The organism is Gemmatimonadetes bacterium SCN 70-22 (genome assembly GCA_001724275.1).
Taxonomy (GTDB): Bacteria; Gemmatimonadota; Gemmatimonadetes; order Gemmatimonadales; family Gemmatimonadaceae; genus SCN-70-22.
The window spans coordinates 173,015-230,685 of the sequence record MEDZ01000009.1; the positions used below are offsets into that span (position 1 = coordinate 173,015).

The following is a 57,671-nucleotide window of genomic DNA, read 5'->3' on the forward strand; positions in this document are numbered from 1 at the left end:
GTGCGCGCGGCAGGCTACGGGATGAAGGAGGGATATGGGCTCACCGAGTGCGGCCCCAACTGCTTCGCGATGCCGCTGGACGAGGCGGCGCGGCGTGCCGGCAGCGTGGGATGGCCGGTCCCCTTCCTGGAGATGCGCCTCGCACGCGCGGACGGGTCGGTGCCGGCGCCTGACGAGGCGGGCGAGCTCCTGCTGCGCGGCCCGCAGATGTTCGCGGGCTACTTCGACGCCTCCGATCGTACCGCCGACGTGATCGACGCCGACGGGTGGCTCCACACCGGCGACCTCGCGTCGCGGGATGCCGATGGTGCCTATCGCATCTGCGGCCGGCGGAAGGAGATGTTCATCTCGGGAGGCGAGAACGTTTATCCGGGCGAGGTGGAGGCGGTGCTGATCGGGCATCACGCGGTCGCGGAAGTCGTCGTGGTCGGGGTGCGCGATGTCCGGTGGGGCGAGGTGGGGCGCGCCTTCGTGGTGCCGCGCGGCGGAGCGGCCGTGATTGCCGAGGACCTCCTCGCGTGGGCGCGCTCACGCCTGGCGAGCTACAAGGTGCCGAAGGCGGTCACCGTCCTGCCGTCGATCCCGAAGCTCGGCTCGGGAAAGGTGGACCGTGGCGCACTGGCGGCCATCGCCGCCGGGGAGGAGACGCATTGACGGGACGCGAAGTGACCAAGGGCGCCACCGTGCGCGCGACCCTTTCGTACATCGAGGCGCTGCACGGTGCGGAGGTGGCAGCAACGGTGCTGTCGATGCTTCCACGGGAGCAGCGGGACCGCCTTGCCGCGATCGATCCCACGGCCGAGCTGCCGTACGAAGACCTGGTCGCCCTGTGGCGCGCGGCCGACGCGCGGCTGGGCGGGCGCGACCCCGAGTGGATGGAGCGGTCGGGCGCGCACTCGATCGAGTCGACCGGGGTGAGGCTGTACAGCGGCATCCTGCGCAAGCGATCGCCGCACGAGTTCCTCACGCAGAGCGTGTCGCTCTTCCAGCTCTACTACTCGCCCGGTGACATGGAGGTGGTGGAGGAAGAGGGGACACGCGCGGTGTTGCGGCTGACGGGGTTCGACTCGCAGGACCCGTTGTTCTGCCGCCGGCAGACGGGGGGGCTGCGGCAGGCGCTCCTCCTGGCGGGGGGAGAAGCTCCACGGGTCAAGCATGTCCGCTGCGTGCACGCGGGCGATGCCTTCTGCGAGTGGGAGTTGACCTGGCAGGACGGAGGGAAGCACGCCAGCGCGCCGGGCGCGGGCTAGCGACGACGTTGTATGGGTGCGGGGCGGCTGCTCGCCTTCGAATCCTGACGGGGGATGCGGACGTATGGACCGGTCGGAGGTCCGGTCGCCCGTTTCGCCCATCGTCCCGCCTGCCATGTCGACACTCGTCCACGACGTTCGGTTCGCCGCCCGCCTGCTTCTCAAGAAGCCGCTGTTCACCGCGCTGGCGGTCGCCACCCTCGCGCTCGGGATCGGGCTCAACACCGCGGTCTTCTCGGCGGTCGATGCGCTCCTGCTCCGCCCCCTTCCGGGGGTGCGCGACGCCAACGACCTGGCGCAGATCTACCGCACCTGGCCGGGCGGGATGCAATTCGGCTCCAACTCCATCCCGCACTGGCGCGACCTGCGCGAGCGGAGCCGCGACGTCTTCACCGATGCCGCCGCCTGGGCGTTCACGCGCCTCAGCATCTCGGCGGGGGAGCGTCCCGAGCAGGTGATGGGGCAGATGGTCTCGGCCAACTTCTTCTCGGTCCTTGGCGTGGACGCGGTGCGCGGGCGGGTCTTCGCCCCGTCGGAGGACGTGGGCGAGCTGGCGCATCCGGTGGCGGTGCTCAGCTACGCGGCGTGGCAGCGCCGGTTCGGCGCCGCCGAGGACATCGTCGGGCGCACCGTTCGCGTGAACGGCGTGGCGTACACGGTAGTCGGCGTCACCCCGCGGGACTTCCACGGGCCGCTCCCGCTCGTGACCCCGGAGATGTGGGTCCCGCTGGCGCAGCTCAAGCAGGTGAGCCCCGGCAATGCCGATGCGGCCGAGCGGCGCAACGAGAACTTCCTGAACGTCGTGGCGCGGTTGAAGCCGGGCGTCACCATGGGACAGGCGCGGGCGCAGATGGCGACGCTCGCCACCCAGCTCAAGGAGGACTACCCCGATGCGTATGCGCAGACGGGCATCCACCTCGTGCCGCAGGCGGAGGCCGGGATTCACCCGATGTTCCGCTCGGCGCAATTGGGGCTGACGGGGGTGGTGCTGGCGGTGGTGGTGATGCTCCTGCTGGTGGCATGCGTGAACGTCGCCAACCTCTTCCTGTCGCGCGCCCAGGAGCGGTGGCGCGAGATGGCGGTGCGGTTGAGCATCGGGGCGCGCCGCGGGATCCTGGTGCGGCAGCTGCTCACCGAGAGCGTCATCTTCTCGATCGTGGCCGGCGCCGTCGGGTTGCTGGTGGCCTGGTGGGCGATCGCCCTCGCCAACCGGGTCTCGATCCCGCTGGACCTCGACTTCACCCCGGACCTGCGGCTGAGCCTCCCCGTCCTGCTCTTCTCGTTAGGTATCTCCCTGGTGACGGGTGTGTTGTTCGGGCTGGCGCCGGCGTTGCAGGCCACGCGGCCGGCGCTCATCCCGGCGCTCAAGGGCGAGGCGCCCGCGGGAGGGTCGCGATCGCGGCTGAGCCGGACGCTCGTGGTGGCCCAGATGGCGCTCTCGCTCGTCCTTCTCACCTGCGCGGGGCTCTTCCTGCGCAACCTCTCGGCCGCCACGCGCGCCGACAAGGGATTCGTGAGCGACGGTGTCCTGATGGCGACCGTCGACCCGGAGCTGCAGGGGTACGGCCGCGGGCGTGGCGAGGAGTTCTACGAGCGGCTCGTCGCGCGGCTCCGCGCGCTCCCCGGCGTGCAGGGGGTGGGGATGACCAACTCCCCGCCGCTCGGCCTCTACAACTCGGATCGCGGCGTGCGCGTGCCGGGCTACACGCCGGCCGAGAACGAGGGGATGAACATCGACTATTCCGTCGTGTCGCCCGGGTACTTCGAGACGCTGGGGATCCCGCTCGTCGCGGGACGTGGCTTCGAGGGGCGCGACGACAGCACGGCAACGCAGGCCATCGTCGTCAACGAGCAGTTCGTGAAGCGGTTCTGGCCCGACGGGAACGCGATCGGGCGCATCGTCCGCACGGGGGGGCGCGACCGCACCGTGATCGGGGTCGTCCCCACCGGGAAGTACCGCCGGCTCGGGGAGGCGCCCACGGCGTACATGTACTTCCCGCAGGCGCAGGAGTGGCGGGGGCAGATGACGATCGTCGTGCGCACGGCCGGGGAGCCCACCGCCATCGTCCCCGCCCTGCGGGCGGAGGTGGCCGCGCTCGACGCCGACCTCCCGGTCTCGGAGGTGCAGGCGATGTCCGAGTTCCTCGGCCTCGCCCTGCTTCCCGCGCGGCTGGCCGGGACGACGCTCGGCGTCTTCGGGGTGCTCGGATTGCTCCTGGCGGCCGTGGGGATGTATGGCGTCATGTCCTACGCCGTCTCGCAGCGCACGCGCGAAATCGGGATCCGCATGGCGATCGGCGCGGCGCGCGGCGAGGTCGTGGCGATGGTGATGCGCCAGGGGCTCACGATGGTGGCGATCGGCGGGGCGATCGGCCTGGTGATGGCCCTCGGCGCGGCGCGCCTGATCCGGGGCGTGCTGTACGGGGCGGGAGCGGCGTTCGACCCGCTCACCTACGTCGTCGTGCCGTTGGTGCTGGCGGTGGTGGCCGCGCTGGCCACGTGGGTCCCGGCGCGCCGGGCCGCGAGCATCGATCCGGTGCTGGCGATCCGGGCGGAGTAGGGAGGGGCGGACGGGAGGCGGGAACGGCGGCGCCCCTGGCGCCGCCGCCCCGGCATGACGAGGCGTGCGTCAGCGTCCCGTCGGGTGGACGCTCGTCGGGCGGCCGAAGATGCGGTCCATCGTCGTCGCCATGGTCGGGCTCCACTGGCTGGACGCGACGAGTAGGGCGAAGTCCCGCGCAGGGGCGACGCCGGCGAGCGCATCGTACGCCCGTCAGCCGCGGCGCCGTCCCGGTCCCGCCCCGCGAGGCGCCCCGCCCCTGGGGGATGGTGCGGCATCGGGGCGCCGGCGATCGTCCTGGCGCTTGCGCGACTCCTCCGGCCGCTTGCGCGGTTCGTCCCTGCCCTGCCGCTGCTCCTCCTGTCGCCGGCGCTGCGCGGCATCGCGCTGCGCCTTGGCGTCGCGGCGCGCCTGTTCCTCGGCCGTCGCCCGTTCGCGGCGCTCGGCCTTCGCCTTGGCGTTGGCGCGCTCACGGGCCTTCTGCTCGCGCCACTTGGCCACGCGCTCGGCCTGGGACACCTCCAGCTTCTCGGCGATCCTGGCGGTGTAGTCGAAGTCGGGGAGCGTCACGCGTTGCAGCCGGCGGCCGAGCTTGCGCTCGATGTCCGCCAGGTCGCGCTCCTCCTCGGACGAGACGAACGTGAAGGCATCGCCGGTGGCCTGGGCCCGCCCGGTGCGCCCCACGCGGTGGATGTAGTCCTCCGGCGCCATCGGGACGTCGAAGTTGACCACATGCCCCAGCTCCTCCACGTCGATGCCGCGGGCAGCGATGTCGGTCGCCACCAGGACGCGGTACTTCCCGCTCTTGAAGCCGGCGAGCGCCTCGGTGCGCTGCGGCTGCGAACGGTTGCCGTGGATGCGCTCGGCGGGAATGTCGTGCCTGGCCAGGAACTTCTGCAGGCGGTCGGCCCGGTGCTTGGTGCGGGTGAACACCAGCACCTCCTGCATCTCCCCGCGCACCAGCAGCTGCAACAACAGCGCCGACTTGAGCTCCTGCGCCACCGGGTACACGGCCTGCGTGATCCCCACGGCGGGGGCCGCCTTGCGCTCGAGGTTGATGCTCGCCGGCGACTTCAGCATCTCGTGCGCCAGCTTGCCGATGGGTTCGGGCATGGTGGCGCTGAAGAACAGCGTCTGCCGCTTGGTCGGCAGCTGCTTGAGGACGCGGCGGATGTCGGGGAGGAACCCCATGTCGAGCATGCGGTCGGCCTCGTCGAGCACGAGGTACTCGATGTGGCCGAGGTTGGCGTAGGCGTGCTTGAGATGGTCCAGGAGGCGCCCCGGCGTGGCGACGATCACGTCGACGCCGCTGCGCAGCGCATGTTCCTGGGGCCCCATCCCCACGCCGCCGAAGATCGCGGCGGCGGTGAGGGGCGTATGCACGGCCAGGTCGTTGAGGTCCTCGTGGATCTGCGCCGCCAACTCTCGCGTCGGGGTGAGGACGAGGGCCCGCGTCGTCCCGCGCGGGCGCGCGATCAGCGCGTGGAGGATCGGGAGGAGGAAGGCGGCCGTCTTCCCGCTCCCCGTCGCGGCGCAGGCCAGCAGGTCGCGGCCGGCGAGGGCGTGCGGGATGGCGTCGGACTGGATGGGGGTGGGGCGGGTGAAGCCGAGTTCCTTGAGCCCCCGGAGGAGGCTCGGGTGCAGGTCGAGCGAGGAGAAGTTCACGCGATAGTCATGACGGGAGATGCGCTGGCCGGGGCGATCGGGGATCGCGGGCGCGCAGGGTGGTGCGAATGGATGCCAAGGAAGCTCGCCTGTCGCGGCGCGCGGTGCCACTGGGCGAGGGGCGCGGTCGATTAGACTTCCCGCGGTGAGTCGCCGATCCGCCCCCGCCCGCCATGCGGCCTTCGCCGTCAGCGCACCTGGCCTGGCCCCACTCGCCGCGCGCGAGCTGGTCGGGCTCGGCTTCACCGTGGGGGGGGTGGAGTCGGCGGGCGTCGCCTTCGAGACCGATGCGCGCGGGCTCTGCCTGGCCAACGTGCACCTGCGTACGGCCAGCCGCGTCCTCGTGAGGGTCGACGAGTTCCGCGCCGCCACGTTCCACGAACTCGAGAAGCGGACGGCGCGCATCGACTGGGCGAGCTGGATCGCGCCGGGGCGAGGCGTGTCGCTGCGCGTCACCTGCCGCAAGTCGCGGTTGTATCACTCCGGGGCCGTGGCGGAGCGGGTGGCGGGGGTGCTGGCGCCGCTGGCCGGGCGGGTGGTGCACGGGACGGGGGGCGCCGAGGGCGAGGATGCCGACGAGGGGGGCGAGGCCCAGCTGGTGGTGGTTCGCCTGCTGAACGATCGCTGCACGATCTCGCTCGACAGCTCGGGGGCGTTGCTGCACCAGCGCGGCTACCGATTGGCGACCGGGCGGGCTCCGCTGCGGGAGACGTTAGGCGCGGCACTCCTCCTGGCGTCGGGATGGGCACCGGGCACCCCGCTGGTCGACCCCTTCTGCGGCGCGGGGACACTCGCGATCGAGGGGGCGATGCTGGCACGCCGGATCGCTCCCGGGGTGGGGCGCCCGTTCGCCCTGGAGCGGTGGCCGGGTGTGGACCCGGCCACGGTGTCGCGGATTCGCGAGGAGGCGCGCTCGCGCGAGCTCGCGGACGCCGGCGCCCCCCTCCTGGCCAGCGACCGCGATGCCGGGGCGGTGGAGGCCGCGCGTTCCAACGCCGAGCGCGCCGGCGTCCTGGGAGACATTTCCTTCGCGGTGCGCGCCGTGTCGCACCTGGCCCCCCCGGGCGGGAGTGCGGCTCCCGGGGCGATCGTGACCAATCCGCCGTACGGTGTGCGGGTGGGCGAGGGGGAGCTGCGCAACCTGTACGCCCGCACCGGCGCGGTGCTTCGGGAGCGGTTTCCCGGGTGGCGCCTGGCGATCGTCTCCGCCGACCGGCGGCTCACCGGGCAGCTCGGGATCCCGCTCGCCGATGCCGTCCGGACGAGCAACGGGGGGATTCCGGTGACGTTTGCGGTGGGGGACGTGCCGGGCGAAGGGTGAGCGGGCCGGACGGCGGGTGCGCTCCCTCCGTCGTGTCCACTGATTAAATTGCCCGCATCATGTCGAGCGACCCCATTACCGGCGTCTACAACGACGCATACATCGCTGAATTGTACGAGGCTTACCGGCGTGATCCCGCGTCGGTCGAGGCCTCGTGGCGGCAGTATTTCCGCTTTGCCGAGGCGCTTGGCGGCGCCGGCGCGCCCATCGCAACGGCCCCGGTGGCCGTCGCATCGTCGGACCCGGCCTACCTGCGCAAGGTGGCGGGGGCGGCGGCGCTGGCGCAGTCGATTCGCCAGTACGGCCACCTGGCCGTGCGCCTCGACCCGTTAGGCACTCCGCCGCCCGGGGCCATCGAGCTGACCCCGGAGTACCACGGGATCACCGAGGCCGACCTGGCCGAGGTCCCCGCCGCGGCGCTGGGGCTTCCCGGGGCGACGGCGGCCGATGCGACCGCGCGCCTGCGCGGGATCTACTCCTCGCGCCTGGCGCTCGAGCTGGGGCACATCGAGGAGGAGGGCGAGCGGGAGTGGTTCCGCAAGGTCCTCGAGCTGGACGGGCTCGATCTTGCCCTCTCGCCCGACGAGAAGAAGGCGGTGCTCGAGCGGCTGACCCAGGTGGACGGCTTCGAGCGCTTCATCGCGCGCGCCTACGTCAACGTGAAGCGCTTCAGCATCGAGGGGACCGACGCGATGGTCCCGATGCTCGATGCCGCCATCGACCAGGCGTCGCGGCTCGGGACGCGCGAGGTCGTGATCGGGATGGCGCATCGCGGGCGCATCAACGTCCTGGCGCACACCCTCGACAAGCCGTACGCGAAGATCTTCAACGAGTTCGACGGCAAGCACGCCGATCTCGGGAGCAGCGAGACGGGCGACGTGAAGTACCACCTCGGGGCGACGACCGAGAAGCGGTTCGCCGACGGTCGCACGGTGGGGGTCATGCTGGTCCCCAACCCGAGCCATCTCGAGGTGGTGAACCCGGTGCTGATGGGGGTGGCGCGCAGCCGCATTGCCGAGTTGGGGCACGGCGATTCGGCGGTCCTCTCCGTGGCGATCCATGGCGACGCGGCCTTCCCGGGCGAGGGGATCGTGGCCGAGACGCTGAACATGTCCAAGCTGGCCGGCTTCCGGATCGGCGGGACGCTGCACATCATCGCGAACAACCAGGTGGGCTTCACGACCAACCCGTCGGACTCGCGCTCGACGTACTATGCGAGCGACCTGGCCAAGGGGTTCGAGATTCCGATCGTGCACGTGAACGCCGACGATGCCGAGGCGTGCGTGGCCGCGGTGCGGCTGGCGATCATGTACCGCGCGGCGTTCGGGAAGGACTTCCTGATCGACCTGGTGGGGTACCGGCGCTGGGGGCACAACGAGGGCGACGAGCCCACGTACACGCAGCCGGCGCTGTACGCCAAGGTGCGGCAGCACCCGACCCCGCGACAGCTCTGGGCCAAGCGGCTGGTGGGGGAGGGGGTGGTGAGCGCCGACGAGGTGGAGGCGCTCGACAAGCAGCTGCAGGACCGCTTTGACGAGATCCTGGCCGAGTCACGGCGCGAGGTGACGCTGGAGGGCGAGGATCAGGAGCCGCTGAAGCCGACGCCGACGTCGATTCCGGCGGTGGACACGTCGGTGCGCCGGGAGACGCTGGTGGCGCTCAACGAGCGCCTGCTCATCTGGCCGTCCGACTTCACGCCGCACCCGCGCCTGGCCAAGCAGCTGGAGCGCCGGCGCGAGGCACTGGGCGACGCCGGCGGGATCGACTGGGGGCACGCCGAGGCGCTGGCGTTCGCCTCGCTGGTCAGCGAGGGGGTCCACGTCCGGATCACGGGCCAGGACGCCGAACGCGGGACGTTCACCCACCGCCACGCGGTGCTCAACGACGTCAACACGGGCGCGAAGTACGCGCCGCTGCAGCACATCCCCAACGCCCTGGGGCGCTTCGAGATCTACAACTCCCCGCTGAACGAGATGGGGGTGCTGGGCTTCGAGTACGGGATGGCGACGGCCGCGCCGGAGGCGCTCGTGCTGTGGGAGGCGCAGTTCGGCGATTTCGCCAACATGGCGCAGCCGATGATCGACCAGTTCATCGCCGCCGACCGCGCCAAGTGGGGACAGGACTCGGGGGTGGTGCTCCTCCTCCCGCACGGCTACGAGGGGCAGGGGCCCGAGCATTCCTCGGCGCGCCTCGAGCGCTTCTTGCAGCTGTGTGCCGAAGGGAACCTGCGGGTGGCCTATCCCTCCACGTCGGCGCAGTACTTCCACATCCTGCGCCGGCAGGCGCGGCTCGCCATTCGCCGCCCGCTGGTGCTGATGCAGCCCAAGAGCATGTTGCGCCTGGCGGCTGCCACCTCGCACCTCGACGACCTGGCACAGGGGCGCTTCTTCCCGGTGATCGACGACCCGCAGGTCACCCGGCGCGAGGAGGTCACGCGCCTGGTCTTCTGCACCGGGAAGCTCTACTACGAGCTGGTGGCCCGCGATCACCCGTCGCACCTGGCGGTGGTGCGCGTGGAACAGCTCTATCCGTGGCCGCACGAGGATGTCTCGCGCGTGGTCGACCTGTACCCCAACATCGCCGAGATCGTCTGGGCGCAGGAGGAGCCGAAGAACATGGGGGCCTGGAGCTACGTCGCCCCGCGCCTTCGCGCCTCGGCCGGCAACGCGCTGATCATCCGCTACATCGGACGCCCGGAGCGCGCGAGCCCGGCCGAAGGGTACGCCTCGTCGCACGCGGTCGAGCAGGCCCGCATCGTGGGCGACGTGCACGCCCAGCCGATCATTCCGCGGCGGTCCATCGCGAGATAGGACGCGGTCGGACGAGAGGACGATCGGACGAGCAGACGAGCAGACGAGAAGACGAGAGGGGGCCGGCGCGAGCGTGTGCGCCGGCCCCCTCGTCGTGCGGCCTCGCGGTCCCCAGCAGTCCCCAACGGTCCCTGACAGCACCTAACAGCACCTAACAGTACCTAACAGCACCTAACCGTACCTGACAGTACCGAACAGTACCTAGCAGTACCTGCGCGTTCACGCCCGCGGTCCGCGGGTGGCGGCGCTGACCGCCATCCCGGCCACCACCACCGCGACGGCCCCGACCAGGTTGTGCCACAGGAACGAGACCTGGGGGAGCCCGAACGAGACGGCGGCCACGCTCCCCATCCCGGCCAGGAGCCCCACGAAGGCGCCCGTGGCCGTGGCGCGCCGGATCATGGCAAGGATGAAGACGCCCAGGATCGAGCCGTAGAAGAACGAACCGAAGCGGTTCACCACCTCGATCAGCGAGCCTAACGTGGCGGCGTACACCGCCACGATGCAGGCGAAGATCCCCCACACCCCGGTCGCCGCCTTCGAGATCGCGAGATAATGGGCGTCGCTGGCGTCCGGACTCACCCATCGGCGGTAGAAGTCGATGACCGTCGCCGTGGACAGCGAGTTGAGCTCGGCGGCGATGCTCGACATCGCCGCCGCCATCACCGCGGCGATGAAGAAGCCGGCCAGCCCCAGCGGGAGCTGGTCGAGGACGAAGCGCGGCATGATGTAGTTGACGTCGCGCGACGACTCCCCGGTGACTCGCTCGGCGACCGCGAGCGCCTCGGTCCGGACGGCGTTCACCCCGGCCTCGGCGGCCTGGAAGCCCTCCCGCGCCTGGGCCGCCGCCGGCTGGGCCTCGCGCGATGCCGCCAGCGCCCGCGCCGCCTGCGCCCGCGAGGCCACCGCCGTGTCGTAGCGCGCTTGCAGCTGTGCGAACGCCGCCGGCTGCGCCTCGCGCACGCTCCGCTGGTGCGCCGGGTTCCACAGGAGCGGGGGGGGCTGGAAGAGGTAGAAGACGAAGACGAGGATTCCGATGAGGAGGATCAACGCCTGCAGCGGGATCTTCCAGTAGGCGCTCATCAGGAGCGAGCTCCGCGCCTCGGGGACCGACTTGGCCGTCAGGTAGCGTTGCACCTGGCTCTGGTCGGTCCCGAAGTACGAGAGCATCAGGAACGTCCCGCCCAGGACCCCCGACCAGAAGGTGTAGGTCTGCGAAAGGTCGAAGGAAAAGTCGAACGGCTGCATGCGCCCGGCGGCCCCGGCGATGCGCAGCGCCGCATCGGGCGAGACGGGGAGCTTCACGACCAGGACGACGACGATGGCCAGCAGCGAGCCGACGATGATGAACATCTGCTTGACGTCGGCCCAGGTCACCGCCTGCACGCCGCCAATCATCGTGTAGAGCACCGTCGGGATCCCGATGAGTGTCACGCACCACGCGAGCGGCCAGCCGAAGATCGCCGAGAACACCACCGCCGGGGCGGCGATGATCGTCCCGCACGACATGCCGCGCGAGATGAGGAAGAGGAACGACGTCAGCGAGCGCGTCTTGGCATCGAAGCGCCGCTCGAGGTACTCGTAGGCGGTGAAGACCCGGGCGCCGTGCAGGAAGGGGACGAGCGTCACGCCGAGGATGACCATCGCCAGCGGGAGCCCGAAGTAGAACTGCACGAAGCGCATCCCGTCGGTGGCGCCCTGCCCCGTGGTCCCGATGAGCGTCACCGCCGAGAGCTGCGTCGCCATCACCGAGAGCCCGACGGCCCACCAGGGGAGGGAGCGGTTGGCGAGGAAGTACCCCTCGATCCCCTTGGTCGTCCGCGATGCGCGGATGCCATCGACCAGGACGTAGAGGAGATAGGCGATGACGATGACCCAGTTGAGCGGATGCATGTGAGCGCGATCCCTCAGTTGCCGTAGCGGGCCTGGAGCCACCACAGGACGAGCAGCGCGACGACCTGCATGCTCATTACGCGGACGAGGGTGCGCCGGAAGCGCGCCGATCCTTCAGGATCGCTCCCGTCGGAGGCAGGCCCTTCGGGGGCGGGGGGTACGGTCACGGTGCGCTTGGTCGGCAGGTCGTGCGGGTCCGTCATGGGTGCGCCGGTCGGTTGGGAGGTCGGGAAGAGAATGTACCGCCGGGGACAGGGGCAGGCATCCACGCCCCCTCCCTCGTGAGGTGACGCGCGCGTGACGCCGGCGGACCATTCTCAGGGGAGCGCGCGTCGGGTACTCGGTGCCGCGCCGACACCCGCGACCTAGGGTGCAGCCAGATGATGCGATGCGCAACGCGATGATGTTGCGCTCACACCGCCTCCTCCGAGATTGGCACCATGCTCCTCATGCGACTCCTTCTCCTCACGATCGTCTCGCTTACCCTCGGCTGCGGGACCCCTGGCGCCGCCCCATCCCGGCAACTGTCGCGCACGGTCGGCGCCGGCCTCGGCGCCGTCTGCACCGCGCGCGTCGTCGACTCCTCGCTGGCGAGCGTCGACGGCGGAGGAGACGTGTACGTCGAGCCGCAGACCATCTCCCCAGCCCCCGATGGGAGCTATCTGCTGGCTGGCATGCCCAACTACGTCGGCCGTTCGTCGCCCGGACGACCCAAGGTCAGTCAGGTACGCGATAGCGTCTTCGGTGCCATCCGGTCGCGCAGCGGGCGCTGGACCCTTGTCCCCCTCCCTCCTCCCGTGCGCCGATTCGGGGGGGCTCGCGCCACCGCCATTGGCGATGGGCGCTGGGAGGTTGTCTTCGTGCAGCTGGGGGAGCTCCCCACCTCCGGGGACCTCGAACAGGCGCGGGACGCCTGGTACGGCATCGTGACGGCCGACGGATGGGAGCAGCTGGAACGCATCCCCCTCCCGGATAGAATGCTGGCCGACTACCAGAACCCGACGCGCCTGATGCGCTCGGGCGACACGCTGACCTGGGCGTTCCGCATCACGCGCCCCGACGAGGTCTGGCTCCGACCGGTCGGAGTGGTACAGCGCGTCGGTCCACCGCGTCGCGGACACTGGAAGTTCCACTTCATCGACCTCGAGATCATCGCCGTGACGGGGCTCCTCTCGCCCGGCGGCAAGCCGCGCGTGCTCGTGGAACACGAGGCCCGGATGTCCACGGGCGAGATACAGGGCGTCCGCTTCGCCCTCGCGCCCGATCCTGTCGCGGTGGACACCGTGATGGAGCCTACTACGCTGAACCGGTTCAACCGCCAGCTCGATGTCACTCCTGATGGAACCACGTCGCTCACCTGGATGCCGGAGCGGACGGACTCCGTGATGCGGCGCATCAGCATCACGCTCGGCCCAGACGGCGAAGTTCCGGTGTCCAGAACCGTCACCGGCTTCTACCCGCGGGTCAATCGCATCGAAGGACGCCGGGATGACGCCGCGTGGACATTCGTTGCCGACGCGCGCGACAGGCAGAACAACGGACGCCTCGAATTCGTGCGCGTCACCGCCGATACGCAGGTCGTGTTGGCGACGCTTCCCCACCGCTACGTCGGGCTGGCCACCCTGGCCCCGCGTACCAGCAGACTGTTGCAGTTCACCGGCCCCGTGCTCGGCGGAGATTCGAGCGAGGCCCGCATCGCATCGCTGCTCACCACCGTCGACTTCGCATGTCGGGACTGAGTTGATGCAGCACGAGCCTTCGCCGGGACGCACGCACCACCGCTCCCGGCGCACCAAGACGGGAGTCACCCTCCAATGCTTTCCATCATCAGGCGTCTCGCCTGTGTCGTTGCCGCCACCACTGTCGGCGCCGGCTGCAGCGAACGCGCGCCGCTCGCATCGCTCACGATCCCCTCGCCGCGCTCGGCGACCGACCTGCCGCTGGTCATCCCGAGCGGTGACCTGTTGGCCACTCCGCGCCTCGACGGACGAACCATCGTCACCCCGTTCGATTCGAGCCGAATACCCGCCGGTGCCGGATCCTGGAGGCAAGTGACCGCGGACGGTCACACCAGCACGGCCTCCACCTCCGACGACTGGGCCATCATCCGGAACCAGAGGAGTCGCGCCTACTTCACGCAGGGAAACGGTGTCACCGTCGCCGGCGCCGAAGGGAGCATGGATTTCTTCGGAACACACGGGGAAAACCACACCACCATCAGCGTCTCGACGCCGACCGGCTCCCTGCTCAGCGCGTCGAACACGGGGAAGTATTCTCAGCCGCTCCCGTGGTGGAACACCCTGGTGACGCACGCCCTGCTGCCCCTGGCCGGCAATTGCGGCTACAACGCATTGGCCTCGACCAATCACAGGGCATGGCAGTTCATCCTGCTGCCGCCGTTCCACACCGTCGGTGACGCCTACGAGGATTCCCACTCGAGCCCTCTACCGCTCCCGGCCTGCCCGACGGGTATCGACATCACCAACACCGGCGGCGAGGGCGATTCCCGCATCACGGACGCACAGTGGCAGATCTGCTACTGGCTGGTCTGGTACGACTCGAACGGCGTCGAACTGTGGCGCGAGTTCATGTACTGCACCGCACTCTAGTCCCTGCACGCGACTCCCTCCCGAGGTGACATCATGATTCGCCCGACCTTCCATCCGCGCGCCCGCGTCTCCGCCTTGGCCTCCCCCGTGGCCCCCGCGATCGCGACCACCCGCCCGCACGCCATCGCGGCGTCGTGGCTCCGGTTCCTGCTCCCGGCCGTCGCCTTCCTGGTGCCGTTGCAGCTCGCGGCCCAATCCGCGGCGCCGACGCGCACCATCGTCTCCCTCGCGGACTCCCTCCCCATCCCCAACGCCCAGGCGGTCGTCCTCTTCCACGCCCCACCGTCGGGCGACAACGTCATCCTCCTCCCCCGCGCCACGGTCTCGGCCAACGCCCTGGGCGCCGCCCTCAAGGTCCTGCGCAAGCTGGATCGCGAGCACGGTGGCTCCGGCCGGTCGGCGATGATCCCCATCGAGGGAATCCTTCCGCCGCGGAACCAGTCCGCCGCCGAGCGCGCGTCGCTGCGTGCCATCATCGCCGAAGTCGCACAGCAGCCCATGACGCGCGTCGGGTCGCTCGGGATGGGGCAGTGGATGCCGCTCGCGCCGGGCAAGGTCCAGCTGCGCTGAGCGAACGAAGGACGGCCAGTGGCGGCGCTCCGACCAGGAGCGCCACCACCGGCCGCGACGAGGCTGGGAATGGCTGCCCGTCGGCGCCGCGGACTACATTGCCATAGCTCGCGCGTAGCCTATCGCCCTCGTCGCCATGTCGCTCCCGTCGGTCCTCCGCCGTCACGCCGCGCTCGTCGTCCCCTTCGGCGCCTCCCTCGTCGCGCCCTTCGGCGCCTCCCTCGTCGCCCCGTTCCGCGCCTCCCTCCTCGCCAGCGCCATCGCTCGCGCCGCAACCCAGGGGCGGCGCGTGCGCGTCGCCTTGGCTGCCGTTGCCGCGGTCTCGGCAATCGTCGCGGCAGCTCCGCATGCCCTGGCGGCCCAGGACCGCGGCGCCGCCGCACTCGGGCCGCTGGTCGAAGGACTCGGCGTTTCCGCGCGCGTCCTCGTGATCGCGGCACACCCCGATGACGAGGACACCCAACTCATCACCTGGCTGGCCAAGGGGCGACACGTCGAGACGGCCTACCTCTCCCTGACGCGTGGCGACGGCGGACAGAACCTGATCGGCAACGAGCTCGGTGAGGCGCTGGGAGCCATCCGCACCGAGGAACTCCTCGCGGCCCGGCGTCTCGACGGGGGGCAGCAGTACTTCACCCGCGCCTTCGACTTCGGCTTCTCCAAGAACGCCGAGGAAACGCTGACCCAGTGGCCGCGCGACTCCATCCTGCGCGACGTGGTCACCGTGGTGCGCCAGTTCCGCCCGCACGTGATCGTCGCCGTCTTCTCGGGGACACCGGCCGACGGCCACGGGCACCATCAGGTGTCGGGGATCTTCGCCCGCGAGGCGTACGACGCCTCGGGCGACACGGTGCGATTCCCCCGTTCGGCGACCGCCGGACATGGACCGTGGACGGTGTCCAAGTTCTATCGCAGTGCCCTGTTCCGGAACCAGGATCGGGCCACGCTCCGCATCAACGTGGGCGAGTACGACCCGGTGCTCGGGCGCTCCTACAGCGAGATCGCCAGCGACTCGCGTTCCCAGCACAAGTCGCAGGCAATGGGGGCGTTGCAGCTGAAAGGGGTCCGCTACGACCTGCTGCTGCGCGAGGCGTCGCGCGCGGCCGGCGCTCCGGTCGATGCCACCAGGGAACACGGGCTCTTCGACGGGATCGACACCACCTGGGCGCGCTTTGCACCGCAGATGAGGTCGGCATCGCAGCGCTCGGCGCTCGATTCCCTCCCCGGGGCCTTTGCGAGGGCGCGCGAGACGCTCGATCTCGTGCACCCGGCGCGTACGCTCCCCGCACTCCTGGACGTGGCGCGCCTCCTGCGCGCACTCTGCCCGCCCCCTTCCATGTCGCCGTGCCTTCGCGCTCCCGTCGGCGCCCCCGGCGACGTGCCGCACCTGCGCGAGCGCTTCGCGGCCGGCGACGCCGCGGTCCAGCCGCTCGCCGATCACGGCGACCTGGCCCAGGCCTGGGCGCAGGCCCTTGCGCGCACCGACCGCGCCATCGCCCTCGCCGCGGGCATCGCCGTGGAGGCCACCGCCCCGCGCGAAGTCTGGGCGGTTGGCGAAAGCGCCCCGGTCGTGGTGCGTGTGTACAACCGGGGGCGCCGAGCGGTGACCATACGGCACGAGGAGGCAGTGGCCGAAGGGACGGAGGCGCCGAGCGTCTGGCGGCGACAGGACGTGACCCTTGGGGCCGACAGCGCGGCCACCGATACCATCGAGGTGCCGCTGGCGTCGGTGACGCAACCGTGGTGGCTGGCGGCGCCGCGCCGCGGAGCGATGTTCACCCCGCGCGTGACCGGGCGCTCCGAGGGGTCGCGCCGGGGCGCGGCCGTGGTGCGGCTGCAACTGGTCCTCGCCGACTCCCTGGTGCACGGCATCGAGGTGCCGGTCGTGTACCGCTACGCCGATCCCATCAGGGGAGAGCTCCAGCGCCCCATCGCCGCCGCACCGGCGGTCACCGTCTCCCTCGACGCGGCCGTGGCCTATGCGCCGGCCAACCAGCCCATCGCACGCGCCATCCGCGTCTTCGTCCGGTCCCACGCATCGGAGGCGCGCGAGGTCACGGTGCGCTTGCAGCTCCCGGCGGGGCTGGCGGCCGACAGCGCCCAGCGGGTGGTGCAGCTCCCGGCCAATGCACGCCCCCCCGCCCCGAGCGGCCCCGGGGCGGCGTTCGGGATGGGGGGAGCAGCCCCGCCGGAGGTCGTGCGCGTCGCCACCTTCAACGTGAGCGGGCGCCTGGCACCGGGCCGGCATGTCATCGCCGCCGTCGCCGCAAGCGGGGGCGAGTCGTTCACCACCGGCTACGCCGCCGTCGCGTACGACCACATCCGCACCCAGCGGCTCTATCGCCCCGCCACGTTAGGCATCGAGGCGGTCGATGCGCAGGTCCCGCGCGGGCTGGCCATTGCCTACATCCCCGGCGTCGGCGACAACGTCGCCCCGATGCTGGAGCAGCTGGGGGTGAACGTCACGGTCCTCGACCCGGTGGCGATCTCGCGCACCGACCTCTCCCGCTTCGGCGCGGTGGTCGTCGGGACGCGCGCCTACGAGGCGAGCGACGAACTGGTGGCCAGCAACGCGCGACTCCTCGACTATGCGAAGGGGGGCGGGACCCTCGTCGTGCAGTACGGGCAGTACGAAATGACGCGCCCGGGGATGATGCCGTACCCCATCACCCTCGCGCGCCCCGCCGACCGCGTGACGGTGGAAGGGGCGCCGGTGACGATCCTCGACCCGGCGTCGCCGGTCCTCGCCTCGCCCAACCGGATCACCACCCGCGACTTCGACGGGTGGATCCAGGACCGCTCGCTGTACATGCCGCGCACGTTCGACCCGGCGTACACCCCGGTCCTGGAGATGAACGACCCGGGCGAGACGCCCAACCGGGGGGCGATCCTGGTGGCCCCCTACGGCAAGGGGACCTACGTGTACACGACGCTGGCCTTCTTCCGGCAGCTGCCCGATGGCAACCCCGGCGCGGCTCGCCTCATGCTCAACCTCCTCGCGGCGCGCGCTGGCGTGCAGCCGTAGGGAGGGGCGTCAGCGGCACGCCGGGGGCGGGGCAAGGCTCTCGTCCCGCCCGATGGGGCGCACGTCCAGGTACTGCACGCGTGCCGGGGTGGTGGGGGCCAGGGTGATGGCGATGCGCAGGTCGCCCGTGGCGCACCGCAGGCGCCAGCTCCCGCGCAACGCGTTCTCGGCGACGAACACCCCCTCGGGGGCGCAGCGGTCCCCCGCCTGCAGTCGCACGCGCTCGATCGCCGCGCGGCGCCGCACCTTGGACTCGTCGCGGTAGAGGTTCATCGCCGCGACGCTGTCGGCCAGGGCGTCGTCCCACCGGTTCACGAGGCGGGTGACCTGGTGTTGCATCTGCACGAGGACCGGGGCGGGTTGCGGCTGGCGGGGCTCCAGCCCGCCGGTCCCGGCCAGCAGCTCCAGCGCCTGCTCGGCCACGTTCCCCCACCCCGTGTACGTCAGGTTCCCCATCGCCACGATCCCGACGCCGTGGTCCGGGAGCCAGCGCATCAGCGAGCCGAAGCCGGGGAGCCCCCCGGTGTGCGAGACCGAGCTCCGGAAGCGGCACGTCTGCCGCACCCCGAGCCCGTAGCCGTACCCGCCGGCGCTGAGGAAGACCGCCCCGGCCGAATCCTTCCCCGCGAAGGCGCCGTTGAAGCGCCATACCTGTTGCATCTCACGGCGCGAGGCGCGGCCGAGCACGCCCCCCTCCTCGCCGTCGCGCGGCGGCCAGGCGTCGAGCATGAAGCCGACCCACCGCCCGAGGTCGGCGGCCGAGGTGAGCATCCCCCCCATCGCCCCGAAGGCGCCGTCGGGGAGCTGCCCCTCCTCGAGCCACGCCCCATCCTGCCGCCGGTATCCGTGCGCCAGCCGTGCCGCCGGGACCGACGACGCCTCCAGCGTCGTCACCGTCATGCCTAACGGGACGAGGACCCGTTCCCGGACGTACCGGGCATACGGCATCCCCGACACCCGGGCAACGATGCGCCCGAGGATGGCGAAGCCGAAGTTGGAGTACTCGTAGGCCGTCCCCGGCGCCGTGGAGAAGGGGATCCCGGCGCGCATCATCTGCGCCATCTCGTCGTCGGTCGCCGCCAGCTGCTGGTCGCCCCATGGGTTGTCCTCGGGGAACCCCTCGGAATGCGACAACAGGTGGCGAATCGTGATCCTCGGCGAGTCGGTGGTGGGGGAGCGCAGCGTCGCCAGCTCGGGGATGTAGCGCTCGACGGGATCGTCGAGCGACAACTGTCCGGCATCGCGCAGCTGGAGGATGGCCGCCGCGGTGAAGCTCTTGGTCATCGAGGCGATCCGGAACACCGTCGCGGTGTCCACCGGCGCCTGCGCCGACACGTCGCGCACCCCGGAGACGCCCACGTGCGCCAACTGGCCGTCGATCACGATCCCGTAGGCGATGCCCGGGACGTTGGACCGCTGCGCGAAGTCCCGCATCAGCCGGTCGATAGCCGGAAAGGCGGAGCGCAGCCTGGCGGCGCGCTGCGGGTCGGTGAAGGCGGGGGGCGGGGCGACGCTGGCATCGCGCCCCCCCTGCGCCCCGGCGCCGGCAGCCGCAAGGAGGATCGGGGCGGCGAAGAACAGACGGCGAATGGACATGGGCATGGCGGGTCCCGGGTGGCGAGGGGTGACACGCGGATGTCGCGGCGGAGGCACGATAGCGCGCGGCGATGCGTCGTGCCATCGCCGCGGGCGCTGGGTCGTGGCCTGCCTACTGCGCCGCAGCCTCCCCGGGCGCGTCCTCCGCCGTCCACGGCCCCAGCTGCGGGGCATCGGGGAGCGACGGCGCCTCGAACTGCGGTGGCGGGGTCCGCAGGATCAACCCGGGGATGAGCGTGTTGACGAGCGTGTAGACGACGAGCGTCCCGTACAGCTCGCTCGACAGGGCGAACTGGTCGCGGAGGATGCTCCCGATCACCAGGGTGAAGACCAGCGTCGGGACGATGGACAGCGCGACGCGGCGCCCCTCGTGCCACTCCTCGCCCAGCGCCAGCCGCCGGTGCAGGGCGACCGTGAACACCTTGAGCGGGACGAGGACCGCCACCAGCCCCAGCCCTAACGAGACGGAATACGGGGTGAAGAACTCGCGCTCGAGCGACACCCCGGCCTTGAAGAAATAGAAGGGGATGAAGAACGAGGCGAACAGCTCGACCCCCGCCAGCAGCCGCTCCGAGCTCAGTGCCGGAAGCTCGGCGCGCAGCCGCACCGCCGACAGCCCGGCCACGAACGCTCCCACCAGGTAGTACACGCCCAGCCGCCGCGTGATGAAGGCGCAGACGAGGGCGACGAGGATCAGGAAGGTGAACTCGGTGCGCGGCGCGTACGGCTCGATGACCTTGAAGAAGACGCGGTACAGCAGCGGCAGCACGGCGACCATGGCGACGAGCACCAGGGTGGAGATGCCGAGGTTCTGTGCGCTGGTGGATTGCACGAGGACGAAGAGGATGGCGAGCGCGACCAGCTCCGTCCCGATCGCCATCGACTTCACCCAGAACTCGCCTTGCGTCCCGAGCTTGAAGCTCGGGAGCGAATCGAGGATGAAGCCGGTCGATGGGGTGAGGAGCGCCAGGGCGAAGAGCGCCGCCGTGCGCGGGGCCAGCCCCAGGGCGACCGACGAGATCCACGTCCCGATCGCGATGAAGACCAGCTGGATCGCGATGTGCTGGACCAGGACGCCCACGCCCTTGCGCAACTCGCTGAAATCGACCTCGAGGCCCGCGAAGAGGAAGAGCGCGACGATCCCCAGCGTCGAGAAGAGCTGGACGGTGGCGTCGCCGTGGAAGAGGTCGAACTTCATCCCCGCCACGGCGCCGAGGGCGACGGCGGTGATGGCGGCCGGGAGGCGGAAGCGCTGCAGGATCCGGGGGACGATGAACAGCCCCATGACGAGGATGCCATACAGGACCTCGGGCGAAATGTTCTCCATCAGCATCCTCCGTCGAGGTCCTGTCGATCGTCGTACGCCGCACACCCCACCCTGACCGTCGTCGCATCTTAGGCAGCCGATCGAACGTGGGCTACCGGTTCGCCCGGCGGAATCGCTATCCGGCGCCCCGCGTGGCCGGCGATCCCCCAACCGGCCAGAGCCAGGCCGCACCGCGCACTCCGCTCGAATCGCCGTGGCGGTTCCGCACCACGCGAGTCGCCACCGTGTCGGAGAAGACGTGGCGCGGGAGCTCCGCGGACACCGCCTCGGCGAGCCCCTGCACGTTCGACATCCCCCCGCCCAGCACGACGACGTCGGGATCGACGATGTTGATGACGGAGGCGAGCGCGCGGGCCAGGCGATCGACGTAGCGCGCGAACGATGCCTGGGCGGCGGCGCTCCCGTCCACGGCCGCACGGACGATCTCGGCGGGTGCGCGCGTCTCTCCCGTGTGGCGCTGGTGGTCGCGCGCGAACCCCGGCCCCGAGAGCCACGTCTCGATGCACCCTTGCTTGCCGCAGTAGCAGGCGGGGCCCGGGTACTCGTCAGGCGCAATCCAGGGCAGCGGGTTGTGTCCCCATTCGCCCGCGATGCGATTGGCGCCCACCAGGCACTCGCCGTTCACCACGATCCCGCCCCCTACCCCGGTCCCGAGGATCACGCCGAAGGCGACCGGTGCCCCGGCCGCGGCACCGTCGGTGGCTTCGGAGAGGGCGAAGCAGTTGGCGTCGTTCATCAGGCGCACCGGGCGCCCGAGCGCGCGCGCCAGGTCGTCCCCCAGCGGGCGGCCGATGAGCCAGGTGGAGTTGGCGTTCTTCACCAGCCCGGTCCCGGGGACGACGGCCCCGGGGATCCCGACCCCGACCGTCCCCGGCTGCGCGGCGGTCGCCTCCACCTCCCCGACCAGCCGCCCGATGGCCGCCACCGTCGCGTCGTAGCTTCGCGGGGTCGCGATGCGCCGCCGGACGACGACCTCGCCGGCGTCGGAGAGGGCGATGGTTTCGATCTTGGTGCCGCCGAGGTCGATCCCGATGCGCATGCCGTGGTTGGTGGAGGCGCCGGAAGTTGCGGCCGCGCATGACACGAGGCCAGCGTTTCCCCCCTAGCCGAGCGCTGGCGGGGCGCGGTTGATTGCATGTGGGATTGCGCCCCCCTCGGGGGGACGCCGCACCCCATGGGGGCGATCGATGCACGACGTGGGGCAACGGATGCCGTGGCATGCCCAGCCCGCGAGCGCGGTGGCCGCTGGATGGGAGGTCGATGCGTCGGTGGGATTGGCGCGGGTCGAGGCGACGCGGCGCCTGGCGCGCTACGGCCACAACCGGATTCGCGAGGCGACGCGGCGCTCGGTGCTGCGGATGATCGTCGACCAGGTGGCCGACATGATGATCATCGTCCTCGTGGCCGCTGCCGTCATCGCCGGGGCGGTGGGCGAGCCGGCCGATGCGATCGCGATCGTTGCCATCGTCGTCCTCAACGCGGTCCTCGGCTTCCTGCAAGAATACCGGGCCGATCGCGCCATGCGGGCGCTGCAGGCGCTCGCCGCCCCCACCGCGCGCGTGCGCCGCGACGGGACGATGGTGACGATCCCGGCCGCCGAGGTGGTGCCGGGAGACGTGATCGTCCTCGAAGCCGGCATGATCGTCCCGGCCGACGTGCGCCTGACGAGCGCCTGGCACCTGCGCCTGGACGAGTCGGCGCTGACCGGCGAATCGCACCCGGTGGAGAAGGGGGTCGCACCGCCGGTGGACGCCGAGGCGGCGATCGGCGATCGGCGCACCATGGGCCACAAGGGGACGGTGGTGGCATTCGGGCGTGGGGAGGGGATTTGTGTCGCGACGGGGATGGCGACGGAGCTCGGGCGCGTCGCGGCGCTGCTCGGCGAGGCGGACGAGCTCCGCACCCCGTTGCAGCAGCGGCTGCAACGCTTCGCGACGCAGCTCGGCCTGGTGGTGCTGGCGCTGTGCGCGGCCATCTTCGCGATCGGGCTGCTGCGCGGTGAGCCGCCGCTCCTGATGTTCCTGACGGCGCTGAGCCTGGCGGTGGCGGCCATGCCGGAGGCGCTCCCGGCGGTGGTGACCGTGTCGCTGGCACTCGGCGCGCGTCGCATGGCGGGCCGGCACGCCCTGGTGCGACGGCTCCCGGCGGTGGAGACGCTGGGGTCGGTGACGTACATCTGCGCCGACAAGACGGGGACGCTGACGCAGAACCGGATGGCCGTGCGCGTGTGGCGCGAGGCGCCGGCGGCGACGACGGCGGCGGTCCCCACGCCGCCCCGCGCGCTGCTCGAGGCGATGGCGCTCAACTCCGACGTGGCCACCAGCCGCGAGGGGGGGCATCACGGCGACCCCACCGAGGTGGCCCTGCTGGAGTTCGCGCAGCGCCACGGCGTGGACTCGGCGGCACTGCGGCAGCGCCATCGGCGCCTGGGCGAGCTCCCGTTCTCGTCCGAGCGCGGACGCATGACGACGGTGCACGACGATGGGCGCGGCGGGGCGATGGTCCTGATGAAGGGGGCGCCCGAGCGGGTGGCGGCATGCTGCAGCCGGGTGCTGGCCGGGGGGGAAGCCGCACCGTTGCGTCTGGCGGACGTGATCGCGGCGGCCGACGAGATGGCCCGGGACGGATTGCGCGTCATGGCCTATGCCCGGCGCGACGATGCGGTGCGAAGCACGCACGCGCTGTCCGAGGCCGACGAGCGCGACTTCACGTGCCTGGGGCTGGTGGGGATTGCCGATCCCCTGCGCCCCGAGGCGTCGGCGGCGGTGCAGGAGTGCCGCGCTGCCGGCATCCACGTGGTGATGATCACCGGCGATCACCGCGCCACCGCCGAGGCCATCGCCCGCGAGCTGGGCATCGCCGGCGGGGCGGCAGCCGCGAGCCTCACGGGCGCGGCGCTGGCCCGGCTGGACGACGACACGCTGGTGGAGAAGGCGGGCGACGTGCGCGTCTACGCGCGCGTGGCCCCGGAGCAGAAGATCCGCATCGTGCGCGCGTTGCAGGCACGCGGCGAGTTCGTCGCGATGACCGGCGACGGCGTCAACGATGCGCCCGCCCTGCGGCAGGCGGAGATCGGGATCGCCATGGGGCGCGTCGGGACCGACGTCGCGCGAGAGGCGGCCGACATGGTCCTCACCGACGACAACTTCGCTTCCATCGTCGCCGCCGTGCGCGAGGGGCGGCGCATCTACGACAACATCCGCAAGTTCATCCGCTACATCCTGACGGGGAACTCCGCCGAGATCTGGCTCCTCTTCCTCGCGCCGCTGGTGATGCTCCCGCTCCCCCTGCTCCCCATCCACATCCTCTGGGTCAACCTCGTCACCGACGGCCTCCCGGGCGTGGCCCTCGCGCTGGAGGGCGCCGAGCGCGACGTGATGCGGCGCCCGCCGCGCGCGCCCGACGAGAGCGTCTTCGCGCACGGGCTGTGGCAGCATGCGCTCTGGGTGGGGTTCCTGATGGGGGGGGTGGCGCTGGGGGCACAGGCGTGGGGCGTGCGCACCGGCGGGCACTGGCAGAGCATGACGTTCACGGTGCTCGCGCTCTCGCAGCTGGGGCACGCGCTGGCGGTCCGGTCGGAGCGCGAGTCGTTCCTTTCCTTGGGGCTCGCGGGCAATCCGGTGCTCGCGATCACCGTGCTCGCCACGGTGACGTTGCAGCTGGCGACGCTGTACGTCCCGGCGCTGACACGGGTCTTCCGGACGGCCCCGCTGGACGCGGGCGAGCTGGCCCTCTGCCTCGTCCTCTCGACGATGGTCTTCGTGGCGGTGGAGATCGAGAAGGCGTTCCTGCGGCGTGGCTTCCGCTATGGCCGGCGTGGGCGGTAGCGGCGCACGCGGCGGGGCTGGCGTCGGCGCCCGGCCGCTGGCCACCTTTCGGGACCGCCGCCCCCTCCCCGTCATGACCGTCCGTCGCGCTTCCTCTCCCGCCTTCGCCGCCGCCGCCGCCCTGCTGGCCACGGTGTCCGTCTCCGCCTGCGACAACGCGCGCAGCGAGGCGCTCGACGCCCCGTTCGAGGTGGTCGCCGAGTTCCCGCACGACACCGGGGCGTACACGCAGGGGCTCGTGTGGGCCGACAGCGTCCTGTACGAGAGCACGGGGCGCTATGGCGATTCCGAGGTGCGCCGCGTCGACCTCCGCACGGGGAAGGTCCTCGCCTCGGCCCCGCTGGCGCACGACCGCTTCGGCGAGGGGCTCGCCCTGCTGGGGGGGCGCCTGTACCAGCTCACGTGGGAGTCGAAGGTCGCCTACGTGTACGACGCCGCCACCCTCGCGCTCGTCGACTCGCTCCCCTACGAGGGCGAGGGGTGGGGACTCGCGACCGACGGGACCTCGCTCATCATGAGCGACGGCTCCGATTCGCTGCGCTACCTCACCCCCGCCACCTTCGCCACCGAGCGCGTGGTGAAGGTGCGCTACCAGGACTCGCCGCTCTCCAAGCTCAATGAGCTCGAGTACGTGAACGGCGAGCTGCTGGCCAACGTGTACGAGTCCGACTGGGTGGCGCGCATCGACCCGTCCACCGGGGAGGTGCGCGAGCTGGTGGACTTCGCCGCGCTGTGGCCCAGGGGGGAGCGGCCGTACGGCACCGACGTGATGAACGGGATCGCCCGCGCCCCGGCGCCGGGCGAGTTGCTCCTGACGGGGAAGCTCTGGCCCACGATGTACTCCGTTCGACTCAAGCGGGCCAAGTAGGGCGTCGCGACCGGCGAGTCGGTCGCCGGTCACCCCGGCCGCCGTGGCACTCTCCCGCCACGGCGGTGACTTCGTCACGCTCCCGCCGCGGCGGTCACCCCGTCAATCTCCCGCCGGCGCGCTGCCGCGCACGCCCGCGGTCGCCCCTCGCTCGCGCACCGCATACTGCCGCCCCAGCCATACCGTCAGCAGCAACCAGAGCGCCGAGAACGGGACCATGGTGAAGGCCAGCCCGGAGGCGGTGAGGCCGAAGACGGCCATCCCGGCGTACGACCACGCCCCCACCTGGTCGCCGACGCGGTACACGAAGGTGTCGGTGAAGTTCTTCGCCTTGTACTTGTCGGTGCGCGGAACCACGGTGAAGAGCGCCTCACGGGCCGGGCGCTGGATGGCGAAGTTCCCCGCGCGCCGCGCCACCTGGAAGACGACGAGGACCGAGAGGACGGGGGCGATCCCGAGGATCCCGAAGCCGACGAGCGTCAGGAGCGGGAGGAAGGCGAGCGCGACCCCCACGCCCAGCCACTTCATCACGCGGCCGGTCAGGAAGAGCTGGGCGATGAGCGTCAGCGCGTTGGTGATCAGGTCCATGTTGGCGAAGACGCGCGTCCGCTCGTCGCGGTTGTCGCCGAACGCCGCCGCCACGATGTCGGCCTGCTGGAAGTACAGGAAGGTGGACGAGATGGTGTAGAAGAGGATGAGCGTCGCGATGCCGAAGAGGTACGGCGACGAGAAGACGTGCCGGATCCCGTCCAGGATCCCGCCGCCGATCACGTCCTTCGACGCGTCGCGCCCGGCATCGGGGGGGTGGTCGCCCTCGGCCATCGCCGCGGCGCGCATCGCCCCCTCGTGCCGGTCGAGGACGCGCGCCGCCTGCACGGCCAGCTCGAGGATGGCCGCCGACACCAGCATCAGCCCCACCCGCCCCACCACGTCGACGAGCGACGAGGTGATGGTGGCGCCGAGCATCGCGCCTAACGTCCCGCCCACCGCGACGAAACCGAACAGGCGCTTCCCCTGGCCGGGGCGGAACAGGTCGGTCACCAGCGACCAGAAGACCGAGACGACGAAGAGGTTGAAGACGCTGGTCCAGATGAAGAAGGCGCGCCCCGCCCAGACCGCCTGCGCGGGGTCGGCGCTGCGGAAGTAGAGGAAGAAGGCGACGAGGTTGAGGGCGAAGAAGCGATACGCCCACGTGACGAACCGCCGCCGCGTGAGGCGGCCCACGATGGCGGTGTACAGCGGGTGCACCAGGAGCATCCCCGCCAGCGTCCCGGTGAAGAGCCAGGCCAGGTTCTCCGCGCCGCTCGCCGCTCCGATGTCGTCGCGGATGGGGCGGATGACGTAGTAGGCGCACAGCACCAGGAAGTAGTACGCGGTGGACCAGAGCAGGACCGCCCCTTCCCCTTCGCGCGCCCCTATCGCCCCCCGCAACCGCAAGGACAGCCCGTTCGATGTCGTCATGGAATGTGCCTGGTGCTCGTCAGGCTCCCGGTCACGGGAGGATGAGGGGGTGGCCCCGGCCGGCCGCGCCTAACGCGGACGCGCCGGCGCCGGGGGGAGGGCGTCGACGAAGTCGGCGAGCGCCTTGCGCTGCGCCGGGGTCGGGAGCCGCCCCACGCCACCGCCGATGTTGTCGATCATGTGTCGCGCCTGGCTGGTGGCCGGCGTGACGGCGGTGATGGCCGGGTGCGAGACGACCCACTTGAGCAGGAGCTGCGCCCACGTCTTCGCGTCCACCTCGGCGGCCCAGTCGGGGAGCGGGCGGTCGCCGATGCGGCGGAAGAGCGAGGTGCGGCCGAAGGGGGCGTAGGCCAGGACGGCGATCTTGCGCTCCTGCGCCAGGGGGAGGATCACCTCCTCCACCTGCCGGTTGTCGGCCGCGTAGTCGATCCCGATGAAGTCGAGCGGCTCGCGCTTCATCACCTCGATGAGTCCGGGATACTGCGGCTCGAAGGTGGTGGTCACGCCGATGTAGCGCACGCGCCCGTCCTTCTTGTAGCCCTCGAGGACCGCCAGGTGCGTGGGGACGTCGGACATGTTGTGCACCTGGATCAGGTCGATCATCGGGCGCTTGAGGCGCGCGAACGACTGCTCCACCTGCGCGCGCGCCGCCTCGGGGTCGGCCTTGCCCCCCGAGCCGCGCCCGGCGGCGTTGAGCTTGGTGGCCCAGAACATCCTGCCGGCGATCCCGAGCTCATTCACGATCTCCCCCGCCACCTGCTCGGAGACGCCGTATCCCGGCGCCGTGTCGAAGAGCGTGGCGCCGCGCTCCACCATCGCCTTGAAGACCTCCTTGAGCGCGGTGATCTCCTCGCTGCGGGCGACGGAAGCGAAGGTCGCCGAGCTCCCCAGCCCGATGACCGGGAGCATCTCGCCGGTGGAGGGGATGGCCTTCTTGAGGAGGCTGTCCTGCGCGATGAGCGCGCCGGGGCCGAAGTGCTGCAGGGCCCGCAGGAGGCCCGGGGAGAGGGCGAGGGCGGCGCCGCCGCCGGCGGCAGAACGGATCCAGGCGCGACGGTTCAGCATGGACGGTCTCCCGTGAGTGGACGACCGCTGGTGCGGTCCGGGATGGAGCGAGAGGGAACGGCCGAAAGCTACGCACGAGGTGCGTGGGGCGCTGCGGGAGCGCCCGAACACGTCCCTCCATCGCATGTTGCTCCCTCCTCCCGTGGGGCGTAGAATCGCCCACCATGAGCCTCCAGGTTCCCGCCATCCGACCGCTGAACCCGCAGAGCCCGCGGAGTCGCCCGCTCGTCCGCTCGTCGTCTCGTCTGCTCGTCCTCTTCCATGCCGGTGCGCTTCTCCTGGCAACGTTCGAGTTCCTGAACGTCTGGTTCATCATGCCGCTCCCCGGGAGCCAGCGGATGCGCAGCATCGACGTCGCCTATGCGCTCTACCAATGGCGCTGGCCGCTGCGCCTCGCCTTCGGCGTGTTGCTCCTGGCGGGACTTCCGGCGGCGTTTCGGGCGACAGGGTGGAGGCGCTGGCTCGCGCCGGCGGCGCTCCTGGTGGTGGGGGGCGTGACCTACGTGACGAACTTCGTGATGGCCGCCGACCGGATGTTCCGGCAGCCGACGGTCGTCACCATGCTCCCGGCCGCCAGCAACAAAGTCCCCGGCGACCGGCTGGTGGTGGGCGTCGAGGTGAACGGCGAGGCGCGGGCGTATCCGCTGATGTTCATCGGCTACCATCACCAGGTGCGTGACACCGTCGGCGGCCGCGACGTGCTGGTGAGCTATTGCACCGTCTGCCGCACCGGGCGCGTCTTCTCGCCCCTCGTCGACGGCAAGAACGAGCGGTTCCGCCTGGTCGGGATGGACCACTGGAATGCGATGTTCGAGGACCGCGAGACGGGGAGCTGGTGGCGTCAGGCCAACGGCGAGGCGGTGACGGGGAGCCGAAAGGGGATGACGCTCGAGGAGATCCCATCGCTGCAGGTGACGCTCGACCAGTGGTTCGCCTTGCACCCGGCGAGCCTCGTCATGCAGGGGGACCCCGCGTTCGCCGACGAGTACGCGAAGGATTACTCGTTCGAGAACGGGACGAGCCGCAAGTCGCTGACGGGCACCGACACGACCTCCTGGGGCGAGAAGTCGTGGGTGGTGGGAATTGTGGCTGGCGGAAAGTCACGTGCGTACGACTGGAACCGCCTGCGGCGCGAGCGCGTGATCAACGACGTGCTCGGCGGGGTGCCGATCGTGCTGGTGCTCGCCTCCGACTCCGCGTCGTTCTATGCCTACATCCGCCCCGACTCGGCGACGCGGTTCGCGCTTCGGGGCGACTCGATCGTGAGCGGCGACGTGGCGTATGCATTCACCGGCGGACGCGGACCTGCTTCCTCGCTCCCCGCGATTCCGGCCAGCCAGGAGTTCTGGCACAGCTGGCGGACGTTTCAGCCTTCGACGGGGAGGTACTAGGGGAGGAGGGGCGACGGTGGGGGGAGTCTGACTCGGACGGGGGATGGTGCAGCGGGAGTTTGACACGGAGGGGCACGGGGGGACGCGGAGGTATGCAGCGGCGTCCATTCGTGTCCCTCCGTTTCCCTCCGTTACCCTCCGTGATAACGCTTTGCAGCTCGTCACCGCCCCAGCTGCTTCCTGAGGACTATATCCCCCGGCGGCGCATACCCATGCGCCTTCATCCGCTCGCCAGACATCGCATACGCCTCCGCCCCCATGTCGCTCACCCCCGTCCCATCGATCCACCGGTTGTAGAAGTTGAACAGGGCACAGACGGTGACGGCGTCGTAGATGGCCTCCTCGCTCCACCCGGCCGCCTTCACCCGGTCCACGTCACCCTGCCCGACCGTGTTGCAGCTGGCGTTGACGGTGTCGAGGAAGGCGAACAGGACCTTCCACGCATCCTCGATGGGGGCGGTGCGATAGTCGGCGAGGACGGCGTCGACCAGCGCCTGGTCTTCGAGCAGCGTCGCCGCGACCGCGGCGTGCGACCCCGTTCAGAAGTCGCAGTCGTTGCGCTTCGAGGTCAGCGCCGCGATCAGCTCGCGCAGTCCCGCCGACAGCGGCGACGCCCCGCGCATCACCCCCTGCGTGAAGTGGGCCAGGAAATCCGTGCGGTCGGGCTTGTAGGCGAACAGGTGCCAGATCTGCGGCATCGGCTTCCCCTGCGCGCGCATCAGGGCGATCCGGTCGCCGTAGGTTCCCTTGCCGGCCCCCTGCTCGACCTCCGCGAGATACATCGGGTGCATGGACACGTGGGTTGAGGACATCGAGACCTGCTGCACACGCGAATCTACGCCGCCAGCAATACCGGGCCAGCACCTCCGCCCATCCCCGCGGGGAACGACGCGGGGCCCCGTCGTGAGGCCCCCTCCCGCATCCGCGCCTGCCTACCGGTCGTACAGTTCGGCCAGCTCGCGCAGCCGGTTGGTGATCTCGGGGGTCACCTGGTCCCACGAGAAGCGGAAGCGCCAGTTCCCGTGCTCGCGCCCGGGGACGTTCATCCGCCCCTCGCTCCCCACTCCAAGCACGTCCTGCATCGGGATGAGCGCCGTGTCGGCCACCGATGCCAGGGCGGCACGGATCAGGACCCAGTTCATCTCCGTCCCGTCGCTCGCCAGGTACCGGAGCGCGAAGGCCTTCTCGCGCGCCACGTCCGCCGCCGCGCGCGTGGAGTCGCCCCCTCCGGTGGAATGCCACCACCCAAGGGTCGTGTCGTTGTCGTGTGTCCCGGTGTACACCACCCGATCGCGCGGGTAGCTGTGCGGGAGGAACTCCCGCACGCCGCGCTCGCCCCCAAATGCGAATTGCAGGATGCTCATCCCCGGGAAGCCGAGCTCCTCGCGCAGCGCCTCCACCGCGGGCGTGATCATCCCCAGGTTCTCGGCGACGATGGGGAGGGGGCCCAGCGCATCGGCGATGGCGCGGAAGAGCGCGCGCCCCGGCCCGGGAACCCACCGCCCATCCACCGCCGTCGACGCCGCGCCCGCCACCTCCCAGTACGCCTCGAAGCCGCGGAAGTGGTCGATGCGCACCACGTCGAACATGCGGAATGCGGCACGCATGCGGCGGATCCACCAGGCGTACCCCTGCGCCGCCATCGCCTCCCAATCGTAGATCGGGTTGCCCCACAGCTGCCCGGTCGCGCTGAAGTAATCGGGCGGGACGCCGGCCTGCACCAGGGGGCGACCATCCTCGCGCAGCCTGAAGAGCGCGCGGTTCGCCCAGACGTCGGCCGAGTCGTGGGCCACGTAAATGGGGAGGTCGCCCATCAGCTGCACGCCGCGAAGCGCCGCCGCCCCCCGCAGGGCGTGGAACTGCGTGAAGAAGAAGTACTGTTCCCGGCGAATGCGCTCCACGTCGTCGCCGAGGCGGCTGCGCCAACTGTCGATTGCAGCCGGGTCTCGATGCGCCGCCCCGGGATCCCACGCGGTCCACGGCGCCCCGTCGTGCGCCGCCTTGAGCGCCATGAAGAGCGCGTAGTCCTCCAGCCACTCCCGCTCCTCCTCCACGAAGGCGTGGTACCGGTCGTTGGGGACGAAGCGGTCCAGGGCGCCGTTCACGAGGGCGCGCCGGTGCGGAATGACGCGCTCGAAGTCGACGGTGTGGGTGGGGAAGTGGCCACCGCCTCCCGGGACATGGATCAGGAGCGGGTTGCCGGCAAAGGCCGAGAAGCACTGGTACGGCGAGTCGCCGTACCCGGTGGGGCCGAGCGGAAGCACCTGCCAGAACTTCATCCCCGCTTCCACCAGGAAGTCGAGGAAGCGGTGCGCTTCCGGGCCCAGGTCGCCGATGCCCCCAGCGCCGGGGAGCGACGTGGGGTGCAGGAGGATGCCGGCGGCGCGCGGGAGCGACATGAAGCGGTGGCGACGGTGGAGAGAGCGCGGAACGGGCCGGCGATGGCGTCAGGACATCAGGCGCGGGGAGCGCGTTGCGCCGGGCCCGCACGATTCTATCGCCCGGTCTGGGCCTTGCCCATATGCCCCGCGTCAGGCGCGCGATGGCATGCTGGGCGAACGCGCGGCGCCGGGAGCGCCTCGCATGCGCCCCGGAATCGAATGCGCCCCGGGATCGCATTCGTCCAGAGATCGCATGCGCTCCGGGAGCGCTGGCGCCCGAGACTGGTGGCGCCGGCTACTCCACGTACACCGCGTCGCGCGGCGTCACGGCGAGGGCCCGCCGCGTCGGGAGCCACGTCGCCGCCAGCACCACCGCCACGATCGCCGCCGATACCGCGACCCCGGTCACGACGGCGACCCACGGGGCGATCGGGAAGAACCGGGAGAAGGCGAGCCCCACGACGAGCATGAGCGGGAGGGCGGCGATGGCGCCGACGCCGAGCTGGCGCCCCCCATGGCCGACGAGGAGGCGCCGGATGCTCGCGTCGCTCGCCCCCAGGGCGCGCCGCACCCCGATCTCCCGCGTGCGCATCCCGATGGCGCGCGACATCAGCCCGTAGGTCCCGCTCATCGCCAGGAGCAAGGCGAACGCGAAGCAGGCGGCGAAGAGGCGGGTGACGGACCGGGCGATGAGGGCCGACTTCTCCAGGACCTCGTCGTAGGTGACCACGCGCGAGGGGACGACGAGCGGGTCGATGGCCCCAACGGCGGCATGCAGCGCCGCCCGTGCCGCGGCGAGGTCGCCCCGGTGGCGAAAGAGGAGCGTCGCCTCCCGCGCGTCGTGCTGGGCGAGGGGGATGTAGACGGCGACGGCATTGCGATCGCGCGAGAACTCCTCGCCGTACGCCACGTCGCCCACCACCCCGACGATGGTGCGCCACTGGTCGTGCCCCGCCTCGCCCGTCCCCGGGAGGCGGATGCGCTCGCCCACCGGCGAGCGCCCGGGCCACCATCGTGCGGCCATCGCGCGGCTCACGACGGCGACCAGCGGCTGACCCGCCCGGTCCGAGGGTGCCAGCGCGCGCCCCTCGAGCGTCGCGATGCCTAACGTCTCGAGCGGCCCCGCGACGGCCTGCACCCACGCGCGCGGCGGCCCGGCGGCCCCGCCCGGGGCCGGCGGCACCCGCCCGTCGCCGAACTCCAGCGCCCCGCTCCCGGCCGCGGCGAGCCCCTCCTGGAGCCGGACCCAGAAGGCGCGCCGGGCGTCGGCGGAGGGATGGCGTGCCGAGTCGGGGGCGATGCTGCTGGCCAGGAGGCGGTGGGTGTCGTAGCCCGGATCGATGTCGGCCAGGCGGTGCGCCGCGATCCCCGAGAGGACGCCGAAGAACATCAGCACGGTCACCGTAGCCACCTGCGTGGCCACGAGGAGGCGCGCGGCGCGGGCGGCGCCGCGCCCCCCGGCACGCGCGCCGCCGTCGCGCAGGACGTCGTTGAAGCGCGTCCCCGAGGCGCGGACCGCCATCACCCCGCCGAGCGCGGCCAGGGTCAGGGTGACGAAGCCGCCAGCCGCAAGGATCGTCACCCCGTCCATGCGCCAGGTCCACCAGAAGGCGAGGTTCCCCTCCATGTTCGCGCGCGCCCACCGGTCGACCGCCCGCAGCCCCCATCCCGCGATCGCCGTCCCCAGCACGCCGCCGGCCAGCACGAGGACCACCGGTTCCCACAGCGCCTGCATGGCCAGCCGCGCGCGCGAGGCGCCCAACGCCAACCGTACCGCCAGTTCTCGCCCCCGCTCGTTTGCCCGGGCCAGCAACAGGTTGGCTACGTTCACCCCGGCCAGGAGGAGGATCAGGACCGCCATCAGGTTCAGTATCCCGAAGACGTACGGCCCCTCGTCGCCCATCTGCGCCATCGGGAAGGTGCGCACCAGCACCCGGGGGGCCAGCGCCGACGAATCCGCCACCGGCGGCCGCGCGGCGCGGGCGCCGCGCAGGAGCGACTCCAGCTCGCGCGCCGCCCCCTCGCGCGTGGCCCCCTCGGCGAGCCTCCCGAAGACGTTCACCGCGTAGCGCCCCGGCTCGATCGCCTCGCGCACCGCGGCGCCTAACGGGACCCACGCCTCGGCGGCCACCGGGAAGCCGTACCCCGGCGGCATCACCCCCACCACCTCGGTCGGCGTCCCGTCCAGCAGCACCTGGCGCCCGACGACGCCGGGGTCGGCGCCGAAGGCCAGCTCCCACGTACGATGCCCCAGGATGAGGACCGGGGGGGCGCCGGCCGCCTCGTCGTCCGGGCGGAACGGGCGCCCCAGCGCCGGCGGGGTGCGGGTGGCGTCGAAGAGCGTCCACTCCACCATCGTCACCTCGAGGACGCGGCGTGCCGCGGCCGCGTCGGCGCTCCCCATCACCACTTCGCGCCCCCCCCAGCTCCCGACGTCGCGCAGGGTGGTGATCCCCGGCCGCAGCTGCGCCAGGTCGGCGGCGTCGAACGCGGTCACGCGCCCGCCTTGTACCTGCTGCACCCGCACGATCGCGGCACCGTCGCCCAGCGGGAGCGGGCGCAGCATGGCCGTGTGCAGGAACGAGAAGGTGAAGACCGTGACGCCGATCCCGCCGGAGAGGACGGCCAACGTGAGGAGGGCGAAGAAGGGGCTCCGCCGCAGGAGGCGGAGGGCGTAGCGCGCGTCCTGGAGGTGGAACATGCCGGCGGCGGCGGGGAGGGTGGCGAGCCGTGCGCGGCCACCCTGCACCAGCGTATCGGCCAGGGTCGCGATGGCGAGGCGCGCCACCGCCCCGTCCCCTCGCGACCGGGCGTGGCGCAGCTGGTCGGCGAAGGTCTCGTCCATGTCGCGCGCGAAATCGTCCCGGAAGTCGCGCGGATAGGCGCGGAGCAGGGCGCGATGGACGGCGCGCGCGGCGCGCTCGAGGCGATCGTTGCGTGGCATGGGCATCGGGCTCGGTCAGGGAATCGAGGCCGCAGGGATGAGCCGCGCGGCCCGCGCCGCGGCGACCAGCCGGGCCATGCGCGTCGCCTCGGCCGCGGCCGCCTTCCGACCGAGCGCGGTGAGGGCGTAGTAGCGGCGCCGCTCGTCGCCCCCGTCGTCGGCGGGGCGCCGCTCGATGGGCGTCACCAGCCCCTCCTGCACCAGGCGGTGGAGGGCGCGGTACAGCGTCCCCGTCTCCAGCCGTATCGCCCCCTGTGATCGGGACTCCGTCTCCTGGATGATGGCGTAGCCGTGACGCTCGCCGGGGGCGAGGGTGAGGAGGATCTCGAACTCGACGGGGCGGAGCGGGAGGTGGTCGCGGAGCGGTGGCATGCCGGGACTACGTGCGCGGCGCACATAGGTTTCACCTCGTGTCGGCGGGGCCGTTCGGGGCTACTATCTCAGTCGTCGCGCGATCTCGGTCGTCGCGCGATCTCGGTCGTCGCGCGAGCTCAGTCGTCGCGCGTTGCGCCCACCTCGTTCCCCCCTCTCGCATGGCCCGCGTCCGACCGTCCGCCAGCCCGTCACCCGTTCCGCCACGGCGCCCGGCGTCGCGTCCGAGGTTGCGGCTGACGGCAGTCGCCACCCTGACCGCCGGCTTCCTCACGGCCGGCCCCCTCACGGCCGCCACGCTTGCCGCCACCTCGTCGCTCGGCGCCCAGGAGCGCGCGCTCCACTGGCCGTCGATCGCCGTCGAGGCCCGCCTCGACCGCGACGGGGTCCTCCACGTGCGCGAGACGCAGGCCATGCGCTTCACCGGCGACTGGAACGGAGGGGAGCGCCGCTTCAACGTGAACGCCGGGCAGCGCCTCGACCTCGACGGGATGGTGCGTCTCGACAGCGCCACCGGGCGCGAGGTGACGATGGTCGGCGGTGACCTCGACGTGGTCGACGGCTTCGACTGGGCGGGAAACCGCACCCTCCGCTGGCGGAGCCGCCTCCCCGGCGATCCCCCCTTCCACGACGCGCTGCGCACCTACCGGCTGGACTACTCGTACCGGAACATCCTTGTCCCTGACGGCGACGCCTACCGCCTGGACCACGACTTCGCCTTCACCGATCGCGAGGGGCCCATCGAGGTCTTCACGCTCCGCCTCACCCTCGACCCGGCGTGGCGCGCGCCCGATGGCTTCACCGGTGAGTTCGGGCCGCTGCGCCTCGACCCGGGATACGGCTTCACGGTCGACATCCCGCTGCGATACCTGGGGGGCGGGCGCCCGGCGGGGGTCGTCTTCGGCGCCGACCCCATGCCGCGCTACACCCTGGCCTCCCTCCTGGTGGCGCTGGTCGTGGCCATGATCGTGCGGTTCGCGCAGCGCGAGCGCTCGTTAGGTCGATTCGCCCCGGGGGCTCCGGCCGACGTGATCGACGAGGCATGGCTGCGCCGGATCGTCTTCGCCCACCGCCCGGAGGTGATCGGGGCGGCCTGGGACGAGGAGACCGGCGCCGCCGAGGTGACCGCCGTCCTGGCCCGGCTCGAGCAGGAGGGGAAGATCGACAGCCGAGTGGAGCGCCGGCAGCTCTGGCTCTTCGGGCGCAACGTGCTGCACATGAAGCTCCTGGCCGATCGCGAGCAGCTGGGCGATTACGAGCGCTCGCTCATCGACGCCCTGTTCTTCGACGGGCGCACCGAGGTCGATACCGACGACATCCGGAAGCACTACGCCAAGTCCGGCTTCGCCCCGTCGACCAAGATCGAGGGTCCGCTGCAGCGACTGGTGGAGCGGATGGTGCCCGACGACGACGCTCCTCCGAAGCCCGGCTGGCGCCCCACCGCCGCCCTCGTCGTCGCCGCCATCGGACTCTTCGTCGCCACCGGGATCACTCGGCCGGACGACTTGCTCGTCGCGGTGGCCGGGGCCATGGCGGCGACCATCTGGTACGTCGTCATGCTGCTCCTGCAGGCCAGGCTCTGGCGCCCCCGCGTGGAGGGCGCGGCGGCGCACGCGCTCCGCTTCCTCGTCCCGATGGCGGTCCTCCTCGCCGCCTTCGTGCTGGTCGTGGTGCAGGGGCGCTTCCGCGCCGGCATCCTGGTCCTGGCCGGGCTCGCCGTGTTGCTGCTGGCGCTCTGCCGCAGCGCGCTGAACACGGCCATGTGGCGCCACGGTCCGGGGCGGATGCAGCTGCGCCGCCAGCTCGCCGCGGCGCGGCGCTACCTGGCGCGCGAGCTCCGCCAGCCGCAACCGCGCCTCCGCGACGCGTGGTTCCCGTACCTCATCGCCTTCGGCCTGGGCCCCCACATGGACAAGTGGTTCGCGGCCTTTGGCGGCGCCGCGCACGGCGCGGCGCGCTCCGCGACGTCGTGGGGGGACTCGTCCGCCCGACACGGTGCCGGCCACTCGCCGTCGGGGAGCGGGAGCGCGACGTGGTCGGGGCTGGGTGGGGGGGGTGGCTTTGCCGGGGGCGGGTCGAGTGGGGCGTGGGTCGCGGCCGCCGGGGCCATCTCCGCCGGCGTCGCCAAGCCCGGCTCGGGCTCGAGCGGTGGCTCGGCGAGCAGCGGTGGGTCGAGCTCCGGCGGCGGCGGCGGAGGGGGGTGGTAGCCGGGGCCGGAACCTTTCGTCCCCGCCCGGGATTCCATCGACGTTGTTCGATATAGCCCCCTCTGCGCCCATGCCCATCCTCTTCGGCTACCTGCGGCAGTACTGGAAGCTGGTCCTCGTCGCCTTGCTCCTGGCGGCCACCAACCAGGTCTTCTCGCTCCTCGACCCGCTCATCTTCCGCCACATCATCGACGAGTACGCGACGCGCTACGGCGATTACTCCCGCGCCGAGTTCTTCCGCGGGGTCGCGCTCCTCCTCCTGGCCGCGGTCGGGGTCGCCTTCGTCTCGCGGGTGGCCAAGAACTTCCAGGACTACGTCGTCAACGTCATCACCCAGCGTGTCGGCGCCCAGCTCTACAGCGACGGGCTGCGCCACGCGCTCGGGCTCCCCTACGCCGCCTTCGAGGACCAGCGCTCCGGGGAGACGTTAGGCAAGCTGCAGAAGGCGCGCACCGACAGCGAGCGGTTCGTGACGGCGGCCATCAACATCGTCTTCACCACCCTCGTCGGCGTGATCTTCGTGATGGTCTATGCCTTCAACGTCCACTGGTCCATCGCCCCGGCCTTCTTCCTGACCGTCCCCCTGCTCGGGGGGCTCAGCTCGATCCTCAGCCGGCGCATCAAGTCGATCCAGCAGGTCATCGTCGCCGAGACGACCGCCCTGGCCGGGAGCACCACCGAGTCGCTGCGCAACATCGAGCTCGTCAAGAGCCTCGGCCTCACCGACCAGGAGGTGCAACGCCTCAACAACACCACCCAGAAGATCCTCAGGCTGGAGCTGAAGAAGGTGCGCTACATCCGCTCGCTGTCGTTCATCCAGGGAACGGCGGTGAACTTCATGCGCACCGCCATCCTCTTCCTGATGCTCTACCTGATCTTCGACCGGCAGATCACGGTGGGGCAGTTCTTCTCGCTCCTGATCTACTCGTTCTTCATCTTCGGCCCGCTGCAGGAACTGGGGAACGTGATCAACATCTACCGGGAGGCCGAGGCGTCGATGGCCAACTTCGAGCGGGTGATGCAGGCGCCGCTCGACCCCCGGCCGGCCCATCCCGTCGCCATCGACGCCCTGGAGGAGCTGCGCTTCGAGGACGTCTCGTTCACGCACCAGACGGCGACCACCCCCGCCATCAACGACATCTCGTTCACGGTGCGGCGCGGCGAGACCATCGCCTTCGTGGGGCCGTCGGGGTCGGGCAAGACGACGCTGGTCAAGCTCCTGGTGGGGCTCTACGCGCCGCGCACGGGGCACATTCGGTACAACGGGCACGACAGCTCGCGCATCGACCTCGACCGGTTCCGCGAGCGGATGGGGCTCGTGACGCAGGATGCGCAGCTCTTTTCGGGGACCATCCGAGAGAACCTCCTCTTCGTGCGCCCGGATGCCACCGACGCCGAGTGCCTGGACGTGCTGCGCCGCGCCGCCGCGCAGCGCCTGCTGGCGCGCGCCGACCAGGGGCTCGACACCCTGATCGGCGAGGGCGGGGTGAAGGTGTCGGGGGGCGAGAAGCAGCGCCTCTCCATCGCCCGCGCCCTGCTGCGCAACCCGCACCTCCTGGTCTTCGACGAGGCCACCTCGGCGCTCGATTCGCTCACCGAGGAGGAGGTCTCGCAGACGGTGCGCGAGGTCTCGGCGCGCGAGGATGCCGTCACCATCCTCATCGCCCACCGCCTGTCCACCGTGATGCACGCCGACCGCATCTACGTCCTCGAGCGGGGCGAGATCGTCGAGTCGGGGCGCCACGAGGAGCTGCTGGCGGAGCGCGGGCTGTACCATGCCATGTGGCGCCAGCAGGTGGGCGAGCAGCGCGTGACCGGCGAATTCCGCGTCCCGGCGGGGGCGGGGCGTTAGGCGGGCGCTCCCGTTTCGGGACGGCAGGTGTCACCTTTCGGGAGGCCCAGCACCCGGAGGGAGCAGGCATGAAGCGGCCCAGGGTCGTGATCATCGGCGGGGGGTTCGGCGGCATCGCCGCGGCCCGCGCCTTCAAGGGGAGCGAGGTGGAGGTCGTCCTCATCGACCGCGCCAACCACCACCTCTTCCAGCCGCTCCTGTACCAGGTGGCGACCGCCACCCTGGCGCCATCCGACATCGCCGTCCCGATTCGCTGGATCCTGCGCAAGCACGCCAACGTGCGGGTGGTGATGGGCGAGGTGACGGCGATCGACGTGGACGCGCGGCAGGTGGTGGTCGACCATGGCGCCATCACCGAGTCGTTCGACTTCCTCATCGTCGCCGCCGGGGCGCGGCACGCGTACTTCGGGCACGACGAGTGGGAGCCCAGCGCCCCGGGGCTCAAGTCGCTCGACGACGCGCTCGAGATCCGCAACCGCTTCCTGCAGGCGTTCGAACTGGCGGAGCGGTGCGAGGACCCCGCCGAGCGCGGGGCGTTGCAGACCATCGTGATCATCGGCGGGGGACCCACGGGCGTGGAGCTGGCGGGGCTGATGGCGACCATCGCCCGCGACGTCCTGCAAAACGACTTCCGGTGCATCGACACGCGGCGCACGCGGGTGCTCCTCCTCGAAGGGGGGAATCGCCTCCTCCCCTCGTTCCCCGGCCACCTCTCGGCGGCGGCGTACCGGGACGTGGCCGAGCTCGGGGTGGAGATCCGCCTCGACTCGATCGTGACGCGGATCGAGGACGATGCCGTGTACGTGGGCGACGAGCGGATCGCGACCCGCACCGTCTTCTGGGCGGCCGGCAATGCGGCCTCGCCGTTAGGCAGGATGCTCGGCGCCCCGGTGGACCGCGTGGGACGCGTCGTCGTCGAGCCCGACCTGTCGATTCCCGGGCACCCGGAGGTCTTCGTGGTCGGCGACCTGGCCTCGGTGCAGCGAGGCGACGGGCGCCTGGTCCCGGGCGTTGCACCTGCGGCCAACCAGGAGGGGGCGTGGGCGGCGCGCAACGTCCTCCGCACGCTGCGCCGCCAGGAGCGCAAGGCGTTCCGCTACTTCAACAAGGGCGACCTGGCGACCATCGGGCGCCACCGCGCCATCGCCGACTTCGGGACCATCGACTTCACCGGCATCCCGGCGTGGCTCCTCTGGCTCTTCGTCCACATCATGTACCTGGTGGGGTTCCGGAACCGGGTGACGGTCCTGATCCAGTGGGCGTGGGCGTATTTCGCGTACCAGCGGGGGGCGAGGCTGATCACGGGGGCATCGGGTCACCGGAGCGGGAGGGAGGGCGCCGAGTCGGTGGACGGTTGACGGGAGCCCGGGCGGGGCCCGGGCAGGCGGACACGCATCGTGCGACATGCGCGTCCTCCAACCGTTCGCCCCCCCGGCATCGGGCGCGAGCGATTGCGTGCGCGGTGCGCGAGGGGACAGACTTCGCGGCTGGACGCGGCGCGGGGGTGATGACGCACGTCATCACCGCCAGCCGCAAGGTGCCACTCCCACCACGTCGCCCGATGTCCCCGTCGTTGCCCCGAGCGGCCGCCGCCGCGCTGGCCGCCGTTGCGCTCGCGCTCCTCATCGTCCCGACGCCGTCGGGCGCGCAGTGGACCAACCGCTATCCGAAGAACGCGGGGTATGGCCACCAGGTCTACCTCGAGGGGTACGAGCTCCCGGTGATGTCGGCGGGGGTCCTCGACTACGCCGAGTCGCCCACGGGAGGGGCCGTCTTCGCCTCGCGCGGGTGGCTGTGGCGCCTCGACCGGGGGACGGGGATCGCGACGCGCCTCACCAGCGGAGGGGGGGTGGACTCGCGCCCGGCGTGGTCGCCCGACGGGCGCTCGCTGGCCTTCGTCCGCGACGACTCGCGCACCCTGGCGATCATCCTCCGTGACATGGCGAGCGGGCGCGAGGTGGAGGTCGACCGCGGCATGGCGATGGACCCCGCCTTCAGCGCCGACGGCAAGGCGATCGTCTACGCCAACACCACCAGCGGCGACCTTGACCTGTGGCGCTACGACATCGCGGCCGGGACCCGCACGCGCCTGACCACCGAAGGCGGGATCGAGTTGCGCCCCCAGCTTGCCCCTGACGGGAAGCGGATGGTCTACCTGTCCAAGTCGCGCGGCGGGGGCGACCAGGTGCGCGTGCGGACCCTGGCCGACGGGAACGAGCGCGCCCTCCTCGCGGGGAGCATCCTCTCGCAGACGCGCCCGGCACTCTCGCCCGACGGCAAGCTGGTCGCGTTCTCCTGGCCTGGCGACAAGGGGTGGGAGTTGCGGCTGACGTCGACCGAGCGCCCCGGGGTCTCCATCCTGCTGGTCGGCCGCGACGGCGGTCGCCCCATCGACCCCGCGTGGAGCGCCGACGGCAAGTGGGTCTACTATTCCGAGGGTGATGCGCGGCAGGTGGCGAGGCTGTACCGCGTCCCCGCCGTCGGCGGCGAATCGCAGGAAGTGGTGGTGCGCTCCTGGGACTGGGGGACGCCGATGGGACGCATGGTGATCGAGACGCGCTGCCCGGCGTGCGGCGCGACCGACGAGTCGGCCGAAGCTGCCGCGACCGGCCCGGCGCGCCTCGCGGTCACCGACGCCAACGGGCACCCGCTCATCCCCGCCGAGGGGATGGCGCGCTTCGACGGGCAGAACGGGCGGGTCTACTTCTACTCGTCAGGCACCGTCACCCTCGAGGTTCCGGCCGGCGAGGTGACCGTGCGGGCAGTGCGCGGGCTGGCGACGCGCGAGGAGTCGGCGACGGTGAGCGTGGCCCCCGGGAGAGCCGTCACCGCCGCGCTGTCGCTGGCCCCGCTCTGGAACGCACGCCGCGCCGGGTGGTACTCGGCCGACCACCACTTCCACCTCAACTACGGCGGCCAGTTCGCGTTGCAGCCGGAGGCGCTCCTCGGGCTGATGGCGGGCGAGGACCTCGACGTGGCGACTCCAATGATCGCCAATCTCCACAACCGCTTCGAGGACCAGTGGCTCTTCCAGTGGCGATCGTCAGGCGCCGACGGGCCGCTCGTGCGCTGGGCGCAGGAGGTGCGCTCGCACTTCCTCGGCCATATCGGGCTCCTCGGCACGGATCGCATGTTCTGGCCCTGGGTGTGGGGGCCGGGCTACGAAGTGTACGGTCGCGACGACCGCACCAACGGCGAGCCCATCGCCTTCGCCCGTGCGCAGGGCGGGGCGGGGTACTACGTCCACCCCATCACGGGCAACCGCAACCCGTTCACCGACGCCACCCTCGGCTCCATTCCCGTCGCCCTCGTGGCCGACGCCGCGCACGGCGCCATCGACTTGTTGGAAGTCGTCTGCCTCTGGAGCAATTCCGTGGGGGCGACGGAGCTCTGGTACCGCCTGCTCAACGCCGGCTTCCCCGTCGCCCCGTCCGGCGGGACCGACGTGATGACCGACTTCCACCGCACCATGGCGGTCGGGACCACGCGCGTGTACGTGCGCCCCGACGGTCCCTTCAACTGGGAGACCTACTTCGCGGCGCTCCGGGGGGGGCGGTCGTTCGTGACCAACGGCCCCATGATCCAGCTGCGCGTCGGCCAGCAGCAGCCGGGCGACGTGATTGCATCTGGCGGACGTGAGGTGCCGTTCGACCTCTCCGTCGCGTCGGCCGTCCCGGTGGACAGCATCGCCGTCGTGGTGAACGGGCGGACGGTGTGGAGCGGCGGCGCGCTCGGCGCATCGGGGAAGCGGAGCTTCACCGGCACGGTGCGGCTCCCGGCCGGTGGGTGGGTCGCCGCCCGCGTGGTGGGGCCCAAGGTCGATGGATGGCCGGCCATGGGGGAGTACACCTTCGCCCACACGGCCCCCATCTGGATCGGGAAGAAGGGGAGCACCGAGCCCGCCGCCCGTCGCGCCGCCGCGGCCGACCTGTTGCGCGCGCTGGGCGTGTCGACCCAGCGGCTGCGGGCCGGCTACGCCGGTGCCGAGATCCCCAGGCTCGAGGCGTACTTCGCCGAGGCCCAGGCGATCCTCGAGGGGCTGGCCAGATAGAGGCTACGCCAGCTTGAGCCGCTCGATGTCGCCCCGGGTGAAGACACGCGTCTCCTCGAAGAACTCGACCATCCCCGAGTCGAGGTCGTGCATGCCGCCGATGACGCCGATCTTCTCCTCCTCGATCATCTTCTCGAGGATGTAGGAGCGGTCGACGATGGAGTGCACCGAGCGCATCACGTTGATGCGGGACACGTTCTCCACGAAGCTCTTGTTCTTCGAGTGGCGCTGTCCGGGGTCGGTGACCGTGCGCTCCGCGTACACCGCCGGCTGCACCTTGGCGAGGAGCTCGGTCAGGTTCCCCATCTCCACGTGGTCGCAGGCCCCCTTCACCGCGCCGCACCCCGTGTGGCCGAGCACCACGATCAGCTTGCTCCCCGCCACCTTGCAGGCGAACTCCATGCTGCCGAGGATGTCGGCGTTGACGATGTTGCCGGCGATGCGGATGGAGAAGATGTCGCCCAGTCCCTGGTCGAAGATCAGCTCCGCCGAGGTCCGGGAGTCGATGCAGGAGAGGATCGTGGCGAATGGCCACTGGCCTTCGCGGGTCAGGTTGGCCTGCTGCAGCAGGTCGCGATTGGCCTTGAGGTTGCGAACGAAACGCAGGTTGCCTGCGCGCAGGAAGTCGAGCGCCATCTGCGGCGTCGTGCTGGCCTGGGTCTGCTGGTCGTGAACTTTCATGCGGCGTTCGTCGGGGGCTCGCGGGGACAGGTTGGGGGTCGCGGCGTCTCAACGCGGAGTATAGCGGGGTGGTTTCCGGTCCGGGCGTCTGGCCCCCCCCGCCGTTGCGACCGCCGGACTCGCCTCATCACGCCTGTCCCCCCAGCCTGTCCCCCCCGGCCTACACCCGCTCGAACCGCGCCTGGAAGAACCGCAGGAACCTGGGCTCGTACGTCATCCTGAGCCCCCTCGCCCGCTCCCGCGCGTCCCACACGCTCTTCACCGACTCGGCCACCACGTCCATGTGCGCCTGCGTGTAGACGCGGCGCGGGATCGTCAGGCGGGTGAGCTCGAGCTTCGGGTAGTGGTGGTCGCCGGTCCTGGGGTCGCGCCCGGCGCTGGCGATCCCGCGCTCCATCGCGCGGATCCCCGAGTCGAGGTACAGCTCGGCGGCCAGCACCTGCGCCGGGAATTGCACCTGCGGAAGGCGGGGATAGAACGCCTTGGCGTCCAGGAAGACCGCGTGCCCCCCCACCGGCTGCACGATCGGGATCTCCCAGTCGGTGAGGAGGTCGCCGAGGTAGCGCACCTGCCCGATGCGCGAGCGCATGTGGGCGTCCTGCACGCTCTCCTCGATCCCGATCGCCATCGCCTCCATGTCGCGCCCGGCGAGCCCGCCGTAGGTGTGCAGCCCCTCGAAGACGACGACGAGGTTGCGCAGCTCCTCGAACAGGTGGAAGTCGTTGACCGCCAGCCACCCGCCGATGTTGACCAGCGAGTCCTTCTTGGCGCTCATCCACGCCCCGTCGGTGTAGCCGCAGAACTCGCGCAGGATCTCGGCCACGCTCTTGTCGGCGTACCCGTCCTCGCGCTCCTGGATGAACCAGGCGTTCTCCGCCATCCGGGTGGCGTCGAGGTAGACCTTGATCCCGTGCCGGTCGGCCAGCGCCCGCAGGGCCCTGATGTTCGCCATGCTCACCGGCTGCCCGCCGGCCATGTTGACCGTACCGGCAACGGAGATGTAGGCGATGTTGGGCGCCCCCACGCGGTCGATCAGCGCCTGCACCTTGTCCAGGTCGACGTTCCCCTTGAAGGGGTGCGTCGACGTGGGGTCGTGCGCCTCGTCGATGATGATGTCGGTGAAGGTCCCCCCGGCCAGCTCCTGGTGGGCGCGGGTGGTCGTGAAGTACATGTTCCCCGGGACCCACTGCCCCGCCTTGATGGCCACCCGGCTGATGAGGTGCTCGGCGCCACGCCCCTGGTGCGTGGGGACGATGTACTGGTAGCCGTAGTACTTCTGGATCGCCGCCTCGAGGTGGTAGTAGTTGCGGCTCCCGGCGTAGGCCTCGTCGCCCATCATCATCCCCGCCCACTGGCGGTCCGACATGGCGCTGGTCCCGCTGTCGGTGAGGAGGTCGATGTAGACGTCGTCGCTGTGCAGGAGGAAGGTGTTGTAGCCGGCTTCGGCCAGGGCGCGCTCGCGCTGCTCCCGCGTGGTCATGGTCAGCGGCTCGACCATCTTGATCTTCCACGGTTCGGCCCACGAGCGGCGGCCGAACTGCTGGCCCATCGTCTTCGGTGTCGGGTGCGTCATGGTGCGGTATGAGGGGGGTGGATGCCACGAGGGCGCCCGCCGTTAGGCGGAGCGCCCTCGCTATTCTAGCAACCAATCGCAACCGCTCTGTCGGATATCACCCCAACGCGGGGTCCGCGCACCGGTCGGGGCGGTCTGACCACGAGACAGCGCAGGGGGCATCCTGTCGGCGTGCTTCGCCAACGCAGGGATCGTCGCACCTCCCTGTCCCTCGCCTACGCTGCCGCCAGCGGGATCGTCGCACCTCACTGTCCCTCGCCTACGCCGCCACCGCCTTCGGCTTCACGAACTGGTCCAGCCCCAGCCCCAGGAAGACCGTCAGCAGCACCGCCACCGCCGAGGTATAGAACGGGATCCCCACCCCCAGCTTGTCGAAGGCGAACCCCGCCCAGAGCGGGACGAGGACGCGGGCGATTCCCCCGTATGTCTGCTGCAATCCCATGTACAGCCCGCGCTCGCGCTGGTCGATGACGCGCGACAGGAGCGCGGTGACGCAGGGGAAGGTGAAGGCCGTCCCCAGCGGGATGAAGGCCACCGCGAGGGCCAGGGTGGCGAAGTCCACCGAGAGCGGCATCCCCGCGATCCCGGTCGCCAGGAGGAGGACGCCGAAGCGCGAGAGGCGTGCCTCGCCGAAGCGGTCGACGGCGCGCCCGAGGAGGAGCACGCGCGTGAAGACGGAGATGGCCCCCACGTACATGAAGAAGTAGCCGATGTTCGACTCGTCCACCATGTAGCGCGCCGCCAGGAACAACGGGAGCATCGCCGTCGCCCCCTGGAACGACCCCATGGCGATGGCGTAGATCCAGATGAGGCGCGACGACGCCTCGCCCGAGTGCGTGATGACCCGCCACACCGCCTCGCCCGACGTCTTGCGCGACGCCCCGGCCGGGTGCTGCTCCCGCGACTCGCGCAGGTAGTGGTACACGAACCAGATGTTGATCACGCACAGCAGCGCCGCGACGATCCCCGGCGCCGCGCGCCCGATCATCAGCGTCCCCGCGCCGGGCATCAGGTCGCGCTTCCCCACCGAGATCGAGAACGACCCCAGCACGGGGCCCAGCGCGACGCCGAGGTTGGTGGCCGCCGACAGCCATCCCAGCGACCGGGCGCGCTCCTCGGGGGCGACGCTGTCGGCCACGTAGGCCTGGATCACTCCCACCGTCCCCCCGCCCGCCCCCTGCAGCACGCGGGACAGGAAGAGGAAGAAGAGCGAGGTGGCGAAACCGAAGACGAGGTACGCCAGCGCCGACGCGCCTAACGCGATGAGGAGCGCGGGGCGCCGCCCGTGCCGGTCCGAGAAGCGCCCCCACATCGGGGCGCTCAGCAGCTGGGCGACGGTGAACGCCGTCACCAGGATCGCCTGGATCATCCCGATCCCGAGGTGCACCGGCCCCAGCTGCAACCCGTCGGTCGCCAGCTCGTGGGCGTAGAACGGGATGATCGGGATGATCATCAGCAGCCCGACCATGTCGATGAACGCCGTCGCCATCAGGGCGAACAGGCGGGGCGGGATCTTCCGGACTTCCTGGGCGAGGATGAAGAGGAGGCCGGCGGCGATCACCCCGCCGACCACCCGCACCACCGGCGACTGCAGTGCCTCCCCGATATGCAGCTGGACCATCGGCTCAGTCCGCGGCCTTGCCGAGCGCCGCGGGCGGCACCGCGCGCCCCACCACGCCGGCCACGGCCACGATGGTCAGGATATAGGGGATCATCTCCACGAATTGCGACGGAATGAGCTGGAGCCCTTGTAGCTGGATCTGCAACGTCTCGGCGGCGGCGAACAGGAGGCAGGCAATCGCCACCCGACGGGGCTCCCACTTTCCGAAGATAACGGCCGCCAGGGCGATGAAGCCGCGCCCCGCCGTCATGCTATCGGTAAATTGGTGCTGCTCGAGCGCCAGGTAGGTCCCCCCCAGCGCCGCCAGCGCCCCTCCCCCCAGCACGGCGATCCACCTCACCTGGTTCACCGCCACCCCCAGCGACGCCGCCGCCTCCGGCTTTTCCCCCACCGCCCGGAGCCGCAGCCCGAACGGCGTCCGGTACAGCCCCCACCAGACGAACCACAGGGAGAGAACGCCGATCAGGACGAGCGGGTTCGCGAGCGAAGCCAGCACCCCCGTCTCCCCTCTCCCGTCTCCCGTCCCGGACAGCCAGTCGAACCCCGCCACCCGCGGCGAGTTCGACGACGAATCGAACGCCAGCCGCAGGAAGAAGCGCGTGATCCCGACCGCCAGCAGGTTGATCGCGATCCCCACCACCACCTGGTCGGCGCGATAGCGGATGCAGGCGACGGCATGCAGCAGGGCGGCCAGGACCCCGCCCGCGATCCCGCACAGCACCCCCACCCACGCCGATCCCGAGTAGTACGTCCCGATGGTCGCCGTGAAGGCCCCCGTCAGCATCCACCCCTCGAGCGTGAGGGCGATGACGCCGGAGCGCTCGGAGAGGACGCCGCCCGCTGCGGCCAGCAGGTAGGGGATGGCGATGCGCAGCGTCTGGACGACGAAGGCGAGGACGATCACGCGTCCCCCCCGCGCCGGACACGCCTCAGGAGGCGCTGCACCTCGGGGACGCTCGTCGCCACCGCGATGATCACCACCGCCGTGAGGACGTCGACCATCTGCTTGGGCACCACGGCGTTGACCGCCAGCCCCCCCTGCGACAGCGTGGCGAACAGGAGCGCCGCGATCACGACTCCCACCGGGTGGTTGCGCCCGACGAGGGCCACCGCGATCCCCAGGAAGCCGGCCCCGGCGGCGAAGCCCTCCTCGTAGTACTGCTTGTAGCCGAGGACGTAGTTCGTCCCCCCCAGCCCCGCTGCGGCACCCGCCAGCAGCATGGTACGGAGCCACACGCCACCGACCTTCACCCCGCCGTACTCGGCGGCCTCCGGCTGCAACCCCACCGCGCGCAGGTCGTAGCCGGCCCGCGTCCGGAACAGGTACCACCAGGCGAAGGCCGCCGCGGCGAGGGCGACGACGATCACGAAGTTGGCCGCCGATCCGCGGAACGACTCGACCACGCTCGACAGGCGCGGGATGGCCCCGGCGTTGATCTCCGCCGTGTGCAACGACTCGGCCACGTTGAGCTTCGTGGCGATGAGCCAGTTGAGGAAGGCGAGGGTGATGAGGTTGACCATGATCGTCACGATCACCTCGCTCGCCCCGAAGCGCGCCTTGAGGTACCCCGGGACTCCGGCCACCGCCGCCCCGCCTAACGCGGCCCCCGCCAGGCACAGGACGATGGCGACGGCCGCCGGCGTCCCGGCGGGGACCAGCAGCCCCACCAGCGCCGCGCAGAACCCTCCCATCGCCAGCTGCCCCTCGGCGCCGATGTTGAACAGCCCCGCGCGCAGGGCGAGCGCCACCGAGAGCCCGGTGAAGGTCAGCGTCGTCGCCTTGTAGATCACCTGCCCCAGTCCGTACGCGTTCCCCCACGTCCCCTCGATCAGGAGCGCGAAGACGTCGGCCGGCGACTGGCCGAAGCTGAGGATCAGGATGTCGCCCACCACCGCGGCGATGAGCAGCGCCGTGGCGGGGGGGAGAAGGGCAGCGATGAGACGGGAGACGGGGGACGGGAGTCGGGAGGTCGAGGCCGTACGCGCGGCCACCTTCTCCATGCCGAGGCTCATGCGACGCCTCCTGCACCACCGGCACCGGGGGCCGCTCCCGTCTCCCGGCGTTCGACTCCCGCGTCCGTCCCGCGCCACTCCCCGGTCCGCGACGCCCCCGTCATGTACGCGCCGATGACTTCCGTGCTCGCCTCGCCCCGTGAGAACGTCGCCACCATCCGCCCCTCGTACATCACCGCCACGCGATCGGCCAGCGACAGCACCTCGACCAGGTCTGCGGAGACCAGGAGGACGCCCTTGCCGGCGTCGCGCGCCGCGCGGAGTTGCTCGTGGATGAACTCGATCGCCCCCACGTCGACACCGCGCGTCGGTTGGGAGGCCAGGAGGAGCGAGTAGTCGCGCCCGCGCATCTCGCGGGCGACGACGATCTTCTGCTGGTTCCCCCCCGACAGGGCGCGGGCCGGGAGCGCCGCGCTGGCCGGGCGGATGTCGAACTCGCGGATGCGCCCGGCGGCGTTCGCCTGCACCTCGGCGCGCTGCACGGCGCCTCGGCGACTAAATCGATGCTGCAGCCCGAGGATGAGGTTGTCGGCGATGGAGTAGTCGAGCACGAGCCCGCGCCGGTGCCGGTCCTCGGGAATGTGCGAGAGCCCCGCCTCGCTCCGCTGGCGCACGCCGAGCGTGGTGATGTCGTCCCCGCCCAGTGCGATGCGCCCCGACGACGGCTTGCGCAGCCCGGCGATGGCCTCGACCAGCTCCGTCTGCCCGTTCCCCTCGACCCCGGCGATCCCGAAGATCTCCCCGGCGCGCACCTCGAACGAGACGTCGTCCACCTCGTCGGGCTTGCGCGACGAGGCGACCGTGAGGCTGGAGACGGCGAGGACGGCGGCGCCCTGTCGCCCGCGGGGCGGTGTCTCGTCATCCCGTCCGCTCGTCGTCTCGTCCTCCGCGACGACCGTCGCCAGTCGGACGTCGCGCCCCACCATCATCCGGGCGATCGCCGCCGGTGTCGCATCATGCGTCGCCAGCTGCCCGACCGTCGCGCCGGCACGCATGACCGTGATGGACGACGAGATCGCCACCACCTCATCCAGCTTGTGCGTGATGAGGATGACCGTCCCCCCCTCGCTCGTCAGGCGCCGCAGCACCCGCCAGAGCTCCGTGATCTCGGGGGGCGACAGCACCGCTGTCGGCTCGTCGAGAATCAGGATCCTGGCGCCACGGTACAGGACCTTGAGGATCTCCACCCGCTGCGCCTCGCCCACCGTGAGGTCGGCCACAAGCCGCCGCGGGTCGACCACCAGCCCCGTGCGCTCGCACAGCTCCCGCACCGCCCGCTCCGCGGCTGCAACGTCCAGCTGCACGCCGCGCGTGAGCTCCTGCCCCAGCACCAGGTTCTCGGCCACCGTGAGCGTGGGGACGAGCATGAAGTGCTGGTGCACCATCCCCACGCCGGCCGCGATCGCCTCGCGCGTCGACCACCCGGTCACGTCCCGCCCGTTCACCTCCACCGTGCCGGCGTCGGGGGTGAACATCCCCGACAGGATCCGCATCAGCGTCGACTTCCCCGCACCGTTCTCCCCCACCAGGGCGTGGATCTCGCCGCGGCGCACCTCGAGCGAGGCGTCGCGGTTGGCCTGCACCGCGCCGAAGGCCTTGGCGACGCCGGCGGCACGAACGGCGATCGGGGGGGCGTCCGTGGACGTGGCGCCGGTCATGCGGGGCGCCGTTGCGGCGGAGGGGGAGTGCGCGGGGGCATGGGGGCGGGAAAGGTCGCGGAGCGGAGGGGGGAGGGGGAAGGGGGGACAGGGTGCTCGACCCGTCCTTCGACTACGTTCTCCGATGGCCCTCGCTTGCTGCCCGACCGATGCCCGCCCCTGACGCCCGACGCGGATTGCCCGACTGCTACGCGATTCACGGCTACGCCATCGTCTCGGATGACGGCATGATCGCCAATCGCGACGGAACCATGCCCGCCGCGCTCAGGAACGAAGCCGACTGGCGGTACTTTCAGGCGGGACTCGATCTCGCGGACCTGGTCCTGCTGGGACGCAAGAGTCACGAGAGCCACCCCGATCACCGCCGGCTGCGCCTCGTGGCGTCGACATCGGTCGAGTCCCTCGACAAGCGGTCGGATGCATGGTGGTGGAACCCATCGGCCGTGCCGCTCGGCCACGTTCTCGAGACCATCCTTCCCGGTGGCGGACGCGTCGCGGTGCCCGGAGGACAAGGGGTATTCGACCTGCTGAGTGATGCGGGCGCCTTCTCGTACTTCCACCTGGCCCGCGCCGTCGGCGTCCGGATACCGAATGGCCATCCCATCTTCTCCGCGATCGCGCGCGGCATGACGGTCGAGTCGGTCCTGGCCCGGAGCGGCATGCGTCCCGGGGAGAGTTCCGTCATCGATCCCGTCGCGCCGGTCGTGCTGACCGTGTGGCAGCAATGCGCCAGCGACGTGAGCTCGCTATCGCCCGCGCACCACTAGCCCCAGCGGCACCCGCCGCAGCCCTTCCCATCGGCGCGTCCCGGCCGGATCGCGAATCAGCATCTGCCCGGAGATCCCGCCATCGAGGAGGACCGCGTCGCGCGCGCCGAGTGCCCCCATCACCGCGGCCATCTCGGGAGTCGTGAGTCCGAAGGGGACGAAGTCCAGCGCCCCGCCGGCGCCGTCGAACCGAGTGAGTGCCACCAGCACCAGCCCGTCACGCGATTGGCCGATCGCGAGTCTCGCGTCGCGGTGTGCCACGTCGACCCCACCTCCCGCCCCTCGCAGCTGGCGGGGGACGATGCCATCGTCGGCGAGCAGCGTCGGGTAGGACTGGAACGCGACGGCCACGCCCGACGTCGGGCGACCGCGGGCCAGGCTGTCACCGGAGATCCAGCTCACGCTCCCCGAGGAGTTCACGACGAGCGCGGTCGAGAGCGGGCCGCGCCCCGGCGAGAGGAACTCCTGTCCGCCCATCACGACCCACCCCCACGGGAGCGTGAGGGGGAACTGTCCGGCGTTCACGGCGAGGAGCACCGTGGAGTCGGCCCGGGCGATGGACCAGTCGGGGCGCTCGCGTCCCCGGGTGAATGCGGTGTCGAGCGAAATGCGCACCCTGCGCGGGTCGAGCCGGGCGACGATGAGCCGCACGCGCCACGCCTCGCCGCTCCCCGCCAGGCGCGCCTCGGCCCAATCGAGGCCGCTGGTGACCGTTCGCCACCGCAGCGCCCCTCGCAGCACCGCATCGGGTCCGTCCCAGCGGACCGGCGCCCGGTCCGAGCGCCACCATTCGCGCCACGCCCCGTCGCTCGACACCGAGAGGCGGGAATCTGGGAGCGACGGCTGGGGGAATGGAGAGGAGAATGCCGCTCGCCCGGCGCTGGCGAGCGCGACCCCGACAACGGCCGCGCCCCAGAGGCGCCGGAGCAGGAGCGCCACGCCTACATCGCCTGCGCGATGTCCGAACGGCGAGCGCTCAGCGCCGTGATCTCGGCGGACGTCAGGCCACGCTGCCGGGAGTTGGACTTGGCGCGCGAGAGGTACATCTCCATCCGCTCCCTGGCCATCGCGAATGCCCGGGGCGACAGCCCGCTCGACTTCGAGGCCTCGGCATTCGCCCCCTCCTCCATGCTCCGGAGCTCCTGGTCGAGCTGGTTGCGCTGGTTCTCGAGCGACTTGGCCTCCCTCTCGGCCGCGGTCTCTCCCGGAACCGCCCCGCACGACTTGCTCACGCTCGCCGAGTCGGCGGCCGTGGGGGCGACCAACGCCAGGAGCTCGCCCTGCAGCTTCTGGATCTCGCCGGCATCACCCTTCTGCTGTGCCACCGCCAGGCGCTGCGAGATGGCCTGCATCTTCTGCTGCAGCGCGGGGCTGGACATCATTTTGGTGGCCATCGCTTCGGTGTTGGCGTCCTGGAGCTTGCGGAACGCGTCATCCCGGCAACTGTTGATCTTGGACCGCTGCTCCTGGGCGCGGTCGATCTCGGCGCCGTGCTTGTTGAGGTGCTCCGACAGCTTCTCGGCGGCCGCGTCGCGCCGGGCCACGAGGGCGGGGCGCCCGGCCAGTTTGGCCCGGCTCTCCTGCAGCCCACGGATCACCCCGTCGATGCGTTCGGGGGTGAGCTCGACCGTCTCCGCGTCGAACTTGACCTCCTCGCCATCGAGGGCGGCGTTCGCCCCCGACTTGTCCCCGACCTCCTTGGCGACCTTCTCCTTCGCCTTCTTCATCAGGCCCCCCAGCTGTGCCTGGGCCGGGACCGCCATCGTCGCCAGGGCGAGAGCTGCAAGCAGCGGTGTGCCTAAGCGGAGAAAGCGCATACGGGGCGTCGCGGATGGTGCACGCATGTGGGGAGTCTCGAGGAAAGTGGCAGGAGGAATAGTGGCGCGGCGGCATCCCCGGCGCCACCGGCGCTCAGCGCGCCTTCGCCTGCCCGTTTGCCCACCCGTTCCACCATTCGATTCCCGCCCCCTTGCTCGCCCTTTTGCTCGCCGCCTCGCACGCTCCTGTGCTCTTTCATTTGTTCGCTCCTTCCCCACCACTGCGCTTCCGCGCCCGCCCTATCCTCCCGCCGGTGGCGCACCAGCGCACAGCCGCCGCAGGTCGTCGGCGCTGAGCCCGTCGACGACCGCAGCCCGGCCGCGGCGCCCCCCCACGTTCCACGAGGTGCTGCGCAGGCGCAGCCATCGTGTGCGCAGCGACGTCGCCGCCTTGCACGCCTCCGGCGACGGCGCCGCGCGCAGGAAGGCCGGCACCACCGTCGGCATGGCATCGCCGCCAAGGCGTGCGAGGTAGTCGTAGTCGACCTCCTCTCCCTTCGATGCGCGCGCCAGGTTCACCTGCGCGACGAGCCGGTCGGGATTCAGGACGTTGAGCGCTCCCAGCGTGGCGAAGCCCGAGATCAGCGTGATGGCCGCGAACGCCTGTGCCCGGCCGCGCAGCACGGTGAAGGCCATTGCCAGCGACACCACCGCGAGCCATGCCACCAGCGCCGTGGCATAGAGCCGGTCCTCGGTGAGCCCGAAGTGGCCCACGTAGAGGCGCATGCGCAGCAGCGCCGATGCGATGATGGCGGCCAGGAGGACGAGGAGGGCGAGCGACAGCAGCTGGTGCCGCCGCGCCACCCGCCCGTCGTCGATGGCGGCACCGGTGGCGAGGATCAACGGCAGCACCAGGACCGCGACCGTGACCAGCTCGAAGAAGCCGCGTCGCGCATACTCGGCCACGGTGAGCCCCGTGGTGGCCAGCACCACCTCGGCCCCGCCGAAGAGCCACCGCAGCTGCAAGGCGACGAAGACCGCGAACAGCACCGCCACCGCGCCTAACGATGTGGTGACTTCCGCGAGCCCCAGGCGAAGCGGCAGCCGGGGGGGGAGCGCCGGGCGCCAGGTGTCGTCCAGCAGGGCCCCGCGCAGCCAGCCGGCCGACCACCACGAGAAGGCACCGACGATCACCACATGCTGGAAGATCCGCTCCATGTCCAGCGCCGGGAGCCGGAAGATGGAGGCGAAGACCGGGTCGGCGCGCGAGAGGAGGACCGCGAAGACGAGGACCAGTGGCACCGTGAGGAGCACCGCGCGCAGCGCCGACCAGGAGGCGCCGCCGCGCACCGCCGGGAGGTTTCCCGGCTCCGCGTCGCGGAGGGCGAGGAGCGGGGCGCCGACCACGAGATCGCGGATGGTATAGATGCCCGCCGAGATCACGTCGCGCACGCGCGCGGCGAGGACGGACGGTGCGGGGAGCCCGGCTGCCGCCATCGCGAACATGGCGAGGGCCACGAGGGTCCCCAGCACGTTGGTGCCGCGCAACTCGTCCGAGTCGCGCCAGCTGAAGGCGGTGGCGCATGCGATCGCCGTGGCCAACCACGCCAGCTCTTCGCGCGTCGCGGCCGATTGCCGCTGCCTGGTCACGTACCAGGCGCCGAGTGCCAGCGCCAGCACCCAGAGCGTCCAGCCCAGCCCGTCCGGGGCGGCGTGGAGGGCGATGTCGGCCAGGACCCCGAGCGCGAGCCCCGTGGCCAGGATGCGCCGCGCGGCGGGTGCGCGTTGGCTGGTGGTCTGGCCCGGTCGGGGGTCCGGGGCGGCGATCGCGGCGTCCATTCGAGGCTCCATTCGAGGATTGCGAAGTACTTTATGTTATAAAGTATCGACTCGCAAGGGCGTTATTTGCCCCCCGGCGGGAGTTCACCTGGCGCAGCGGTTGTCGTGTGGGGCGGGGGGGCGGGGGGGGCGGGGGACCGCCTATCGCGTGCTCGGCACCACGATCTTCCCGTCGATGATCGCCTGCCGCAGCGCTTCCACGCGCGCGTGCACCGAGTCGGGGATGAGCGCCCTGTTGTTGGCGTCGTAGATGTAGTCGACGCCTTTCTCCTTGAGCCCCAGCTGGAAGATCCCGCCGTGGAAGGTGCCGTCCTTCACCTGGTGGATGGCGTCGAATACCGCCTGGTCCACCCCCTTCACCATCGAGGTGAGGATGAAGCCCGGGGCCTCGGCGTACTGGTCGGCGTCGACCCCGATGGCCAGCTTGCCGCGCCGGCGCGCCGCCTCGAAGACGCCGAGTCCCGTGGAGCCCGAGGCGTGGAAGATCACGTTCACCCCCGACTGGAACTGGGAGAGGGCGATCTCCTGTCCCTTGCCGGGATTGCGGAACGCTTCAGGGGTGACGCCGGCGTACTGCGCGACGACCTCGCAGTCCGGGCAGACCGCCTTGACCCCCGCCTTGTAGCCCATCTCGAACTTGTGGATGAGGGGGAAGTCCATCCCGCCCACGAAGCCGACCTTCTTGGACTTCCCCACCAGCGCCGCGAGGGCGCCGACCAGGAACGATCCTTCCTCCTCGCGGAACTTGAGCGCCGCCAGGTTGGGTGGCGGCTGGATCGGGTTCCCCGCCGAATCGAGGGCGACCGCGTAGTCCACCCCGGCAAAGCGCGTGTTGGGGTATTCGCGGGCCAGCTGCGTGAGGTCGTCGGAGAAGATGAAGCCGACGCCGATCACCAGGTCCATCCCCTCGGCCGCTAGGAGCCGGAGGCCGGCTTCGCGGTCCGACCCCTCGCCCGGCTCGATGAAGCGCACGCGGGCCCCCAGCTCGCGGTGTGCGCGCTCGGCGCCCAGGTAGGCGCCGTCGTTGAACGACTTGTCACCGCGGCCGCCCAGGTCGAAGACGATGCCGACGTCGAGCCCTTCGCCCGTGGGCGCCTGCTCGGCGCCCGAGGGGCGGACGAAGAGGAGGGCGATGTGGGTGGCGAGGAGGGCGCCGAGGACGAGGAGGAGCTTTCGCATGGGGGGCGAAAGGTCGTGCGGGGGGAGGGTAGGGGGGAAGGGGGGTGGGGCAGGCGCGAGGGCTCGCGTCGTGGGATGGGCGAGGCGGCTGACCGTTGGGATGGAATCGTGCGAAAACGGCCCTGAGGGCGGCCGGCCCTTGGCCGGGACTCTCTGACAGTAGGGAGAGTTAGGCTGTCAGGGTTCGCATCCGAATTCCCCGAGTGACTGGCCGAAATCGGCGCATAAGTCGAGGTAGTCGTGGCGCTTGCGCAACATATGGCTCGTTGAGCTTTGCGGCGTTAGCGTGCGAGTCGACGCACCCAAACAGCCTGGGCGCGGCGGTTCGGTGATTGAGAGGAAGTTTCTAATTCGAGTTAGCCAGCCGGCGACCTGCCGTTGCCGCATCGAAACCTCGTATCGGAGGCATCGTAGGAGTATCCATACCGGTCCGCGGAGGGGTGATGCAAGTCGTCCATGGGAGGCTCGAGGGGCCGCTACTCGTCGACAGCGCGCTGGAGGTCTGTGGCACTGTCGTGGGCCCGCTTCGAGTCACCTCCACAGGGGTCCTCGTGCTTCGCGGGGTGTGCGAAGACGATGTCGTGATCGACGCGAATGCGCGCGCGGAAATCTGGGGCATCGTCCAGGGGAACCTGATCAATCGTGGCGGCGAGGTGTGCAAGTTTGGGCTCGTAGAAGGCTATGTACAGCGGACGAGCGGCCAGACGGCAGTGTCGGCCGATTCGATCGTTCGGAAGGGTTACCGTTCATGAGCATCGGCAGTGAGCTGGGCGATCTCGCCATATTCCTCTGCGTCGTCTGCGTTCCGTTGGCGGTGGGCGCGGTGTTCATTCCGATTGGCCGTGCCCTCGCCGACCGCATCCGAAGCGATCGCACGCTTCGCGAGGACGCGGATGCCGTCATTCGCGCGCTGCAGGCTGTGGATGCACGTCTCTGCGCCATCGAAGACGCTGCATCCCGGCATTCGGCAGCGTTGGAAGCTCTCGCCGCACGGCGACTCCCGGCACTCCCTGTTCAGGGCACCTTGACGACGCCTCGACCCACGACGCCCCACTGATGGAGCACGATGACGTGCGATCCAATCGGGGGGGGCGCTGGCTAACAACGCGTGGCACCTGACAGGCGATGCAAGGATTGCGCGCACTAGGGGTGCGCGCAATATGTTATAACTCGCCTGCAGGTGAACGCTAGCGTTATGCCGCCATGGCACTGTGACCAGGATCTTCCTGTCTGAGCCTCATGAAAGACTTCTCTCCGGAATACGAGCACGCCATTCACTCGTCCCTCGCCACCTTCGTGGCGAACGGGACGCGCGTCGCTTGTATTGGATACTTCTACAGAATGGGCGGTACCTGTCAGATGTGTCGACACACACCGATCGATTGGCACTACGTCCTGGAGAATCTCGACACTCATGCCACACTGATCGTCGGAAGTGAATGCGTCCGCAACTACGGCGTTGTCCTCCTGGGGTGGCAATGGTCACCCTACCGCATCGCATTTCCAGCAGCGCTCCGAGCGTACACGCGCTGGCTACG

Annotated in this window: 42 protein-coding genes (1 of these 42 cut by a window edge); 18 read left to right on the forward strand and 24 right to left on the reverse strand. The window is 71.1% G+C overall.

Annotated elements, in window-relative coordinates; genetic code table 11:
• From ABS52_06850 to ABS52_06860, 3 genes are all read left to right on the forward strand, one after another.
• A protein-coding gene (locus ABS52_06850) for a hypothetical protein (protein ID ODT04090.1) crosses the window boundary here: on the forward strand, positions 1–654 show its 3' end. It extends 888 nt beyond the left edge of the window; only the last 654 of its 1,542 coding nucleotides appear in the window; its start codon lies beyond the left edge, outside the window; it ends in the stop codon at positions 652–654.
• Between the two features lie 11 nt (positions 655–665).
• On the forward strand, positions 666–1,250 hold the full coding sequence (locus ABS52_06855) for a hypothetical protein (GenBank protein ID ODT04091.1): 585 nt from the start codon (positions 666–668) through the stop codon (positions 1,248–1,250).
• A gap of 115 nt (positions 1,251–1,365) precedes the next feature.
• Positions 1,366–3,810, forward strand: coding sequence for a hypothetical protein (locus ABS52_06860; protein ID ODT04092.1), 2,445 nt, complete (start codon positions 1,366–1,368; stop codon positions 3,808–3,810).
• A 213-nt stretch (positions 3,811–4,023) separates the two neighbouring features.
• Here the strand turns inward: ABS52_06860 and ABS52_06865 are convergent, their stop codons facing one another.
• Positions 4,024–5,475: an RNA helicase gene (locus tag ABS52_06865; protein ID ODT04093.1), complete on the reverse strand. Its 1,452-nt coding sequence runs from the start codon at positions 5,473–5,475 to the stop codon at positions 4,024–4,026.
• Between the two features lie 145 nt (positions 5,476–5,620).
• Here ABS52_06865 and ABS52_06870 point away from each other — a divergent pair, with 145 nt between their 5' ends.
• Positions 5,621–6,796, forward strand: a complete 1,176-nt coding sequence (locus ABS52_06870; protein ID ODT04094.1) for a hypothetical protein — start codon at positions 5,621–5,623, stop codon at positions 6,794–6,796.
• A 59-nt stretch (positions 6,797–6,855) separates the two neighbouring features.
• The gene (locus tag ABS52_06875; protein ID ODT04095.1) at positions 6,856–9,606 is read left to right on the forward strand and encodes a 2-oxoglutarate dehydrogenase E1 component; all 2,751 of its coding nucleotides are present in this window, start codon (positions 6,856–6,858) and stop codon (positions 9,604–9,606) included.
• A 219-nt stretch (positions 9,607–9,825) separates the two neighbouring features.
• Here ABS52_06875 and ABS52_06880 read toward each other — a convergent pair whose 3' ends face one another.
• On the reverse strand, positions 9,826–11,499 hold the full coding sequence (locus ABS52_06880) for a sodium:solute symporter (GenBank protein ID ODT04096.1): 1,674 nt from the start codon (positions 11,497–11,499) through the stop codon (positions 9,826–9,828).
• 14 nt (positions 11,500–11,513) lie between these two features.
• On the reverse strand, positions 11,514–11,702 hold the full coding sequence (locus ABS52_06885) for a hypothetical protein (protein ID ODT04097.1): 189 nt from the start codon (positions 11,700–11,702) through the stop codon (positions 11,514–11,516).
• Positions 11,703–11,939: 237 nt separating this feature from the next.
• On the opposite strand from ABS52_06885, the gene ABS52_06890 reads away from it, so the two are divergent.
• From ABS52_06890 to ABS52_06905, 4 genes are all read left to right on the forward strand, one after another.
• On the forward strand, positions 11,940–13,238 hold the full coding sequence (locus ABS52_06890) for a hypothetical protein (protein ODT04098.1): 1,299 nt from the start codon (positions 11,940–11,942) through the stop codon (positions 13,236–13,238).
• Positions 13,239–13,313: 75 nt separating this feature from the next.
• Entirely contained in the window at positions 13,314–14,108 is a 795-nt protein-coding gene (locus ABS52_06895; GenBank protein ID ODT04099.1) for a hypothetical protein, read from the forward strand.
• Between the two features lie 33 nt (positions 14,109–14,141).
• On the forward strand, positions 14,142–14,678 hold the full coding sequence (locus ABS52_06900; protein ODT04100.1) for a hypothetical protein: 537 nt from the start codon (positions 14,142–14,144) through the stop codon (positions 14,676–14,678).
• A gap of 136 nt (positions 14,679–14,814) precedes the next feature.
• Positions 14,815–17,703 (forward strand): hypothetical protein, encoded by a 2,889-nt coding sequence (locus ABS52_06905; protein ID ODT04101.1) that lies wholly within the window; start codon positions 14,815–14,817, stop codon positions 17,701–17,703.
• A gap of 9 nt (positions 17,704–17,712) precedes the next feature.
• Here ABS52_06905 and ABS52_06910 read toward each other — a convergent pair whose 3' ends face one another.
• The 3 genes from ABS52_06910 to ABS52_06920 all read right to left on the reverse strand — a co-directional run bounded on the left by ABS52_06910 (position 17,713) and on the right by ABS52_06920 (position 21,665).
• On the reverse strand, positions 17,713–19,293 hold the full coding sequence (locus ABS52_06910) for a hypothetical protein (GenBank protein ODT04143.1): 1,581 nt from the start codon (positions 19,291–19,293) through the stop codon (positions 17,713–17,715).
• A 118-nt stretch (positions 19,294–19,411) separates the two neighbouring features.
• Entirely contained in the window at positions 19,412–20,632 is a 1,221-nt protein-coding gene (locus ABS52_06915; protein ID ODT04102.1) for a hypothetical protein, read from the reverse strand.
• Between the two features lie 109 nt (positions 20,633–20,741).
• Positions 20,742–21,665 (reverse strand): transcriptional regulator, encoded by a 924-nt coding sequence (locus ABS52_06920; protein ID ODT04103.1) that lies wholly within the window; start codon positions 21,663–21,665, stop codon positions 20,742–20,744.
• A gap of 148 nt (positions 21,666–21,813) precedes the next feature.
• On the opposite strand from ABS52_06920, the gene ABS52_06925 reads away from it, so the two are divergent.
• The gene (locus ABS52_06925) at positions 21,814–24,453 is read left to right on the forward strand and encodes an ATPase (GenBank protein ODT04104.1); all 2,640 of its coding nucleotides are present in this window, start codon (positions 21,814–21,816) and stop codon (positions 24,451–24,453) included.
• Positions 24,454–24,526: 73 nt separating this feature from the next.
• Complete coding sequence (locus tag ABS52_06930; GenBank protein ODT04144.1) at positions 24,527–25,321, forward strand: hypothetical protein; 795 nt, start codon at positions 24,527–24,529, stop codon at positions 25,319–25,321.
• 102 nt (positions 25,322–25,423) lie between these two features.
• Here the strand turns inward: ABS52_06930 and ABS52_06935 are convergent, their stop codons facing one another.
• Both ABS52_06935 and ABS52_06940 read right to left on the reverse strand, forming a co-directional pair.
• Entirely contained in the window at positions 25,424–26,782 is a 1,359-nt protein-coding gene (locus ABS52_06935; protein ID ODT04105.1) for an MFS transporter, read from the reverse strand.
• A 69-nt stretch (positions 26,783–26,851) separates the two neighbouring features.
• On the reverse strand, positions 26,852–27,847 hold the full coding sequence (locus ABS52_06940) for an oxidoreductase (protein ID ODT04106.1): 996 nt from the start codon (positions 27,845–27,847) through the stop codon (positions 26,852–26,854).
• A 245-nt stretch (positions 27,848–28,092) separates the two neighbouring features.
• Here ABS52_06940 and ABS52_06945 point away from each other — a divergent pair, with 245 nt between their 5' ends.
• Positions 28,093–29,238: a hypothetical protein gene (locus ABS52_06945; protein ID ODT04145.1), complete on the forward strand. Its 1,146-nt coding sequence runs from the start codon at positions 28,093–28,095 to the stop codon at positions 29,236–29,238.
• A gap of 161 nt (positions 29,239–29,399) precedes the next feature.
• Here the strand turns inward: ABS52_06945 and ABS52_06950 are convergent, their stop codons facing one another.
• The 5 genes from ABS52_06950 to ABS52_06970 form a co-directional block, all read right to left on the reverse strand.
• On the reverse strand, positions 29,400–29,729 hold the full coding sequence (locus ABS52_06950) for a peroxidase (protein ODT04107.1): 330 nt from the start codon (positions 29,727–29,729) through the stop codon (positions 29,400–29,402).
• Positions 29,730–29,777: 48 nt separating this feature from the next.
• On the reverse strand, positions 29,778–30,029 hold the full coding sequence (locus tag ABS52_06955) for a peroxidase (protein ODT04146.1): 252 nt from the start codon (positions 30,027–30,029) through the stop codon (positions 29,778–29,780).
• 141 nt (positions 30,030–30,170) lie between these two features.
• Positions 30,171–31,637, reverse strand: coding sequence for a 4-alpha-glucanotransferase (locus ABS52_06960; protein ID ODT04108.1), 1,467 nt, complete (start codon positions 31,635–31,637; stop codon positions 30,171–30,173).
• 277 nt (positions 31,638–31,914) lie between these two features.
• Entirely contained in the window at positions 31,915–34,569 is a 2,655-nt protein-coding gene (locus ABS52_06965) for a hypothetical protein (GenBank protein ODT04109.1), read from the reverse strand.
• Positions 34,570–34,578: 9 nt separating this feature from the next.
• Positions 34,579–34,935, reverse strand: coding sequence for a hypothetical protein (locus tag ABS52_06970; protein ODT04110.1), 357 nt, complete (start codon positions 34,933–34,935; stop codon positions 34,579–34,581).
• A gap of 230 nt (positions 34,936–35,165) precedes the next feature.
• On the opposite strand from ABS52_06970, the gene ABS52_06975 reads away from it, so the two are divergent.
• The 4 genes from ABS52_06975 to ABS52_06990 all read left to right on the forward strand — a co-directional run bounded on the left by ABS52_06975 (position 35,166) and on the right by ABS52_06990 (position 43,045).
• Positions 35,166–37,142, forward strand: a complete 1,977-nt coding sequence (locus ABS52_06975; protein ODT04111.1) for a hypothetical protein — start codon at positions 35,166–35,168, stop codon at positions 37,140–37,142.
• Positions 37,143–37,212: 70 nt separating this feature from the next.
• Positions 37,213–38,994, forward strand: a complete 1,782-nt coding sequence (locus tag ABS52_06980) for an ABC transporter ATP-binding protein (GenBank protein ID ODT04112.1) — start codon at positions 37,213–37,215, stop codon at positions 38,992–38,994.
• Between the two features lie 68 nt (positions 38,995–39,062).
• A complete protein-coding gene (locus ABS52_06985; GenBank protein ID ODT04113.1) occupies positions 39,063–40,352 on the forward strand; it encodes a pyridine nucleotide-disulfide oxidoreductase in 1,290 nt (429 codons plus the stop codon).
• A 149-nt stretch (positions 40,353–40,501) separates the two neighbouring features.
• Entirely contained in the window at positions 40,502–43,045 is a 2,544-nt protein-coding gene (locus ABS52_06990) for a hypothetical protein (GenBank protein ODT04114.1), read from the forward strand.
• Positions 43,046–43,048: 3 nt separating this feature from the next.
• Here ABS52_06990 and ABS52_06995 read toward each other — a convergent pair whose 3' ends face one another.
• From ABS52_06995 to ABS52_07020, 6 genes are all read right to left on the reverse strand, one after another.
• Positions 43,049–43,726 carry a carbonic anhydrase gene (locus ABS52_06995; GenBank protein ID ODT04115.1) on the reverse strand — a complete coding sequence of 226 codons (678 nt, stop codon included), beginning with the start codon at positions 43,724–43,726 and terminating at the stop codon, positions 43,049–43,051.
• Between the two features lie 160 nt (positions 43,727–43,886).
• A complete protein-coding gene (locus ABS52_07000) occupies positions 43,887–45,299 on the reverse strand; it encodes a tyrosine phenol-lyase (GenBank protein ODT04116.1) in 1,413 nt (470 codons plus the stop codon).
• A gap of 259 nt (positions 45,300–45,558) precedes the next feature.
• The gene (locus ABS52_07005; GenBank protein ODT04117.1) at positions 45,559–46,920 is read right to left on the reverse strand and encodes a hypothetical protein; all 1,362 of its coding nucleotides are present in this window, start codon (positions 46,918–46,920) and stop codon (positions 45,559–45,561) included.
• A 4-nt stretch (positions 46,921–46,924) separates the two neighbouring features.
• A complete protein-coding gene (locus tag ABS52_07010) occupies positions 46,925–47,824 on the reverse strand; it encodes an ABC transporter permease (protein ODT04118.1) in 900 nt (299 codons plus the stop codon).
• A complete protein-coding gene (locus ABS52_07015; protein ID ODT04147.1) occupies positions 47,821–48,921 on the reverse strand; it encodes a transporter in 1,101 nt (366 codons plus the stop codon). The genes ABS52_07010 and ABS52_07015 overlap by 4 nt, the downstream gene beginning before the upstream one ends.
• A gap of 8 nt (positions 48,922–48,929) precedes the next feature.
• Entirely contained in the window at positions 48,930–50,591 is a 1,662-nt protein-coding gene (locus ABS52_07020) for a heme ABC transporter ATP-binding protein (protein ODT04119.1), read from the reverse strand.
• A 251-nt stretch (positions 50,592–50,842) separates the two neighbouring features.
• Between ABS52_07020 and ABS52_07025 the strand changes: the two genes are divergently transcribed.
• Complete coding sequence (locus tag ABS52_07025) at positions 50,843–51,358, forward strand: hypothetical protein (protein ID ODT04148.1); 516 nt, start codon at positions 50,843–50,845, stop codon at positions 51,356–51,358.
• Here ABS52_07025 and ABS52_07030 read toward each other — a convergent pair.
• The 4 genes from ABS52_07030 to ABS52_07045 form a co-directional block, all read right to left on the reverse strand.
• A complete protein-coding gene (locus ABS52_07030) occupies positions 51,338–52,297 on the reverse strand; it encodes a hypothetical protein (GenBank protein ID ODT04120.1) in 960 nt (319 codons plus the stop codon). The genes ABS52_07025 and ABS52_07030 overlap by 21 nt on opposite strands.
• Positions 52,298–52,299: 2 nt before the next feature.
• Complete coding sequence (locus ABS52_07035) at positions 52,300–53,121, reverse strand: hypothetical protein (GenBank protein ODT04121.1); 822 nt, start codon at positions 53,119–53,121, stop codon at positions 52,300–52,302.
• Between the two features lie 294 nt (positions 53,122–53,415).
• Positions 53,416–54,954 carry a hypothetical protein gene (locus ABS52_07040; protein ODT04122.1) on the reverse strand — a complete coding sequence of 513 codons (1,539 nt, stop codon included), beginning with the start codon at positions 54,952–54,954 and terminating at the stop codon, positions 53,416–53,418.
• 141 nt (positions 54,955–55,095) lie between these two features.
• Positions 55,096–56,133 (reverse strand): BMP family ABC transporter substrate-binding protein, encoded by a 1,038-nt coding sequence (locus ABS52_07045; protein ID ODT04123.1) that lies wholly within the window; start codon positions 56,131–56,133, stop codon positions 55,096–55,098.
• 443 nt (positions 56,134–56,576) lie between these two features.
• Between ABS52_07045 and ABS52_07050 the strand changes: the two genes are divergently transcribed.
• Entirely contained in the window at positions 56,577–56,885 is a 309-nt protein-coding gene (locus ABS52_07050) for a hypothetical protein (protein ID ODT04124.1), read from the forward strand.
• On the opposite strand, the gene ABS52_07055 is transcribed toward ABS52_07050, so the two are convergent.
• A complete protein-coding gene (locus tag ABS52_07055) occupies positions 56,873–57,097 on the reverse strand; it encodes a hypothetical protein (protein ID ODT04125.1) in 225 nt (74 codons plus the stop codon). The two genes, ABS52_07050 and ABS52_07055, sit on opposite strands and share 13 nt — an antisense overlap.
• Between the last annotated feature and the right edge of the window lie 574 nt (positions 57,098–57,671).

Excerpts from the sequence above, each read along its gene's own strand:
- ABS52_07000 (ODT04116.1), bottom strand. The coding sequence starts at position 45,299 with ATGACGCACCCGACACCGAAGACGATGGGCCAGCAGTTCGGCCGCCGC.
- ABS52_06970 (ODT04110.1), bottom strand. The coding sequence starts at position 34,935 with ATGCCACCGCTCCGCGACCACCTCCCGCTCCGCCCCGTCGAGTTCGAG.
- ABS52_06925 (ODT04104.1), top strand. The coding sequence starts at position 21,814 with ATGCACGACGTGGGGCAACGGATGCCGTGGCATGCCCAGCCCGCGAGC.
- ABS52_06890 (ODT04098.1), top strand. The coding sequence starts at position 11,940 with ATGCTCCTCATGCGACTCCTTCTCCTCACGATCGTCTCGCTTACCCTC.
- ABS52_06940 (ODT04106.1), bottom strand. The coding sequence starts at position 27,847 with ATGCTGAACCGTCGCGCCTGGATCCGTTCTGCCGCCGGCGGCGGCGCC.
- ABS52_06965 (ODT04109.1), bottom strand. The coding sequence starts at position 34,569 with ATGCCCATGCCACGCAACGATCGCCTCGAGCGCGCCGCGCGCGCCGTC.
- ABS52_06885 (ODT04097.1), bottom strand. The coding sequence starts at position 11,702 with ATGACGGACCCGCACGACCTGCCGACCAAGCGCACCGTGACCGTACCC.
- ABS52_06955 (ODT04146.1), bottom strand. The coding sequence starts at position 30,029 with ATGCACCCGATGTATCTCGCGGAGGTCGAGCAGGGGGCCGGCAAGGGA.
- ABS52_06985 (ODT04113.1), top strand. The coding sequence starts at position 39,063 with ATGAAGCGGCCCAGGGTCGTGATCATCGGCGGGGGGTTCGGCGGCATC.
- ABS52_07050 (ODT04124.1), top strand. The coding sequence starts at position 56,577 with ATGCAAGTCGTCCATGGGAGGCTCGAGGGGCCGCTACTCGTCGACAGC.
- ABS52_06900 (ODT04100.1), top strand. The coding sequence starts at position 14,142 with ATGATTCGCCCGACCTTCCATCCGCGCGCCCGCGTCTCCGCCTTGGCC.
- ABS52_06995 (ODT04115.1), bottom strand. The coding sequence starts at position 43,726 with ATGAAAGTTCACGACCAGCAGACCCAGGCCAGCACGACGCCGCAGATG.
- ABS52_06980 (ODT04112.1), top strand. The coding sequence starts at position 37,213 with ATGCCCATCCTCTTCGGCTACCTGCGGCAGTACTGGAAGCTGGTCCTC.
- ABS52_07035 (ODT04121.1), bottom strand. The coding sequence starts at position 53,121 with ATGGCGGTCCCGGCCCAGGCACAGCTGGGGGGCCTGATGAAGAAGGCG.
- ABS52_07015 (ODT04147.1), bottom strand. The coding sequence starts at position 48,921 with ATGGAGAAGGTGGCCGCGCGTACGGCCTCGACCTCCCGACTCCCGTCC.
- ABS52_07025 (ODT04148.1), top strand. The coding sequence starts at position 50,843 with ATGCCCGCCGCGCTCAGGAACGAAGCCGACTGGCGGTACTTTCAGGCG.
- ABS52_07005 (ODT04117.1), bottom strand. The coding sequence starts at position 46,920 with ATGGTCCAGCTGCATATCGGGGAGGCACTGCAGTCGCCGGTGGTGCGG.
- ABS52_06935 (ODT04105.1), bottom strand. The coding sequence starts at position 26,782 with ATGACGACATCGAACGGGCTGTCCTTGCGGTTGCGGGGGGCGATAGGG.
- ABS52_07040 (ODT04122.1), bottom strand. The coding sequence starts at position 54,954 with ATGGACGCCGCGATCGCCGCCCCGGACCCCCGACCGGGCCAGACCACC.
- ABS52_06915 (ODT04102.1), bottom strand. The coding sequence starts at position 20,632 with ATGCTGATGGAGAACATTTCGCCCGAGGTCCTGTATGGCATCCTCGTC.
- ABS52_06960 (ODT04108.1), bottom strand. The coding sequence starts at position 31,637 with ATGTCGCTCCCGCGCGCCGCCGGCATCCTCCTGCACCCCACGTCGCTC.
- ABS52_07045 (ODT04123.1), bottom strand. The coding sequence starts at position 56,133 with ATGCGAAAGCTCCTCCTCGTCCTCGGCGCCCTCCTCGCCACCCACATC.
- ABS52_07020 (ODT04119.1), bottom strand. The coding sequence starts at position 50,591 with ATGACCGGCGCCACGTCCACGGACGCCCCCCCGATCGCCGTTCGTGCC.
- ABS52_06990 (ODT04114.1), top strand. The coding sequence starts at position 40,502 with ATGACGCACGTCATCACCGCCAGCCGCAAGGTGCCACTCCCACCACGT.
- ABS52_06930 (ODT04144.1), top strand. The coding sequence starts at position 24,527 with ATGACCGTCCGTCGCGCTTCCTCTCCCGCCTTCGCCGCCGCCGCCGCC.
- ABS52_06895 (ODT04099.1), top strand. The coding sequence starts at position 13,314 with ATGCTTTCCATCATCAGGCGTCTCGCCTGTGTCGTTGCCGCCACCACT.
- ABS52_06905 (ODT04101.1), top strand. The coding sequence starts at position 14,815 with ATGTCGCTCCCGTCGGTCCTCCGCCGTCACGCCGCGCTCGTCGTCCCC.
- ABS52_06920 (ODT04103.1), bottom strand. The coding sequence starts at position 21,665 with ATGCGCATCGGGATCGACCTCGGCGGCACCAAGATCGAAACCATCGCC.
- ABS52_06875 (ODT04095.1), top strand. The coding sequence starts at position 6,856 with ATGTCGAGCGACCCCATTACCGGCGTCTACAACGACGCATACATCGCT.
- ABS52_06860 (ODT04092.1), top strand. The coding sequence starts at position 1,366 with ATGTCGACACTCGTCCACGACGTTCGGTTCGCCGCCCGCCTGCTTCTC.
- ABS52_06880 (ODT04096.1), bottom strand. The coding sequence starts at position 11,499 with ATGCATCCGCTCAACTGGGTCATCGTCATCGCCTATCTCCTCTACGTC.
- ABS52_07055 (ODT04125.1), bottom strand. The coding sequence starts at position 57,097 with ATGCCGGGATGCAGCGTCTTCGATGGCGCAGAGACGTGCATCCACAGC.